The sequence below is a fragment of the Halomonas qaidamensis genome (assembly GCF_025917315.1).
Classification (GTDB): Bacteria; Pseudomonadota; Gammaproteobacteria; order Pseudomonadales; family Halomonadaceae; genus Vreelandella; species Vreelandella qaidamensis.
Genome location: NZ_CP080627.1, coordinates 3,570,865 through 3,628,535, shown reverse-complemented (window position 1 = coordinate 3,628,535; position 57,671 = coordinate 3,570,865). Strand labels below are relative to the sequence as shown.

46 protein-coding genes, 1 tRNA gene and 1 pseudogene are annotated in these 57,671 nt (G+C 49.6%); 25 read left to right on the top strand and 23 right to left on the bottom strand.

Annotation, left to right across the window (positions count from 1 at the left end):
* Window positions 1-301 precede the first annotated feature (301 nt).
* From K1Y77_RS16320 to K1Y77_RS16305, 4 genes are all read left to right on the top strand, one after another.
* Window positions 302-2,200, top strand: coding sequence for a site-specific DNA-methyltransferase (locus K1Y77_RS16320; protein WP_264429587.1), 1,899 nt, complete (start codon window positions 302-304; stop codon window positions 2,198-2,200).
* Window positions 2,197-4,911 carry a DEAD/DEAH box helicase gene (locus K1Y77_RS16315; RefSeq protein ID WP_264429584.1) on the top strand — a complete coding sequence of 905 codons (2,715 nt, stop codon included), beginning with the start codon at window positions 2,197-2,199 and terminating at the stop codon, window positions 4,909-4,911. Before K1Y77_RS16320 ends, K1Y77_RS16315 begins: the two co-directional genes overlap by 4 nt.
* Window positions 4,912-5,560: 649 nt before the next feature.
* Window positions 5,561-6,259, top strand: coding sequence for a WYL domain-containing protein (locus tag K1Y77_RS16310; protein ID WP_264429582.1), 699 nt, complete (start codon window positions 5,561-5,563; stop codon window positions 6,257-6,259).
* A gap of 590 nt (window positions 6,260-6,849) precedes the next feature.
* Window positions 6,850-7,947: a three-Cys-motif partner protein TcmP gene (locus K1Y77_RS16305; RefSeq protein WP_264429580.1), complete on the top strand. Its 1,098-nt coding sequence runs from the start codon at window positions 6,850-6,852 to the stop codon at window positions 7,945-7,947.
* A gap of 29 nt (window positions 7,948-7,976) precedes the next feature.
* On the opposite strand, the gene K1Y77_RS17435 is transcribed toward K1Y77_RS16305, so the two are convergent.
* Window positions 7,977-8,294 carry a hypothetical protein gene (locus K1Y77_RS17435; protein ID WP_454771252.1) on the bottom strand — a complete coding sequence of 106 codons (318 nt, stop codon included), beginning with the start codon at window positions 8,292-8,294 and terminating at the stop codon, window positions 7,977-7,979.
* 110 nt (window positions 8,295-8,404) lie between these two features.
* Here K1Y77_RS17435 and K1Y77_RS16300 point away from each other — a divergent pair, with 110 nt between their 5' ends.
* Both K1Y77_RS16300 and K1Y77_RS16295 read left to right on the top strand, forming a co-directional pair.
* Window positions 8,405-9,154: a DUF5131 family protein gene (locus K1Y77_RS16300; RefSeq protein WP_264429578.1), complete on the top strand. Its 750-nt coding sequence runs from the start codon at window positions 8,405-8,407 to the stop codon at window positions 9,152-9,154.
* A 45-nt stretch (window positions 9,155-9,199) separates the two neighbouring features.
* Window positions 9,200-10,462, top strand: coding sequence for a three-Cys-motif partner protein TcmP (locus tag K1Y77_RS16295; protein ID WP_264429577.1), 1,263 nt, complete (start codon window positions 9,200-9,202; stop codon window positions 10,460-10,462).
* Between the two features lie 336 nt (window positions 10,463-10,798).
* Here K1Y77_RS16295 and K1Y77_RS16290 read toward each other — a convergent pair whose 3' ends face one another.
* The 8 genes from K1Y77_RS16290 to K1Y77_RS16260 all read right to left on the bottom strand — a co-directional run bounded on the left by K1Y77_RS16290 (window position 10,799) and on the right by K1Y77_RS16260 (window position 18,733).
* A complete protein-coding gene (locus K1Y77_RS16290) occupies window positions 10,799-11,560 on the bottom strand; it encodes an antitoxin Xre-like helix-turn-helix domain-containing protein (protein ID WP_264429575.1) in 762 nt (253 codons plus the stop codon).
* A 546-nt stretch (window positions 11,561-12,106) separates the two neighbouring features.
* Window positions 12,107-12,424, bottom strand: coding sequence for a hypothetical protein (locus K1Y77_RS17375; RefSeq protein WP_320055274.1), 318 nt, complete (start codon window positions 12,422-12,424; stop codon window positions 12,107-12,109).
* Window positions 12,411-12,941, bottom strand: a complete 531-nt coding sequence (abiEi, locus tag K1Y77_RS17420) for a type IV toxin-antitoxin system AbiEi family antitoxin (RefSeq protein WP_406567291.1) — start codon at window positions 12,939-12,941, stop codon at window positions 12,411-12,413. The genes K1Y77_RS17375 and abiEi overlap by 14 nt, the downstream gene beginning before the upstream one ends.
* 841 nt (window positions 12,942-13,782) lie before the next feature.
* Complete coding sequence (locus tag K1Y77_RS16275) at window positions 13,783-14,205, bottom strand: hypothetical protein (protein WP_264429571.1); 423 nt, start codon at window positions 14,203-14,205, stop codon at window positions 13,783-13,785.
* Between the two features lie 989 nt (window positions 14,206-15,194).
* Window positions 15,195-15,407: an antitoxin Xre/MbcA/ParS toxin-binding domain-containing protein gene (locus K1Y77_RS17415; RefSeq protein ID WP_406567238.1), complete on the bottom strand. Its 213-nt coding sequence runs from the start codon at window positions 15,405-15,407 to the stop codon at window positions 15,195-15,197.
* Window positions 15,408-15,484: 77 nt separating this feature from the next.
* Entirely contained in the window at window positions 15,485-15,706 is a 222-nt protein-coding gene (locus K1Y77_RS16270; RefSeq protein ID WP_264429569.1) for a BPSL0761 family protein, read from the bottom strand.
* A gap of 417 nt (window positions 15,707-16,123) precedes the next feature.
* Window positions 16,124-17,131, bottom strand: coding sequence for a reverse transcriptase family protein (locus K1Y77_RS16265; protein WP_406567290.1), 1,008 nt, complete (start codon window positions 17,129-17,131; stop codon window positions 16,124-16,126).
* 345 nt (window positions 17,132-17,476) lie between these two features.
* Complete coding sequence (locus K1Y77_RS16260; protein ID WP_264429564.1) at window positions 17,477-18,733, bottom strand: phosphoribosyltransferase-like protein; 1,257 nt, start codon at window positions 18,731-18,733, stop codon at window positions 17,477-17,479.
* A gap of 1,628 nt (window positions 18,734-20,361) precedes the next feature.
* Between K1Y77_RS16260 and K1Y77_RS16255 the strand changes: the two genes are divergently transcribed.
* From K1Y77_RS16255 to K1Y77_RS16240, 3 genes are all read left to right on the top strand, one after another.
* A complete protein-coding gene (locus K1Y77_RS16255; RefSeq protein WP_264429562.1) occupies window positions 20,362-22,203 on the top strand; it encodes an ATP-dependent nuclease in 1,842 nt (613 codons plus the stop codon).
* On the top strand, window positions 22,157-24,010 hold the full coding sequence (locus K1Y77_RS16250) for an ATP-dependent helicase (protein WP_264429561.1): 1,854 nt from the start codon (window positions 22,157-22,159) through the stop codon (window positions 24,008-24,010). Before K1Y77_RS16255 ends, K1Y77_RS16250 begins: the two co-directional genes overlap by 47 nt.
* A 784-nt stretch (window positions 24,011-24,794) precedes the next feature.
* Window positions 24,795-28,100 carry a VPA1262 family protein gene (locus K1Y77_RS16240; protein WP_264429560.1) on the top strand — a complete coding sequence of 1,102 codons (3,306 nt, stop codon included), beginning with the start codon at window positions 24,795-24,797 and terminating at the stop codon, window positions 28,098-28,100.
* 167 nt (window positions 28,101-28,267) lie between these two features.
* Here the strand turns inward: K1Y77_RS16240 and K1Y77_RS16235 are convergent, their stop codons facing one another.
* The 3 genes from K1Y77_RS16235 to K1Y77_RS16225 form a co-directional block, all read right to left on the bottom strand.
* Window positions 28,268-30,397 (bottom strand): UvrD-helicase domain-containing protein, encoded by a 2,130-nt coding sequence (locus tag K1Y77_RS16235; RefSeq protein WP_264429559.1) that lies wholly within the window; start codon window positions 30,395-30,397, stop codon window positions 28,268-28,270.
* 604 nt (window positions 30,398-31,001) lie between these two features.
* Window positions 31,002-31,415: a hypothetical protein gene (locus tag K1Y77_RS16230; RefSeq protein ID WP_264429558.1), complete on the bottom strand. Its 414-nt coding sequence runs from the start codon at window positions 31,413-31,415 to the stop codon at window positions 31,002-31,004.
* The gene (locus tag K1Y77_RS16225) at window positions 31,412-31,690 is read right to left on the bottom strand and encodes an AbrB/MazE/SpoVT family DNA-binding domain-containing protein (protein ID WP_264429556.1); all 279 of its coding nucleotides are present in this window, start codon (window positions 31,688-31,690) and stop codon (window positions 31,412-31,414) included. Before K1Y77_RS16225 ends, K1Y77_RS16230 begins: the two co-directional genes overlap by 4 nt.
* Window positions 31,691-32,129: 439 nt before the next feature.
* Here K1Y77_RS16225 and K1Y77_RS16220 point away from each other — a divergent pair, with 439 nt between their 5' ends.
* A complete protein-coding gene (locus K1Y77_RS16220) occupies window positions 32,130-32,759 on the top strand; it encodes a hypothetical protein (RefSeq protein ID WP_264429554.1) in 630 nt (209 codons plus the stop codon).
* A gap of 463 nt (window positions 32,760-33,222) precedes the next feature.
* On the opposite strand, the gene K1Y77_RS16215 is transcribed toward K1Y77_RS16220, so the two are convergent.
* A complete protein-coding gene (locus K1Y77_RS16215) occupies window positions 33,223-33,879 on the bottom strand; it encodes an SOS response-associated peptidase (RefSeq protein ID WP_264429551.1) in 657 nt (218 codons plus the stop codon).
* 205 nt (window positions 33,880-34,084) lie between these two features.
* Between K1Y77_RS16215 and K1Y77_RS16210 the strand changes: the two genes are divergently transcribed.
* The 4 genes from K1Y77_RS16210 to K1Y77_RS16195 all read left to right on the top strand — a co-directional run bounded on the left by K1Y77_RS16210 (window position 34,085) and on the right by K1Y77_RS16195 (window position 37,045).
* A complete protein-coding gene (locus K1Y77_RS16210) occupies window positions 34,085-34,309 on the top strand; it encodes a hypothetical protein (RefSeq protein WP_264429549.1) in 225 nt (74 codons plus the stop codon).
* Entirely contained in the window at window positions 34,306-34,755 is a 450-nt protein-coding gene (locus tag K1Y77_RS16205) for a LexA family protein (protein WP_264429547.1), read from the top strand. The genes K1Y77_RS16210 and K1Y77_RS16205 overlap by 4 nt, the downstream gene beginning before the upstream one ends.
* Window positions 34,752-36,026, top strand: a complete 1,275-nt coding sequence (locus K1Y77_RS16200) for a Y-family DNA polymerase (protein WP_264429545.1) — start codon at window positions 34,752-34,754, stop codon at window positions 36,024-36,026. Before K1Y77_RS16205 ends, K1Y77_RS16200 begins: the two co-directional genes overlap by 4 nt.
* Window positions 36,027-36,778: 752 nt before the next feature.
* Complete coding sequence (locus K1Y77_RS16195) at window positions 36,779-37,045, top strand: hypothetical protein (protein WP_264429543.1); 267 nt, start codon at window positions 36,779-36,781, stop codon at window positions 37,043-37,045.
* 235 nt (window positions 37,046-37,280) lie between these two features.
* On the opposite strand, the gene K1Y77_RS17410 is transcribed toward K1Y77_RS16195, so the two are convergent.
* From K1Y77_RS17410 to K1Y77_RS16180, 4 genes are all read right to left on the bottom strand, one after another.
* Entirely contained in the window at window positions 37,281-37,493 is a 213-nt protein-coding gene (locus K1Y77_RS17410) for an MbcA/ParS/Xre antitoxin family protein (protein WP_406567236.1), read from the bottom strand.
* Window positions 37,494-37,737: 244 nt separating this feature from the next.
* Window positions 37,738-38,433, bottom strand: a complete 696-nt coding sequence (locus K1Y77_RS16190) for a hypothetical protein (RefSeq protein ID WP_264429541.1) — start codon at window positions 38,431-38,433, stop codon at window positions 37,738-37,740.
* A gap of 173 nt (window positions 38,434-38,606) precedes the next feature.
* On the bottom strand, window positions 38,607-40,382 hold the full coding sequence (locus K1Y77_RS16185; RefSeq protein WP_264429539.1) for a hypothetical protein: 1,776 nt from the start codon (window positions 40,380-40,382) through the stop codon (window positions 38,607-38,609).
* A 453-nt stretch (window positions 40,383-40,835) separates the two neighbouring features.
* On the bottom strand, window positions 40,836-40,979 hold the full coding sequence (locus K1Y77_RS16180) for a hypothetical protein (protein WP_264429534.1): 144 nt from the start codon (window positions 40,977-40,979) through the stop codon (window positions 40,836-40,838).
* Window positions 40,980-41,252: 273 nt separating this feature from the next.
* On the opposite strand from K1Y77_RS16180, the gene K1Y77_RS16175 reads away from it, so the two are divergent.
* Both K1Y77_RS16175 and K1Y77_RS16170 read left to right on the top strand, forming a co-directional pair.
* On the top strand, window positions 41,253-42,155 hold the full coding sequence (locus tag K1Y77_RS16175) for a hypothetical protein (protein ID WP_264429533.1): 903 nt from the start codon (window positions 41,253-41,255) through the stop codon (window positions 42,153-42,155).
* Window positions 42,152-42,373, top strand: coding sequence for a hypothetical protein (locus K1Y77_RS16170; protein ID WP_264429532.1), 222 nt, complete (start codon window positions 42,152-42,154; stop codon window positions 42,371-42,373). Before K1Y77_RS16175 ends, K1Y77_RS16170 begins: the two co-directional genes overlap by 4 nt.
* Before the next feature lie 325 nt (window positions 42,374-42,698).
* Here the strand turns inward: K1Y77_RS16170 and K1Y77_RS16165 are convergent.
* The 4 genes and pseudogenes from K1Y77_RS16165 to ispB form a co-directional block, all read right to left on the bottom strand.
* A pseudogene (locus tag K1Y77_RS16165) lies at window positions 42,699-43,547 on the bottom strand (YifB family Mg chelatase-like AAA ATPase); the annotation flags it as partial.
* 86 nt (window positions 43,548-43,633) lie between these two features.
* The gene (locus K1Y77_RS16160) at window positions 43,634-44,524 is read right to left on the bottom strand and encodes an ABC transporter substrate-binding protein (RefSeq protein WP_264429530.1); all 891 of its coding nucleotides are present in this window, start codon (window positions 44,522-44,524) and stop codon (window positions 43,634-43,636) included.
* Between the two features lie 220 nt (window positions 44,525-44,744).
* Window positions 44,745-44,821: transfer RNA gene (locus K1Y77_RS16155), tRNA-Pro, on the bottom strand.
* A gap of 126 nt (window positions 44,822-44,947) precedes the next feature.
* A complete protein-coding gene (gene ispB, locus K1Y77_RS16150) occupies window positions 44,948-45,952 on the bottom strand; it encodes an octaprenyl diphosphate synthase (protein ID WP_264429528.1) in 1,005 nt (334 codons plus the stop codon).
* Window positions 45,953-46,236: 284 nt separating this feature from the next.
* Here ispB and rplU point away from each other — a divergent pair, with 284 nt between their 5' ends.
* The 4 genes from rplU to proB all read left to right on the top strand — a co-directional run bounded on the left by rplU (window position 46,237) and on the right by proB (window position 49,393).
* Window positions 46,237-46,548 (top strand): 50S ribosomal protein L21, encoded by a 312-nt coding sequence (gene rplU / locus K1Y77_RS16145; protein ID WP_030071396.1) that lies wholly within the window; start codon window positions 46,237-46,239, stop codon window positions 46,546-46,548.
* Window positions 46,549-46,578: 30 nt separating this feature from the next.
* On the top strand, window positions 46,579-46,836 hold the full coding sequence (gene rpmA, locus K1Y77_RS16140) for a 50S ribosomal protein L27 (RefSeq protein ID WP_030071394.1): 258 nt from the start codon (window positions 46,579-46,581) through the stop codon (window positions 46,834-46,836).
* 141 nt (window positions 46,837-46,977) lie between these two features.
* Window positions 46,978-48,171, top strand: a complete 1,194-nt coding sequence (gene cgtA, locus K1Y77_RS16135; protein WP_030071393.1) for an Obg family GTPase CgtA — start codon at window positions 46,978-46,980, stop codon at window positions 48,169-48,171.
* A gap of 61 nt (window positions 48,172-48,232) precedes the next feature.
* Entirely contained in the window at window positions 48,233-49,393 is a 1,161-nt protein-coding gene (proB, locus tag K1Y77_RS16130) for a glutamate 5-kinase (RefSeq protein WP_264019207.1), read from the top strand.
* 28 nt (window positions 49,394-49,421) lie between these two features.
* Here proB and K1Y77_RS16125 read toward each other — a convergent pair whose 3' ends face one another.
* The gene (locus tag K1Y77_RS16125) at window positions 49,422-50,411 is read right to left on the bottom strand and encodes a DUF1853 family protein (protein WP_232222353.1); all 990 of its coding nucleotides are present in this window, start codon (window positions 50,409-50,411) and stop codon (window positions 49,422-49,424) included.
* 193 nt (window positions 50,412-50,604) lie between these two features.
* On the bottom strand, window positions 50,605-51,081 hold the full coding sequence (locus K1Y77_RS16120) for a PepSY domain-containing protein (protein ID WP_264429517.1): 477 nt from the start codon (window positions 51,079-51,081) through the stop codon (window positions 50,605-50,607).
* Window positions 51,082-51,284: 203 nt separating this feature from the next.
* Here K1Y77_RS16120 and K1Y77_RS16115 point away from each other — a divergent pair, with 203 nt between their 5' ends.
* The 5 genes from K1Y77_RS16115 (at window position 51,285) to K1Y77_RS16095 (ending at window position 57,575) form a co-directional block, all read left to right on the top strand.
* Entirely contained in the window at window positions 51,285-51,662 is a 378-nt protein-coding gene (locus K1Y77_RS16115; RefSeq protein ID WP_030071385.1) for a PepSY domain-containing protein, read from the top strand.
* Between the two features lie 11 nt (window positions 51,663-51,673).
* Window positions 51,674-52,348 carry a winged helix-turn-helix domain-containing protein gene (locus K1Y77_RS16110; protein WP_264019133.1) on the top strand — a complete coding sequence of 225 codons (675 nt, stop codon included), beginning with the start codon at window positions 51,674-51,676 and terminating at the stop codon, window positions 52,346-52,348.
* Window positions 52,345-53,709: a sensor histidine kinase gene (locus K1Y77_RS16105; protein WP_264429514.1), complete on the top strand. Its 1,365-nt coding sequence runs from the start codon at window positions 52,345-52,347 to the stop codon at window positions 53,707-53,709. Before K1Y77_RS16110 ends, K1Y77_RS16105 begins: the two co-directional genes overlap by 4 nt.
* A 33-nt stretch (window positions 53,710-53,742) precedes the next feature.
* On the top strand, window positions 53,743-55,662 hold the full coding sequence (locus tag K1Y77_RS16100; RefSeq protein WP_264429511.1) for an alkaline phosphatase D family protein: 1,920 nt from the start codon (window positions 53,743-53,745) through the stop codon (window positions 55,660-55,662).
* A 146-nt stretch (window positions 55,663-55,808) separates the two neighbouring features.
* The gene (locus K1Y77_RS16095) at window positions 55,809-57,575 is read left to right on the top strand and encodes a bifunctional diguanylate cyclase/phosphodiesterase (protein WP_030071376.1); all 1,767 of its coding nucleotides are present in this window, start codon (window positions 55,809-55,811) and stop codon (window positions 57,573-57,575) included.
* Window positions 57,576-57,671 lie beyond the last annotated feature (96 nt).

Here is a 57,671-nt window from a genome sequence, read left to right as displayed (position 1 = left end):
TCTAACCACCCGCCGAAGTCTTAATAAAGCAGCGTATGTATGCCCCACATTACCTCGTTCACAAGCATGTTATATCGTTGGCAACGTGCATCGAACAAGAATCAAGCGATGGAAGAGAGGTTGTGTCAGGCCAAGGTCACTTTAAATTTAATGGCAGTACCTTTGTTCGCCGCTTACACCTGCGCAGCTATCATTGCCAGAGTTATTGAAACTCGGCTAGAGAGCGGGAGTGAGCCAACCTCAATTATGGTAGGGTTCGTGCAATTTTCAGCACTGCACGCCTGAAGGGTGGCATGGCCACATGACTGAACTGGACTGCACTATGACGATGAAACGCACGGAACTACTTGAAAGGCTTGACCAGCTATCGGCCTCGGAGCTCAGGGCTTGGTTAGCTCAGGAGCTGACGCAAAAACGTTTGGGTTTAGCGTGGGAGCGAGATGCCATTGAGCACGACAAGGCCTTGAACGGAAATATTGTTCTTCCAGCAGTCTCCAGCGAGTTATCTCATTTTCCAGAGTGCGGCGAGACGGGGAATCTTATTATTGAGGGAGATAATTTTGACTCTCTACGCCTGCTGCGCAGCACGCATGCTGGGAAGGTTCGGGTGATATACATAGACCCTCCTTACAACACGGGAGCAAAAGACTGGGTATACAACGACGCATATGTCTCAAAAACCGATAGATGGAAGCACTCTAAATGGCTTGAGTTCCTATATCAAAGGTTATTGATAGCCAGAGAGCTTCTTGCACCTGATGGTGTGATGCTTATCTCTATCAACGATGAAAACCGATCAAGACTGGAGCTTCTATTGGATGAGGTAATGCCAGGGCGTCGATTGGGAACGATGGTCTGGCGAACCCGTCAGGGTTCCAATGCTAAGCAGGCGTGCTTCATGAGCGCGGATCATGAGCATATCTTAGTTTACGGTAATGCTGGTTTCGCCTTCCATGGCTTTGAGAAAAGCTACGCAATGTATTCGAATGATGACGAAGATCCTCGTGGTGCTTGGCGTACAAGTGACTTAACACTTGGGTTCTCATATAAAGAACGCCCGAATCTTTATTATCCATTGGAAGATCCAAGTACAGGAATTTTTTACCCTCCTAATCCAGATCGAGTATGGGTATATGCTACTGAAAAGAGGCTGAAACCAGGTCAAAAGGTGCAAGCTAAGACAATGGAGGAATTCATTGCTTTGAAACAAATATTGTTCCCGCGAGATGATCAGCGCGTTGTTGTTTGGGAGACGGTGAATGACCTGCTTAACGCGATTGATAGTGGTGACGTGCCTATGTCTGGTAAGACCCCTTTATTGCGACGTGGACTGCCTGGCTTAGATTGTTTTGTTGGAGTCCCTGTAGGCTTTGGTAGACCCCAGTTTAAGCGTTACAAAGCAGACTTGAAAAATAAGAGGCAGCCTCTTTCGAGCTGGATCGTCCCTAGGTTTGAAATAGATGAATACGATGCGCCAAGTAGCTTCGTGTCCACAACGAATAAGGAAGGCGCAAATGGCATTGCTGAAATTTTTGGCAGCCGAGTTTTCAACTATGCGAAACCGCTAACTCTTTTAAGGCACTTACTTGATCAGGCAACAGGCCCTGATGATATCGTACTTGATTTCTTTGCTGGGAGTGGCACCACTGGCCATGCAGTCATGGAACTGAACGAGAAGGATGGAGGTAATCGGAAATTCATTCTGTGCTCTAGCACTGAAGCTACTAAGCGTGAGCCAGACAAAAATATATGTCGGGACATTTGTGCAGAGCGCATTAGAAGAGTGTTAAAGGCTAGGCAGAGAGATGGTATTAATAATGCCAATGAAGGCTTTGCATATCTTAGCCTAGATCTTGTTGAAGAGGCTGATCTTGATTTCGAAGGAATGCCTGATCATGCCAGTGCTCTAGTTGCACTTCGCAAAACAGGTCTTTTGCGATCTCACTTAGAGGATGATGACATATTAGTGGCAGCAGAAGATGAAACAGCCGCCATTTTGATATGCCGTCGGGTAACAGAAAAAACCCTCTCACAGTTATCACAGTGGCCGGCTCAGAGATTGGTTATTTACTCACCTCGGCCAGACTCGGTGCGCAGTGCGTTAGCAGAACATCGAACAATCGATTCTTTCCCTCTAGATGATGCTTTTCGCCGAGCTCAAAGCGTACGTAAAGCTTTTGAGGAGGAGTTGATCGAATGACATTCCCCGCCCGCTCACTTTCTGAAGCCATTACAACGGCTCAAGGGCCACTGTTGGTTCCTGAGTCCTTTCAGTTCACGTTGATTGATAATATAACGGATGTAATTCAGAGCAGCGCTGAACCTCCGTGCTTACTGCGAGCTCCTACAGGCTCAGGTAAAACCTTCATTCTGTCACGGGTGCTAGGAAATGTTTCAACGCTGCATGACGTTTTATGGCTGTGGTTTGTTCCCTATGTCACGCTCTTACAGCAGACGCTAGATGCTCTTGCAACCAATGCTACTGAGCTGAGTGGTCAGTTGTTGAGTCATGGTTTGAACCAACAGCCTGCACCTGGCCAAGTGCTTTTATCGACAACGAGCGGTGTCTCTCGCGCTAGTTGGCGTAGAGCAGGCTATGACGTTGGAGGAGGTGAGAGCCTACGAACTCCTGCTGCGTTTATTGCACTCGCCCGCGCTAATGGGATGAGGATTGGTGTTGTCGTTGATGAGGCACATATAGCCTTGGATGAAGCGACCGAGTTTGGACAGTTCGTTAAGTGGCTGAAGCCACGCTACCTAGCCATGGCCACAGCTACCCCGAAAAGTCAGCGGATCAATCAGTTTTTGGCCAGTGCGGGGAAGTCGAGTTTTGAGTCATTCGGTGTCAGTCGATCAGATGTTGTTAAAGCTCGTTTGAACAAGGCATACATTGAAGCGGTGATGTACCAGCTTGGACAAGCAACTCACGATGTGACCGATTTGAAAGCTACAGTCATTAAACAGGCATGGCGTCGCAATCAGCATCTGCAGCGGCAGTTAGTGGATGCGGGAATAGCGATGGAGCCTTTGTTGCTTGTTCAAGTAGAAAACGGCGAAGGAGCTATCGAGTCCGCAGAAAAGATTCTAATGCATGAATGTGGCATTCCGCCCCATGCTATCGGAAAGCACTCAGCTGATGCGCCGGATCCAGTTATGATGTCAGCGATTGCCAATGACACCTCAAAGAAGGTACTGATCTTTAAACAGTCAGCTGGCACAGGTTTCGATGCACCCCGAGCAGCTGTCTTAGCGACAACCAAGTCTGTCAATGATCCTGATTATGCGATGCAGTATGTTGGGCGTGTTATGCGGGTGGCGAAGCCAATACGCCAAGCGTATGCCAATGTTGAAGATATCCCACCCGATTTCAATACAGCCTTTATTTACTTGGCAAATGCTGAAGCGCAGGCTGGCTATCAGGCCGCTGTCAACAATGCTATGGCGGTTAAAAGTCGGCTTGAGGGCGAAACTGAGAAAATGGTGTTGAGAAACACTCGATCCGGAGCGCAAGCGTTCACAAATCAGACAACAAAACAAAAGCCACTCTCGTATGCTTTAGGAGCCCCCACCTCTCATGGGCAGGGCGCAACTGGAAGTGTGACGGAACACGCCTCCCCCACGACACCTGAAAGCGGAATTCCGAGCAGTAGCAATAATTCTGGCCATACTCAGGGCCATTTATTCACAGACGAGGATCTAGACACCATCGTATATGGGGAAAAAGACGTAATAAGACCTTCGCCTCTTGATGCGCTGACTGAAGATGAGCTTGAAGAGCGACTACGCTCGTTCGGCATTCGCCTGTATCGTTGTCAGCGCACACTACCCAATGTGCCATTGTCACTGAGACGAGAGAACCGGCCTAATGCGTTAGACATGGCCAAGATCACAGAGCGGGCGGCGACCCAGGTTCCAATTTCACCGTCTTTGATGCGTGAAGCTCAGCTAGCAGCAAGAGATAGATTAAAAGAAATCGAGCGTCATGTTGAGATGACCCAGCAAAAGGTCTCTACCCAGTCTGTTCGCATTTCTTTGGATCGTAATGCCTTAGCTAAGCAGGCGAACGTTGTTATGTCTCGACTGCCAAACGTGGAGCAAGAAGACCGAAGGATCCTAGTTAGCATCATGGCGCGACAAGCTGAGCCTCATGTTCGGGATGCACTAGAGGATGCGGATCAGGATGTAGATGAGTCTGAAATTCAGCGGATGTGCCGCTATGCCGCTCATTGGATTATACGAGCCAGTGCGACAAAGCTTTCTGAGGCTTTTTGGGCAGCCTTAGCGGAGCACGCTGAGACTGCAGAAGCGGAGGCATTACCCGATGCTTTACTTTTTGCAGAGAGCATGCCGCTGCTGAGCTCTGAGAAGCATATCTATGGTGTCTTGCCACCGGATGCACAACAGCTTGGTGAACTAGACCAACATCTTGAATACGATGCTCAGCGATTGATGGACACGGCTACATGGAATCTCGAAACTGGCGTATTTCGCACTGGACGATTCGATTTCACCTATGCCCTCAACAGCGATGAGCTTCGCTTTGCAGAAGCATTAGACAGAGCTGAGTTCGTAACCTGGTGGTTTCGTAATCCTGAGAAGAAACGCTACGCTGTTCGTGTTATGCGAGGCGATCATAAAAATTATTTTTATCCTGATTTCGTCGTATGCCTCACACACATCCCAGGCGATCCTCCCCTTCAACGACTTGTCGAAACCAAGCATGATATTAAGGATGCCGTTCGAAAGGCCCGACATACTCCTCCTAGCTACGGAAAGGTAATGTTCCTGACTCAAGATGGTGGGCATTATCACATCATCAACTCTGACGGTAGTCTTGGTGAAGAAGTGGATTTTGGCGATCTGGCATCGATGCGTGAGAAGTTCAAGCAAACTATTGGATCTGTAATGTGAAAATTGCTTAATTGTTGTTCATTTTTAGTGTTTCACACTCAGCTTCTCATGCGGGCTGAGTGAGTAGCATTTGGTATTTTTTTGAGTCACGCTTAATCTGTGACAGCTGGAACTATGGCTAATATTTAATTCTTAATACGTTAAAAGCTGATGCAATGCGCCATGAGAATGGCTAGTCGGCGTCAGCACCCAAACCATAAGTGTTGGGCCTAACGCAGTGTTCCCAACATAGCCAGTACGGAGTGATTATCTCTCGCCAAAAAATAGAATAACTCGCTAAGCGTCGACTCGCCTTTGAGTCCAATCTTCGCCCTCAGGGGTTCAGCTTCAGGGGCAAAGAAATCGTTATACAAGTGGTCTATGAGCGACCAATTACGCCGCGCATGATCATTTGCCCCAGCGGTCGAAAAATATGCTTCGGCACGCGATCAAAGAGGTTGTTCGCTTCCTCAGACATAGGCCACCAAATCCACATAGACGCTGAGTTAACATTGATATTAAGTTAACATCAATGTTAATTGAGGGCTGGTAGAGAACCATGACAGTAGATGACCGCACTCGAATGCAATTCGAATTCATAGAAATGTTACTGGCATATGAAGGTTAGATAACCAACCAGAGGTTGCTGGAGAAGTTTGGTGTTTGCAGTGTGCAAGCTTCACGGATTCTAGCCTCGTATCGAGAAACGTGCCCACATAACACGCAACCTCTGCTGGGACAGGGGCGCGGGCGATATGCGCCGACAGCGCGCTTCAAGCCTGAAGTCGCTCAACTGAGCATCGAGGGTTATTTTCGGTCGGTTGGGACTCGACTTGACCACGTCGCAGTCGAGGACACCCAGAAAGACTTTACCAACGTTGACCCATCGTTATTTCGCATAATTCATTCAGCAATGAATCATCGTTCCGCTGTTAGGATCCTCTACCGCTCCATGAATCATCCGGAAGGGCTTGAGCGGGTAGTTCATCCACAGGCCTTCCTCTTCGCCGGGCGGCGGTGGCATATAAGGGCATTTGATGAAAGTACAGCTGAGCACCGTGACTTTAATTTAGCCTGTGTATGGCAAGCTGAATCAGCACCAAAGAATACAGACACGCCCATTGATGCCGTTTGGGAAGAAAGAGTTCACCTTGAGTTACGAACGCATCCTTCTCTAACGCCTGGGCAGCAGCTATTGATTCGTGACGAACTCTTTAAGGGGGCTATTAGCAGACGCGTAACGATTCGGCTTGCATTAGTCCGGTATGTTTTGAAAGATCTGGATGTCGCAGAAGACCCAAAAACTCAGCAGCCACCGGAGTATCAGCTCTATTTGCATCGAATTGAGCCAGCAGAATTTGTAGCTTAACAGATCAATAATTAAGCTAAATACGGATGGCCATTCGTTCCTAGTTCTCTACTCAGAAGGCTAGTCTCACCGATATCTATTAAATTGGAGTGCACGTTGCTTGATAGATAAATCGGCATGTTATGTCAAAAAGGATTGTTGGGTTACTTTTTGAGCATCGGTCTGTTGTTGGAAATTGTTGAATTTTCATTGAGTTATGTGAAAAAGTGGTATTAATGTCCCTTTTAAAAATGGTTTACTGATAACCAAAAATGAAGATATGTGAGTTCAGTGTTCAAACCAGCACAGTAAAAGTATAGGTAGGAGAGCTGATGGCAGCGTCAATATAAATGATAATTAATAGCTTTTAATGTCATTGATACTTGGTAATAAATACAGTATGCCTTTTCGGTCTTGAGTAGTAAGAGCTTTGTTCACGATAAGCACTTGTCGTACCGAGACATATTTGGAACATTGAAGCTTATATACAGTGCCTCTACTTGAGATTTATCAATGTTCAAAAAAAGTATCAAGTGGCATATAGATCAATAGATTCTAAGCTTTTCTTATGTTATAAAATTTTAAGATCAAAAATAGGGAATGATAACATTATGGGAAAGCCGCGGCAGACGTTATGGAAATTGGATGAACATTCTGAGGGGAAGCATTTAGTTTTAAAGTCTTACCTAGATGCTTGGTTTCCAATATTATCAAAATATAATAAAAGACTACTATTCATTGACGGTTTTTCAGGCCCAGGAGAATATTTAAATGGGCACAAAGGATCTCCACTCATTGCTCTTGAAGCAGCTTTATTACACACACATAAAGATGTTAGAAATCAAGAAATAATATTTTGTTTTGTTGAAGATGATGAAAGTCGATTACAACATCTTAAAGATTTAGTGGCTGAAAAGTATCCAGTGCTCCCCACTAAGTTTTCAATATATTATGCCAACAGTAAATTTGATGAGGCAATTGATGAACTTTTGACGCTAATAGAAGAGCAAAACTCTAGGCTAGCACCCTGCTTTGCAATGGTAGATCCTTTTGGCGTATCGGATACGCCAATGTCAATCTTGAACCGTTTGCTGAAAAATTCAAAGTCAGAGATTTATATTTCGGTGATGTATGAAAATATAAATCGTTTTCTTCGTTCAAAGGAGTTTGAGCCACACCTAGATAGGTTATTTGGCAGCGACGAATGGAGAAAAGCTCAAGAGCTTAATGATCGTAAGAAGAGAAAAGAGTATTTGTATGATTTATATAAAAAGAAGCTTAAAGAGTCAGGAGCTTCGAATGCTATTCACTTTGATTTAAATAAGGGAGACCGGCACGTATATAGTATATTTTTCGCTACTGGTTCCTGGATGGGGACGGACAAAATGAAACAGGCAATATGGAAAATTGCTCCGGAAGGTGATTTTGTTTACCGAGGTGGTGCTGGCAATGAACTTGACCTTTCTGTTCCAAATTTTCAACCCTTAATCCAAGCTATTAGCGATGAGTTTTCTGGCCAGTGGGTAACAACCAAAGTGATTGAATCATTTGTAGGGTCTGATAAGACTATTTTTCACTCATCTCAATACAAGAAAAATGCATTGAGGCCGCTTGAGGAGAGAGGCCAACTTGTTATACATCCAGACGATGTTAGTAAGCGTGCACGTCGTTTTACGTATAAAGATAATATAAGGTTTAAAATAAGCTAGGGTTTGAATTCTGAAATGGAACTCAGCTTTTAGAAATTCTCCTTTCTAATCTTTCCTATCGCTATAATACAGTTTGCGAGCAACTCAGCATCACGTTCGTCTCCAGTCCAAACTTCAGCAAGTGCATTCATTAAGACCTCCGATTGTCGGGGGTCTACCTCTGGCTGCATATCTAATAAATTCTCGATTTTTCTTATGCTTTCTGTTTTCCGCGTCCACTCTTGTCTCAAAACTCTGCTAATTAAAGACTGACTTACACCCAGGGCCTTTGCGATTCTAAACTGTGTCAACGAGTGCTCATCCATATAGTTTTTTAATGCCACAGCCAGCTTTACTCTATAGGTCATGATTATTCACTTATTTACATTTATATAAATATTTGACTATGATACAATAAATGTTGCTTTAACAGTACCTAGTCTTTTATACAAAGGACTGCGCTGAAGGAGGATTGGCTATGAGTAGCAAGAGTTCGATTGAGTGGACAGAGCATACGTGGAACCCTATGACGGGATGCACCAAGGTCTCACCGGGATGTAAACACTGCTATGCAGAAGAAATGGCGAAGCGCTTGCAGGCCATGGGGACGCCGGGTTATGAGAATGGCTTTGAGTTAAGTCTTTTGGAAGATCGTTTAGAACAGCCCTTCCGTAGAAAAAAGCCTACTAAATACTTTGTAAATTCTATGAGCGATCTCTTCCACGAGGCTGTTCCAGTCGAGTTTCTGGATCGCGTATTCGACGTAATTCGTCGTACGCCTCATCACACCTATCAAATACTTACCAAGCGTGCAGAGCGTATGAGTCGTTATTTCGAAACTATTGAAGCACCTACTAACGCCTGGATTGGCGTATCAGTAGAAGATAAAAAATACGGTGTACCTAGAATTCAGCACTTACGTGATGTTGCTGCCACCGTCCGCTTTCTATCCGTTGAGCCATTGCTAGAGGATGTAGGGCCACTTGATTTGACCGATATACATTGGGTTATAGTGGGTGGTGAGTCTGGTCGCTATGCTCGCCCACTGAAGGAAGAATGGGTTAATCAAGTTCGTCAACAATGTGAAGATCAAGGCGTCGCTTTTTTCTTTAAACAGTGGGGGACTTGGGGAGCTGACGGCAAAAAAAGAAATAAAAAGGCTAATGGTAGGGAGCTACAAGGAAAAGTTTGGGATGAAATGCCCAGAATTTCTGCATTACATTTATAATAACTATCTTTTAGTGTGTGACGTAGCGATAAGTGAAGGAACCGTATGCCATCAAAAAATGGATATGACTGGTCTGATTTTAATTTACCTCCAATTATTGATCAGCATAGTATTGCCAAGCATGAGGTTATTTGTGATTACCTTAAGCGATACATCAGGGTTTTTACAAAGAACCCTACCATCGAAAAATTTCGTATAAATTTGATAGATGGTTTTGCTGGTGGCGGTCGATATAGATTACCTGACACCTCAGATATAGTACCTGGATCACCGCTTCTCTTGCTTAGGACGATGAAAGAAGCAGAGGCAGAAGTTAACGCATCAGGTAGACGAAAATATTTTCAGATAGATGCGAATTATTATTTTGTAGAAATTGATGAAGCGGCCTTTAGGCATCTTGAATTTTCGCTCAATGAACATGGATATAGTTCGCGTGATAAAATAAAATCTCTTAAAACAGGTTTTCTTGATGCGCTGCCAGATATTATAGCTGATATTAAAAGGCGTCAAAGAAGCCCAAGAAATATTTTCATATTAGATCAATATGGTTATAAGGATGTACCTGCTAACACGATAAGAAGTATATTTAAAGAGTTTCCGAAAAGCACAGAAGTTATTTTGACTTTCTCGACTGATAGTCTGATTAATTATATGTCGAATGACCCTCGATATGTATCTTTGCTAGCTAAAATTAATCTCGAGGGGCTTTTAGAAAAGCCTGAATTACAAAGCAGAAAAGATGTGTCTAGAAGTAGGCTTCTAATTGAGCAGTTGCTTTATGAAGAAATTAAAGAACAGTGCGGCGCATCTTTTTTGACACCGTTTTTTATAGTTTCTCCAAAAAGTAATCGATCTTACTGGCTAATTCATTTGTCTTCACACCCGACTGCGCGAAATGAAATGCTGCTGACCCATTGGGGTAGTCAAAACACATTTGAGCACCATGGAGGAGATGGTCTTAATATGATGCTTGGGTATAATCCAACTTTGGAGGCTCTTGCTAATCAGGAAACTTTTGATTTTTACTTTGATGATGATGCGAATAAAAGAGTTATAGCGGCACTGCTGGAAGAAATACCTAAATATATCGGGAGACGCGAAGGTTTAAACGTCCAAGATCTGATATTTGATACCTGCAATAACTCACCTGCAACTCTCTCGCAATATAAAGAAGCTCTCTTTACACTACAAAGCTCTAAGATATTGAAAATATTAACGTCATCAAACCAGCAAAGAAGAGTGGCTGATACAATTAATTTTGAGGATCAAATAGTTATCTCCAAGCAGCTAATATTCTTGCTACCTTAAGATACTACTCATGTTGGTAGTCTGGTCTCGATACTGCTTTTAACAAGAAAGGGTTATAACGGCGTTGCACGTGGTATTGTTGTAACGGTATCACGTATCTCCTTATGGGTACTTCAGGACAATCCGTTATAATCGGTAAGTCAAAGCTGAATGCTTCCATGTCTGCCTTTCCTGCCGTTTTTGGTGGCCGGCGCAATATCCCTGAAAAAATGGCCAAGGCCTTCATGGAGCATAGAGATCAGCTCTTGCGTGCCGACTATATTCTTTAACGAGCGACCCTTCGAGCTGCCTAAATACTTTAATTAAAAGGCCTAGTACAGTCCGCGCAGCCCATGACTACTGAATAATAGACTCCTCCCCTCCTTGGCGTTGACCATCAAGATAGCTCCGAAGCGAGCGCAAAGCCGATAAGCCGCCGCGATTCATCAGTTCCATGGGAGAGAAACCATTAAAAGGGGCGTTATCAGTCTCAATCAAGTGATGAAGCCACCGTTGCCGGTCTTCTGCTTGAGGAAATAGCAATGTTAGCGACCGATAGATCCCTAGGATATTGGATGCACGTTCAAGCTGCTCAGCCTTTAAGCTTGTCTGTAAAGGAGTGGCTGCCCACTTACGATAACTATCAATATTAATTTCTAGAAGCGCTGCCATGTCTGTATCTGACAGCCCCCATTCATGAGCAATAGTTGGGAACGTGCGCATCACTGCGACACTCGTTTCCGCACTGTTATGCGCCGCAATACGATCAGGGCGGCGGTGCTGACGCCATTCTATCCAGTCGATCTCATAAGCTAATGGGCCATCCTCATTTTCAACCACTGGACAACCGGCACCAGTGAGATAGCGTACAAAACCGTCTTGGAGCCTTGGGGGTACCTCACGAACTCTGATATAGCGAGTGCCCGTCGGGGCAATGTGTGTCGTAACCTCTCCTGGCTTCACGGCAGTGTTAGGCTCCAGGAGATCGGCTTCCCAGTGCTCACTGTCCAACGGTTCAAACGGCTTATCGTAATGCTGAACAGATCCTTTTAAACGCTCAAGAGGACTTTTAGCATTGCCTTCGACAGTAGGTCTTTGCGGATCGTTTTTATGCGACATAGAGATTTCCTCATCTCAACAAACCTACCCACATTATCCTCACAATCGCTTGCGCGGTTTCTTGAGAATAGACGGTCTGGCATTACTCTTCGACAGCGGTATGTTAACGGTGCTGAGAAAGCATAAGCACATAATGTGATCCTAGGGATATCAACAGCAAAGAAATTACCTGCTTTCAAAGCACAATCTATAAAACATACATCGTGACGCTTCACGTGAGGCGGATGCGCTAGTGGACGAAGAGCAGCGCGTCGGCTAAGCCTTGTCAGCCACTTTGGCTATGGTGTCTTCGCCGAGGCGCTGTACCCCGCCACACGCCAATGAGTCGCGAATCCTTTGGTGTACGGCAGCGGCTACGGCGTGGCGATATGGGCAGCGAGCTATCCGGCTGGATTCCTGCGCTGCAAATCCTCCCACCGCCCCACCGTTAGCCAGCCAATCGCCGTCGGCTAATGATGGCCGTTCATCTGATCTGGGGGCCGGCACCGTATGGATCGACGAATGTCTGGCGAACCGACTGGACGTCCCTCCTTGGCATCGGCTGAACTAGCGACGCACCACTTGCAGGCTCGGAACGCGGTGGCCCAGATTCTCCTGCACCTGCTTTCTGCCCCAGTTGATGAAGTCGATCACCCCGAACCCGTAGGTCTCGGAGTAGGGCCCGGGTCGTAGTCCTTTGAGTTGATGCCGCGTGGGTTCTCCTCGGCTAGCCGCTACGTGTATCGCATTCTGCGACGCTGGAGCGAATACAATGTCGAAGTGTAGACGCTCTTTTTCGATGACTTGCCACATCGCATTGTGTCCAGGTTCTTCCATTGCCATGTCAACGAGCATGGCAAAAACCACAGGCTCAATCCTGGCCATGGATCACCTCCACATCTACTAGATACGTATTTCGCCCCACTCGTTTCAGATCTGCCCAGGCAGCGTCAGGCGTCGCCATTTTGAGCGGCCGCCCAATGTCACGCATGCGCGGCAGCAGCTCAATGATGGGCCTGCTGGTATGCGTGAACTCAATGGTTCCATAAGGAGTGCAGTGCGTTCCTTTGCGGCCTGTTGTCATAATGGTTAGGCGATCGACGGGGATTTGTGAGATGGCTCCATACTCTGACAGGGCCGATTCTAGTGAGACGTAGCTGTACTCCCCTCGGCGCATAGCCCGAGCGATTCGTTCCAGCCGGTAGGGGTCGGTGGGCCGCGAAAGGGAGTAGCAATAGATGCCCCGGGCTACGCCTTCGAGGATGCCATGCTTACGCAGTCGGTTGATCCCTTCCTGGAGGGTTTTAGGGTTGTCTTCATGAAAGATCTTTGCCAGGTCATTTCGCGTGAATACGCTTCGCCCAATTCTGTCCCAGCTGTCCAATCGCTGCAGAGCTGTCATCCGTTTCACAGGTGTACACCAAAACTATATATTTATAGTCTAGGCGTACAGAAGCGTGCGAGCAAAGACTGACCCAGCTTCCTAAGCTACCGACATCTAGCGATTGCTCCGATCCGATACCAAGAAAGCGTTTCACACCAACCTCTCAGGCCGGAAGTTTTGAGCCCAGTGCAGCAAAGATCACTAAAGCGAGCGTTCTATGAATCTGGATATGACGTAGGACACAGTGGCTCCCAGTAACATCAGAAACAAAACCTCCAGCAGAGATGTTGTCGTGAGGCAAGCAGCAATGGCGATTAGCCTGTGCAATTGGGGATGCGCCAAAATAGGGGGTAAGAAGGCTCTGCCCCATAAATATAATAATAGGGAAAAGAACTGGTTGTAGGAATGCGCCGCTGAGTGTTTTGCTAGGCGCCGCTTGTCTCACCGGCTTCGTAGCGATGATTTTTTGGCTTACCGAATGACTTTTGAGTGGTGGCAAGATAAGACTGCTGTTGATCCGGGTGTAGCCAGCTTAATGGGGTATCAGGTTGGCCCGTTCTTCATGCTGGTGTGGGCGGTTCTACTTTGACTTGGCTTCCATCTATTTGGTAGTAAACCTCGCTACAAAACATCCGATATGGATTGATCGAGGGAAAGTATCCTGGGTAACATCGACTCCAGTGAAAACATAGTCTGATGGGCTTATAGCGACTGCCCTATCACACAAGACAGAACTCACTTGCCGCGGGAAGCTTTTCTTCATAACTCCCGTCCCGTTAAGGGCAGAGACCTTTTTACCCTGTTTGATCGAATGAAGCGTGTCGATCGTAGTTGCCAATATTCCTTATCGTTCTACTCACTACCCATGCAAGATTCCTTGGACCTCATCAAGAGCGGCGTCAATAACGAGATCAGGGTCTGTGGCTATCAGATCATGAGGTCGTAGCCCGCCGAGATAGCTATTTGCCGACTGGAACCAAAAGGCCATTCCCCACCCGCTTTTATCATCTTTGAAGATGTCGATGATTTTCGACATGACGCGGTACGGTCGGTAGCCAGCTTCCTTCTCAAGTGCAAACGCAGGGTAGTATTCGGTGCCATGGTCGGTAATCGTAAAAATGTCACCTTGTTGTTTCCACTGCGCAGGCTGAGCACAGTCACTACATGAGCTGCCTGGCAACTGGAATATCTCATCGACAGTTAACCAATCGCCGCTTTCCATCACGGCTCGACGCGCTCTTGCTTCCATCTCTGTTTCGCGCAAACTATTTGGAGTAATCATATTTTAGGCACCGTTACCTTGAGTATTTATTCCAGGTCAGTTGCTTGATGACTTCGTGAATAAGCTAGCCATCGTGTAAGTGATCGTCGAGATAACTAGGCTAGACATGAAAGAGCTGCCGGTAGAGAACAGCTTCTAACACCCAATGCATTCAACCTACTAATGAGAAAGTATTGTTACCCACTCCCTCCTGTTTAGTTAATTCTTTTCGAATTACTGTCCAGTGGGTAGAAAAAGGTGAACAGGCAAGCAATAGGTATAACTGAATAGGGTATTTTTTCCTAGCCGACGGCATAGCGGTTGCACACATAGCGGTATCATAGATCCCGCCTGACGACTTCCATTCGATTACATTGACCATGGTGAAAACTGGTATGAGATCGCTGGTTTTGCGAAAAGCCATGGACAAAAGTCAATTTTGATGGAGTTACATGAGTATAGTGGTAAACGTAGTTCATCGACGCTCATAACCCGTTTAATAACTAATTAATGACAGGTGAATAGCCATGATGCGACACGAAAACATTCTCGCTGCCTTGGGCGGCAAGCTATTGAGTGCACCCGCGACGCACTCGACCAGCAATGGCAACCCTCACAGTTGAGTGTGTTCACTGCATAACGTAAACATATGCTTAACGCAGGAAGAGCGGTTTGCAATAGGGAAGGTAATTCGTGAAATGTTGAAAGATCGATTATCGGTGCTGGAAAACGAACCAGATTGCTCAGACCTCATACGCAATTATCCTTTCAAAGATAATTGAAGGTAATTCAATAATCTTAAGATTTTTGATGATTTAGTAGTTGGTCGGCTGGCCAGGATGAGAAAAGGCTGTGCAACATAGGCCGGTAATGCACTGAAAATGAAATAGGCACCTTTCGAGTAAATGCGTCAGGATATCGAGAGTGAGCCTGACCATTATTCAACTCCTCAAGCAGCATTACTTGCCGCTGCGAAGAAACTAAGACCAAGTTACGGCCGAAAAGCGAAGTTATGTGTAAACGCCTCTGTCTATCCTTGTAATAAGATCCAGTACCTGCTGAGGATCCTCCTGCATTACATCAATGGGACGCTTCCATCCCAGCCCAATTGCTTCATTTTGTAACCACTGGTCCGCTGCTGTTCGATCCCCACCAAACAGGTCGATAGCCGCCCTCCAGATGGCGATTGCAATTTCCTGCTTTGAGTCATCCGCACTAAGCATTTTTCATCACCACTAGTAAACTCTTGAAGAGTAGTAGGTAAGATTAGTCACAGAGGTATAGGTTGTTTTGTATCCATTTATTCTTCTTTGCTAGACAGCATAGGGTTAAAAATAGTCCCTGACGTAAGCATTTCTTCTATCTCGCCAGCCAAAAGCACTTCTTTACGGCTTGGGTAGTGGCGCAACAAGCGTTGGGCCTCTTGCCGCTTCTCAAGAGGAAGGGATTTATCCTTGATCAGTTCAATGAGAAAGGCCTCAATCTGAATAATTGCACGTGCCCGTTCGTAAGGTAACGTCATTAGACTCCTCTCATTGTTCTACCAAGCTCTAGACAAGCTTATAGGATTATTGCGATAGAGCAGCACCAATTATACAAAAATAGAATTTGTTTGGGACCTGACCGCGCTCGGCTACCTTACATCCGCATTAACTTGGCTGCAGGGCAGGTTAAATCAGACAAAAATTGCAAGGGCGAAGATGGTAATGCTGGAGTGATATCTATTACCTGAACGAAGGTATCGCTGTAGGTTGGTTCATAGCCGCCTTTTTTCTTCGAGCAGTCCAGTGTAGTACTCATCGGTTCCAGCGATCTACCACTTTAACGAGGTGCCGCCATAGTCAATCATGACCCCCCTTTCAGCCCAAAAAGAAAACCATGGAGCTCAAGGCAAGACCAACGACTTCGGAAAGGCTTCTTCTATGGGCCGACAAAATACTTAATATGGCCAAGGCACTGCATTGAAACGGCTACGCTGAGTAGCGGCCCACTTAGGCTCAATTTGAGCGGCAAACGCTAGCAGCCCACCCAGGTGGTGCCGTAATCCAGCCGTAGATGCGAACTCGCGGGCGGCCGCATGCTTCGTTGGCCCTACGTCGTTGCGGAGCAAATAATGGATGTGCTGTCGCAATAAGTCTTTGAATTGTCGTGTTAGTCGTGGAACGTTCTCTTCCGCACTTAACCCCAACACTAGCTTACGAGCTCCGGGGGGAACAACTGTAGTCTTCGCAGTATTCGGGTTTAGAGCTTGGCGATTGAGTTGATGATAAACAAGCCGGATCAACGTTCCGGCTTTCTCTCGTCCAAAATCAACATCACTAGTGGAAAATGTCATGTCATCAGCGTAGCGGGTGTAGCGGACCGAATGCTCGTCAGCGAGGGAAGATAGCCGATCGTCCAGCGCCCGGCAGACCAAGTTTGCTAACATGGGGCTAGTAGGGGCGCCTTGAGGCAGGTGACCCTGCCCAGGATATTGGTACAGCTTGATGATGAACTCAGGCAGCAAGTGACTGTCTTCCCACCGATCTTGGCTATTCAGCGGATTGGTCCCGACATATGTGCAGAGACGAGCCATCTCAAACGCGATGAGTGGCTCAAAGCCCAGTTGATGAAACACCTTATAAACCGAGATTTCATCTATGGACTCGAAGAAGTTGCGAATATCCAGCTTTACAAGCCATTTAGAAGGGCAGTGTGGTGCAACAGCGTTATACAGACTATCGCCGGTGGAGAAGGCAACACTACACGGATGGGCCGGGACGTGAGAAAGAATGTTTCGAGCAACCCAGCGTTGCACCTTCATGAGGGCGGGGGATGGGACACAGATAGTCCGATAGGAGGTTTGCCCGTTCGCGGATGGTCGCTTCCTGATCTGAAATTCGGTGTATGCACCAGTGTTTCTGCCCACTGTATGCCGAAGAAAGCCATAGTCGACGCCACTTAACATTGCAAGGTGCTTAAGCGTGAAAACCGGCTGAATTTCCCGGTGGCAAGACGTGATTCGCTTTCCCACTGTGATCATGTGCGCCACCATCTCGGGTGGCACAGCAGCGGTTTGGGCTTGTGTGCGAAAAATTTGAGGGTTCCAGCGCTCCATCTACCTTTGAGACCCGAAGGGTCAGTCACCTCCTGCAGTGAAGGCGAGACCTCGAGCCGCCCCGAAGGGTCGCTGCAGGAGGCGCCTGATTCTCATGCATAAGCTCTAACGCGAAGCAGCAGTAGTCTGCGCCCCGTCATGATGACGAAACCGTCACCCGAACCGGCGCCTTTCGACACCGGCATCACTAGAAAGTCACGTTGGAACCCTCAGCGTAGAAGGGTAATACTTTTTGACGTAGTTTTCATTAGCTGGTGCGACGCGCCGTTTACGTTTCGCTGCACGCAAATAAGCCTGTCCCAAATCAGTCAAGCGATAAACTTGATCCACCCAACCGTTTTCTTTGGCTTTTAGAAGCACGGGTTCCACCTCCAGCAAGGTTAAGCCGGTTCGCCGCGCGACGACCTCAGTGTTTCGAGGACGATGTGATAAGGCTGCTAGCACAAGATAGGTCTCAAGCGTACCGCTTGGTGCTCTGCTCCAGTCCTGACCATCAGAAAGGCGTCGATGTCTCATCTTCACAAGGAGCTGCTGAACCTCCTCTGGGTCGAGCTGCTCCTCAAAATTTGCTCGAGTGGACGAAGTCTGGCGACGTGCGAATAGTGGCGTCCAAGAGCTGCTGTAGTTGTATAATACGCGTGGAACGTTGTTAGGAGCACCATGAGAAAATGCGATCAGCGCGCCAGTGTCCTGGAAACCTAGTGGTCCAATTTTTCCCGAGGATGGGCCGTACTGCGTGCAAATCAGCTTGATCTCGTTGGCCTGTTCTTTATCGAAGGCAGTATCTATCGTCGGGCATTCCGCAACAGTCAAAACGAAGGGCGAAAGGCGGTGAGATTTAACCCGTTTCATGCCAGTAAACGTCCCGGCGTAGGCTACTATTCCAAATGAAAGACCATTCGTTATGCGCCCAGACCACCAGCTCTTGACGGTATGAACAGCCCAAAAAGCGTCCAAATATCTTTCGGCCCGTTCCCCGCTTCCGATTAGGTCGGTGACCAATACCAGAGTGTTGATAGGCTTTTTTTGTTTGCGAAGTTCATCGGGGCCAGGATGGTTCACGAACTTCTCTGGAAACTCGCGACATAGTTCGGACACCAACTGCGCTACGATTCCTTCAGAACCAACGTCTGCTGGCTTTCCAACGTCTGGTTGAATGGGATCTGGCCCTAGGCCAAAAGCTCGCCTTGGTGGTATGTTGGTTTGCTGAAACAAGGGCTCTGGGGGAGACTTTTTGGGTGGGATTTCACGTTCCACGTATAGACCAACGCGGCCTTGGGCATTTTTGGATACCTGTAATAGCCTTTTGCGAATTGACTCCGAAAACTTATCTCGGGATACCAGCCGCATGGCTTTCAGCATCTTGACCATGTTGCCCTGGGACATGGGATCGAACTGCGCGAGCCACGTTTGGGTCGTTTGAGATGCAATGAAACTTTTATTACCCGGCACCCATACCTCCTTGAATTTTGTCTTCATGCACAGGCTTGGTCAGCAGTTAAGCCTCGCAGTTGCTAAGTTCACCAAGATCACTTACTTGGTTTCCAGAAGTGGGAACTCTTCGTTTTAAATGTGTCAGTCAGCTTGCTCGCAGGAGCCGATATCCTTGAGGCATTGCTGTAGCTTAGGAGCAGTGATCTTGACCTGCTGCCCGACTTGTCATTGTAGATTAATGTACTCGTCTATAGCCCTTTGCTGGAATTTAACATTACCGCTTTACGGGATCGGCCTACAATATGCGCGATCAAGTCGTCTCAGCTAGTGCCAAACGATCAAGCACTAAACCTATAAACCGATGCCATAGCACCGTCAGTATCACGATAATTTCAACAAGCACATACCTGGCACAGGCTAAGTGATGGCATAAAAACGCTGCCCTTTTTAAGCGGGTTCTTAAGTATCGGGTGAAGCCGTTATAAGTACGAAAGAGGGCTATCAACCTCAAACAGTTCTTTTTTGTTCGCATCCTTCAGCAGCTCGTGATCTAAGCTCTGCTCCATGTATACCTGCTACAGGGGGAGGTTTCCTCTTCCAGTTTTTATTGAGGCGCTTCACGCCGGAGGCTGCATGCCACCATACTGGCTTTACAGATGTGTCTGTAAGCCGCATTGGAGATACTGTCCTCCCTACATACTCCATAAAATGGCTTGAAACCAATTTCTGATTGTTAAATATATAGCTACACTCATCAACTAAACGGGTTCATTGACCTGGACAAAGGCTTAGCTGAGTAGTGCTGGAGATAAGATGAAGATTATTGGAAAGGCAGAGATTGTTACAGTTACTGACGTAGTTTGCGATGTGTGCCTATGCTCCACTCATCTAGATGGCGGGTTCGAGTTTGCGACTCTTCAGGCTCGCTGGGGGTATGGATCCACACATGATGGTGAGCGATACGAACTGCATATGTGTGAAAGTTGTTTTTTTCGCACAGTGGCATACATGAAAGATGAGAGGCGCATACAGAATTTATTTAGTGATGTCGAAAATCCATATGCAAATACCACAGAGGAAACATTCGGCTTAGTTTCAAGAAATGACTATTTCGGAGACGACCAAGGTACTTAAGGTAGCTTGTAGCATTGTTCTGTTTGTCATCGTCGATAGGTTATTTGCGAAAGTGTTTTGACAACTTGAAGACCTCATATCCTCCTGCACAGATCGTAGCTATCATTATAAATAGTATAGGTGATATTCCTATAAAAAATTTCAATGTATCATTCACTGGTTTTGCCTAACTATTTAATTATAATAAAATATACCCAGTTGTCAGTCTTTTTCAAAAACCTGTATGCTTTCATTTTGAGTTTATAGAGTCCACATCTTTTTCTCCACATTAAAATCTTTATAGCGGCCTACCAAGCCAAGCTAGTAGCCTCTCGGTTCTCTTGAGCACATTAAGCCAGCATCATCGCCGCGGCCTAAATAATTAGAAGCGTTTAATTTGACCTAATAAATTAGCTTGCCAGTATATGTCGAGTGTCGAAGACTGTTAAAGCTGCAAAAAAATGTGGGACTGATCTCGTCGAGTCAGGCGTCAAACAGGGCGATACAAAAAGCATAGGAATGGGGTGAGCATCATGCGCGTATCTCGTATTAGGATTGAAAATTTTAGGGGTGTTAAGAGCGCTGAGGTGTTTCTCCCCAGTCATGGTGTGCTTATCGGCGACAATAACACTGGAAAAACAACTATTTTAGAAGCCCTTGATCTGGCTTTAGGGCCGGACCGGCTCAACCGTAAGCCTCCCGTTGATGAGCATGATTTCTTCAAGGGTGTGTATATTCCAGTGACTGTCTTAGAACCGGCTGAAGGAGCCCCTGGAGAAGAAGCAGAGCCTGCTGTAGCAGACGAGGAGCCGGCTGCAGAGAGCAACGAGCCGAAGATCAAGATTGAGGTAACTGTTGTTGATCTCACTGATGAGCAGAAAGCCGTGTTCGGTGATTATGTGGAGTTTTGGGACGCCAGAACGAATACGTTCTATGACGAACCGAATCCAGAAGGCACAGATGTCGACAGTGTCACCGAGGCTATACGTGTCACTTTCCATGGCTGGTATGACTCTGAGGAAGATGACTTCGAAGGGAAGACATACTTCACGCGCAGCCTTACAGAAAGTGAAAAGCCTGAGCCCTTCTCCAGAAAACACAAGCAGGTATGTGGTTTTCTGTATCTCCGTTCCATTCGCACAGGTTCAAGAGCACTGAGCTTGGAACGAGGAAGCTTGTTAGACATTATTCTGCGCCTCAAGGAGGTTAGGCCGCAGATGTGGGAGGATACGCTTGCCACGCTGTCCGAAAACAACGTTGCCAGCAACCCCAATCTTGGGATCTCACCCGTTTTGGAGAGTATCAATGCAGCCCTGAAGAAGTATGTGCCCAGAGAATGGGGCATAGAGCCTCATCTTAAGGTCTCCAATTTGACGCGTGAACATTTGCGCAAGGTTATTACCGCGTTTATTGCAACGGGCGATGGAACACATGCAGCACCCTTCTATCGACAAGGTACAGGCACAATTAATATGCTTGTCTTGGCGATGCTATCCCAGATAGCCGAGGATAGGCAGAACGTCATATTCGCCATGGAAGAGCCAGAAACAGCCATCCCACCATACGCACAGAAACGCATCGTGCACGAGGTTCGAAAGCTAGCATCACAAACCCTATTCACATCCCATTCGCCATACGTACTCGAAGAATTTTCACTCGACGAGACGGTCGTGCTCGCGCGCGATACTGAAGGCGTACTAATGCAGCGCTCCATTACTTTACCGGACAACGTCAAGTTGAAACGGTACAGGCAAGAGTTTCGAACTCGATTCTGTGAGGGATTGCTTGCCCGCCGCGTTCTTGTTGCAGAAGGGGCAACTGAGGCCTCATCGTTTCCTGTCGCTTGTCGTCGCCTTGAGGAGCTGAATCCAGACATATACTCATCACTTGAGGCTCTTGGGATTTGCGTTGTTGATGCTGGAAGTGAAACCAACATACCTGGCATGGCCCAGCTTTACCGGGAGCTTGGGAAGCACACATTTGCGATTTGTGACCGGCAGGACGACGGAAATAAGGAACTGATAGAAGCCCAGGTTGACCTGCTGCTAATGCATGGGGAAAAAGGCGTTGAAGATATGGTGTTGAAGGGCACAACCGAAGAAGCCCTTAAACGATTCACACGGCTAATCGACTGGCCACAGCATCTCGCTCAAAAGTATCCTGACCCGGAAGCGCAAGCTACCGCAGCTCTGAGCGATTACTTTACATGGTCGAAGGGGAACTGGGGTATCGCTGATTTTATCGCGCAGTGCAGCGAGGTAGAAATTCCCGAGTGGTTGAGAGAGGCGGCGCTCCAACTGAAGGCCGCATGCACACACTCGGAAATGGATGAAGCAGCCGCAGCTCAGGAAGCAGAAGCAGATGGAACTAACTAAAGGCCAACAGGATGTCCTGCAGGCGGATGGACATCTCCTTGTAACCGGTGGGCCTGGCTCGGGTAAGACCACGATATCTATCCTAAAGGCAGCACAGGTTGTCGAACAGACGCTTCAGCCTGGCCAGAAAGTTCTGTTTCTCAGCTTCGCCCGCGCTACAGTTTCCCGAGTGGTAGAGGCCATTGAGTATGAACAGAAAATTCCTTCTGAGCAGAAAAAACGCATCGATGTGCAGACCTACCACTCCTTTTTTTGGCGCATTCTAAAGACTCACGGCTATCTAATCGGCTTGCCGCGTCGATTGAGTATTCTCACGCCTCCTGGAGAAGCTATTGCTCTGTCCTCTGTCCGTTCAGGCTTACCGGCCAGAAGTCTGACAGACGAACAAAAGGAGGCAAAAAAGGCTGCCGAAAAGGCAGAGTTACTACGTTTGGCGAACCAAGAAGGGCGTGTGTGCTTTGATCTGTATGCCCCATATGTTGGCGACCTTCTCCATGGTAGCTCACGTATTCGAAGTCTTATCGCCGCCAAGTACCCAGTCATTATCCTTGATGAGTTTCAAGACACCAATGACTCGCAGTGGCGTATCGTTCAAACATTGGGAGAGTTCTGTCGTTTGATCGCTCTTGCTGATCCGGAACAGCGAATCTACGACTGGATTGGCGCCGACCCTGCGCGCCTTGATCACCTCAGAGGGGAGTTCAGGGTCTCAGACTTTGATCTGAGTACCGATAATCATCGTAGCGCAGGAACGGAAATCGCATTGTTCGGCAATGACCTACTGACAGGGAATTTTCGTCAGAGCACTTACAAGGGAATTGAGTTTGAATGTTTCAATCCCTTTGCTGACCCGGCGATGACTATGCTAGTGACTACAGTCTATGCGGCTCGGAAGAGGCTTGCTGAAGCAAAGATCAAAAACTGGTCAATAGCCATTCTGGTACCCACAAAGAAAATGACTCGCTTGGTTTCAGATGCGCTGCGTCAGCCACCGGCAGGCATGACAGCGGTAACGCATTTGGCCGTTATAGAAATGGAAGCCGCCGTTCTTGGGGCCGAAATTATCGCTTTGCTTATGCAGTCAGCGAGCTATGCACGCCATTTTGCTCAGTTCATTGGTCTTCTGTGCAATTACTATCAAGGAAAAGGAGGAAATGAGCCGACGAAGAAAGCCCTTCAAGAAGCTGCAAGTATCCGTAAAGCCTACGAAGAAGCACTAGCTCTTCAAGCCTCTGGAAAGGGAGCCCGTAAAAATAGCATTCTCGTCAACATAAAAGCCGTCTATGAGCAGGCCTGCGCACTTGAACTGACTGGCGATCCTGATAAAGATTGGCGGGCGGTTCGGCATACTCTCGAAGATGGCGCATGCAGTCGCCTTAAAGAGATCGCGAGTGAGGTTCGCAATGTGCGAATTTTGGAGCGTGGGATGCAGCTTCGGCAGGCATTATCTCAGGATTGGCGGGATAATGGTGGTTACCAAAACGCGCTCACAATTACCCAGCAGGCATTTGTGCAGGAGCACTTTGCCACTAATTCTAAGCCAGAGTCAGGTGTAATTGTGATGAACATGCACAAGGCCAAAGGAAAGCAGTTCGATGAAGTGATCATCTTTGAGGGGTGGCCGATCAAACGTAAAGGGCAGCCACCCTACAACGCTGACAGAATCGTACGCTTCAACTCAAAAGACAAAATCGATACTCAAACAAGACAGAATTTTCGAGTTAGTGTTACTCGTGGCAAACGTCAAACTACCATACTGACCCCAAAAACTGATCCATGCGTTCTTTTACTGGATAATGATGAGTAATCCATAGGTCAAATGTGTTTATAGTTCATCGTTTTCTTGAAAGCTTTACTACTTTGATCAAATAAATGGTGCATCACGATTATGCTGCCGTCGGTGTGCCCCGCTCTTCATGTTGAATCGTAGACTTGTTGCTTGTTGCTTGACGCCCCCCTCCCCCATGAGGGCCTACCGCTTCCTCGTTCGATTCTTCTCTGCTGATCCGCAATCATGCCGACCAGCCGACCAGCCGACCAGCTTGCCGGTAAGGAACATTGTCAATCGTTATCTGGTGCTATCGTCATATCAGCCATTGATCTTCAATTAAGAAACTTCACAATGGACACGACACAAACTGCGTTGGGGGCTCTGCCCAAGACCATTTGGCGCCCGACCAGCCTCAAGGCAGATCTTGACCGCTGTTCAGTGATCCACGCGAAGGCGTATGGTAATGCAGTCAATGCGCTTTTGTTGATTCAGCACATGTTCGAGGCATGCATGGTAGGGGACTGGGATTTCGAAAGAGGTTGAACTAGGAACAGTAACAAAATTTAAGCGAAATTATATAGCGCCCCATATCGGCTAGAATAGTTTTTACCGGCTGCTGGAACAGACGTTCAATGTGCGATATAGCAAGTAGCTCAAGAACTATGTCCTGAAAGAATTTCTCCCAAAGCTCGACTTGTCACGCCAGAGGCTTAACTGGAAAACAAGGATAATATGGGGTGATCGCCCTGATCCACTTAGAGTGGACCATGACACTTTGCACGACAGGCCTCTTCATCACTCAGCAAAAGAAAACTCTATTATGCCTAAACCTCTCAGCGCTTTGCTTACAGATTTCAGGCTGTACGGCCTGTTCGGCAATGACCAGAACCTCACCGTTAGCCAAATATGGATTTTAGAGATCGAACGGGAAGGTTCCAGCGAACTACGCTTCCTGTATGGCCGTTCGCTACCAGGCACCTACCAATCGGATAGTTGGAGTGGCACCGTCAGCAGCAAAACGCCTCTATATGATAATTGCACTGTCAAGACACACGCCTTAACGCTTTATACTTCTACCGAGCAACTGAAAACCTTCCTTGGGGACTTCATCAGCGGGGCTTCGCTTCAGGCTGCTAGCCAGCTTACCGGACTGACTATCAACGACAAATTGGCCAAGAAGGTAGGCGCAAGCACATTTGGGGAAAACCCTGTCGCCCGTCCCGTAATGCATTTGCCAACACGTGATTACTATCAATTTCAATCCAGCCGACTAAGTCCAACCAGCTATGCAAGCGTGGACAGCGGTGCCATATCTTCAGAGGGAAAACCAAAGGTGTTCACCGTCCCAGAGGGATGCGACAGGAAGATTGCCGAAGCGGCGTGTCAAGCATTAAACGCCGATACTGGCATGGATTTCTCCAAACTCGACGCCTGGCGAATCGGGGACTTCGAGTTCATTTGCTCGCCTGGGCTCAATGCTGCTGAGCGCAGCAAGTTCGATATTTCTTTGAAAGGGCAGCAGTCATCCTTGACGCTATTCGAACCACTGACCCAGGAACCTACCGATCTCCTGATAATTGTTAAAGCACTCAGCGACGGTAGCACGCAAGCCTCTTACATCGCCCGTTTGGGAAAGGATGATTCATACCCACTCCACCATGCATTTGAGATTAAAGAGTTCCAAGACCAAGTCTCTACAGCCTACACCTTGGAAATCTATGCACTTGCAGGTATCAAAGAAGAACCATTCCTCCAGCTTCAAACTGGCGGATACTTCTTGCGCAGCATGAATTTAGATCTGCAAATAGCTGATCCTATACGGACAAACGGCCAACTGGGTTGGTTGATGAAAAAGGTACCAAATCGAGAAAAGGCCAAGCTAGAAGCAGCAGAGCAGATCGGGCGCACCTTACATTCTTCACGATCGCGAATGGGCGGGCATACTGAGGATCAATGGATTCCTCTCAATCGGCTTACTGAAGACGGTGTCAAGCAGCTACGCCCCAAGAGATCTGAAGGGCGGTTTTTTCTCACTCTTAACGATAGCGGGGGTATGAGTCGCCTGCTGTTAATAGACTGGCTCAGGAGCATTTTTGAGCAACACCGCGATGCCCAAATTGCTTGGATAGACCCGTTTATGGAGGATGTTGGGATCGAGCTTCTCAATCGTCTGGGCACGGCAACTGCTAATTACCTGATTATTACTACCGAGAAAGAATCGAGCGATGACAGTAAAAGAGTCTCAGGCCAGCCCAACCGTATTGAGAAGCTTCTCTCAAAGTGTGCTGACTGGGGTGATGGCTACTTTGGAAATGTTCTCCTCAAAGTGCTTGCAGTGCCAGAAAACAGACTCCACGACCGCATGATACTTATTCGTTCAGCCAATGGTCGGTCACTAGCGGGCTATCATCTATCCAATTCGGTTCAGAGGGCTAGCGAAAACTTCCCTTTATTGGTGACCCCTATTCCTCTGGATGTTATGCCGCATGTATTCGAGTACGTTGACCAAATTATTCAGAGCACGCTCCACGGAGACGGGAAGATTTCACCCAGTGCAAAACTTATTTTCAATTCTGTCGAGAAGGATCGGAGTAAAGAAGTAAGCGAACTTGCGGAGCTGAGCCAACGCTGCTCGTTCGTTGATCCTCCACGTGCTGGTGACGTGCTGGCTTGGTGGTTAGATGACGCCCAGCTCGCTGGCTTGACAGGATCTGAACTGATGGAGCAGATGAATGCTAGCGGGTATAGCAAGGACGGAGAACTCGATCCAAAACGCTTCGACAGCCTTCCGATCAAGCTCTGGAATGAAGGACTGCAGCTTGCAGACTTCCACTCCGCTTGGGACGCACTGGGTTATGTACTCGCCAGTTCTCAAGCGGGCGATCTCTATACCAAGGAGAAGTCGCCTTTACCTGAGCCCTTCAAACAGGCACTGCTTGAGCACATTTGCTCTTCCAGGCGGGGCGCGCTGCAACCGCGTATCAAAAAGAGCCAGATTGACATTGAGTTCTATCTGACAAAGAAGCTTACCGCACTACTGCTGTCACATTCGGACCCGTTCCACGCATTTGGGTACTCGCCTGTTGATACTTCATGGAGCGATTATTACGCCATCAAACTCCTTTGGTCGCGAGCTCCGAAGCAGTTTGTCTTATGGTTGAGCACGATATGCTCTGAACCTATCAAGCAGCCACGCACCCACGCACTTGTAGTTGAAGCTCTCAAGCATATCTGCGAGCGGATATGCTTTGATAAGAACCCCGAGCAGATTGATGCGCTGTTGCAGAGCAATGTGAACGTTATAGTCTGGGTAGGGCTGCATGCTCTCGAAAATGCAATCAATAGAGGCAACTGGGGGATTGAGTTACTCTCCAAGATTGATCAGATCCAATCCGCTAGTGTTCGACGCACCATCCTGTGCTGGCTGATCAACGAAGCAAACTATCTTAATTCCGATGCCAAACCGCAACTTATTGCTCTATTGACCCAATCGCTTCAGGCGCCTCTCACTGACGAGGAACTCAAAGACGTTCTTCAGCCCGTTCGTGGCCGTCTTGGCAGGCTGCACCACTTAACCCCTTGGATTCTTGAGTCCATGCTTGTGCCCATGCTGGAACAAAGAGCAATCGACATTACTCAAGTTGCCAAGCAGTGGGTAACCGAGCTGACTACACAATGGCGGGAGGCACTCAAGAATGACAGCCTCTATTTCAAGCTAGAAGCGGACGGCGCATTCACCGATGAGCTGGCTGTGTTAACTAAATATCTGAGTCCCGCCGTTCGTGAGGAAATTTTCAGCGAGCTCCGGAAGATTTTTAATACGCTTGCTCGAACCATCAGGCAGCCTATGAGCGCTCAGATAAGTTGGAAAACATACAGCAATGCACATAAAGTAAACTTTTGGTTATATGCCCTCGCTCGCAGAATTGCAGCGCTCGCGGATGATGAGGCACCATCCTTGAATGGCCTTCTACTTGACAGCGAAGCGATTATCGAACGAATCAACTCACCAACTTGGGGTAGCATTTCAAGCGATGAACTCCTCACTTATATGAAGGGCGACCCCGACCAGATTGCGTCATATAGTCTTCACCACTCTATCCAAAGAGTGGTAGCGCAGGACTAACACCGGCTACAGTCTCTGAACCTGATTACGGTATTTTACAAAGCATAGCACTCCATCATTGCGCGGCGACGAGCATATCAGGTGATGCTATCTAACAAGACTTGGACTATCCCGTTTAAGCTTCGACGTCGCCCCCAGATTTAGCGTTTCTAGCCACTAGGCCACTACTAAAGGGGTTTATATACGCAGTGCGGGTGCTGACTGCAACTTATGGATTCGCCTCTAGTGGTAATCTTCGGTATTAGCCGGCCGTCTTCGCATGCAGGACATGGTGTAATCTCAACCAACCGACGGTGATCCAAGATAGCCCCCATCCCAAGGTCACTGAGCTCGAATACGAAGTCCGAGATCCGCCCTTCCTCTGCAACTAATACAGCCTGGCGTTTAGCACGAGTGATCGCCACATAGAGCAAACGGCGCTCTTCAGCGTGTTCATAAGCTTCATCAGGCGGCATTACAAAGCCTAAGAGTTCGTCTTCGGGGCGACGCATCGGAAATCCAAGTTCTGTGTTGTGCACGTTCAGCAGGAACACATAATCGGCCTCAAGCCCTTTGCTGGCATGTACCGTCAAAAACCGAATATCCAGTGCTCCGTGGTGGCGCCTCTTAATTGCCGACAAGTTGCCGGGGCGATCATGCTTATAACGTCCCAGCAGAAACACGCTCAAGCTGACATGCTGCTTACGAGCCTGTACAGCCAGCTTGTCGAGTTGGTCATCCAAGCTGGATTGTGCTGCACCATGGGCATATGCACGAAAATGCACACGAGGCCCGCTGGCTGAATTGGCGGAGAAGACCGACTTGTTCAACTGATCAGGGTTGCGCGTGACGAACGCGCTTGCGAGGTCGTTCAGTGATTGCGGAGATCGGAATGTCTTTGTCAGATAGAGCGTACGAGCCTTACCGAATCGTTGCTCGAATTGTGTCATGTTTCTGATATCTGCACCGGCAAACCGATAGATACTCTGGAAGTCATCGCCCACTGCAGCGAGCGTTACATTTTCTCCAGCCAACCCGCGGATGATGTTGGCGCGCGCAGGAGACGTGTCTTGGAATTCATCCACCATAATAGTGCGAAACGGCGACTGCCACTCACCATTCTCGAGGTGTTTAGCTGCCTGGTTGAGCATATCCTCGTAATCTACAGCGCCCTCATCGGCGAGGCGCTGATTCCAGCGCTCCAGAATAGGCTCGAACAGGTTCAAGAACTGCCGGTCTCGCACTGGAAAGGGTCGTTCGTCCAGACTAGTACGCAATGCATCCACGTTCAGCATTTGGCCCTTGTAGCGTATGATGAACATGCGTGCCAGCTTCGCAAACTCCGGCACCTCGACAGGGTCTGTTGGGTTGACTAAGTTATTCGCATTCGCTACAGGGTTTAATCCTCGGGCCGATAGCTCGGCCTTTAGCCGCTCTAGATCGTCACCTTGACGTAAGCCGTATGACGTTGTCTCGAATAATGCTGTTTGATGCTGGTGATGGAGTACGCGCTTCCATTCGACTCCATCCAGATAACCTTTGAATCTGGCCGGTGGCTGGCCACGAGCGTCGAGAGCGAAATGTTCGTGATACAGGTCGATCTCTGGGTAGTAGAAGTCAGGCCTATAATCCCGATGGTGCTCATCGGCCGTTGGATGCGGATAGGTCGCCTCATAGCGATAGTTGATTCCGTGCAGTGACAACCAATCTGCGATGATTCGCTCCTCCTGGCTGCGCACAACCTCGCCGCGTTGTGTGATGATGGCATCAGGGTCAGTGATCGTTAGCTGTGGTTTAGCTTCATCGCTGGCAGCCTTCTCGTACTCGCCAGCGCTGTGTCCCAGCACTATTGAGTAAAGGAACCACATTGCTCTGTAGCTGTTTGATTCAGCGATAAGTTGCGAGAGAATGTGGGCCACAACGCCAATGTCCTGCCCTTTATCGAGCTGGCTACCAACGGATGGTTTGCGACCTGTGGACTCCCCGATGATGCGCAACGCCAGAGAGTGGAAGGTGGTGCAAGTTATTGCGTCAGCGCCCTCAATAGCTGGAAGAAGCCGGGTTTTAACACGTTCATCGAGCTCCAAGGCCGCGTCCTTATTAAAGGCGAGCATGACAATTTCTTCTGGCCGGGCTTGTCCCGATAGTACGGCATACCCCGCCCTTGCAACCATTGTTTGAGTTTTACCAGACCCAGCAGCAGCTACCAACAGAAGGCGATCCTCGAAACACACCGCCGCAGCCGTCTGTTCCTCTGTCAGAGGGCTGGCAGCTACCGAGGCGAAGAAGTCGGAATAGCGCCGTGGCTCTTCAAGCAATAGCCTTTCGTTGTGAGCAATTACGTGTGCTGGCGTGACATCCGGAGTAGATTCTATGAGCGTGCTTACCCAGGCAGCCGATAGCCCACGTACAACTGGTTGTTCCAGTAGTATCTGACGAGGCCAGGGCCCGGCAAGCACACTTCCTAATGTGGGGCCGTCTTTGATGGGGAGGGCGTCGTTACGCTCTAGACAGATTGCGCTCCACTCACGGACTCCAAGCCAGCGATGTATTTCGAGGCGACGGGAGAGAGTTTGGCCCCAGTCAAGTAGGCAGTGCTCATATGGGTCTAGAGCGGCAGCCGTAGCAACCCGAAGACTGTCCAACAGTCGCTGGCCATCTCCACGGGCTAATCCTCGAAGGCCGATGGAGGACGGCTCGTTGTAAAACTGAAGCTTTACAACGTCGTGTATGGACTTGCCAGACAGATTGGCCTCATGAAGGTTAATGAGGGGGTATGTGAAGACCCTGTTGGAACGCTGGAGATGAATCGAACCACTCTTCAAAGTCAGCTTCCAGGGGCGTGTCAAACCTAGCATTACTAACCAGCGGGAGGGGCCGAACGTGTAAGTATTAACGGTGATTTTCGGATACTCCCATTACTCAGGCCTGTCCGATCATACGCATTGAATCGCGAACTCTTGACCTTAACTTTGTAACTACTGAAGGAACCCTAAACCTGCCAATCCAGGCGCGGTACTTCATTTCCTCCTCGCATTCTAGGGCACCACCATCGCTCGTCATACGCGTCGTTACACCACGGCGATTAGATTTGCCAATTTTGAAGCCTTCGATCATTGCATTGCTGTGGAATAGATCGATCATGTTACTTTTTGGCTTTATCGTACAGACACCGTCGCCCGCCATCGGCGATGCCGAAAGCATTTTTCCGATCCAGTAGTCGGCGATATCTTCAATATGCTCCGCATTGGCGAGAGTTCGGGCCTTCGTTATCCAATTCTCCAGCACTTTGCTCTCAATTATGCCGCCGTTACGTGCACCTGGGATATAATTCAACAATTGCCATCGGGGTATTTTGAGGACTTTGACGAGCTGCTGTGTGGAAGGTCGCTCCTGTCTTTAGCATCCACGATTACGGGACGCTGATGAAGGAACTCGGCATCAGCCTTAGGCAGCTCAGGATAGGATATCCAGGATGAACGAACAGGACGCAGAGTAATTACTTCCTTTGCCTGAGTAATCTTAAGTTTTCTAACCCCTTCATATACCATATCAGCGGGCAGGTAGACGATCTGGCTATTATCATCTTTGAAAATTGGAACAGTTCGCATGGGCTAAACCTCCTAAAAATGAATTGTCAGTTACTCGTCCAGGGTCGACATGCAGTCACTACGAGGTTTGTGAGCATAGAATCGGAGGTGAGAGCCCGGAGGGCTGACATTTCTTAAATTGTCTGCTTTACTAAAGAAAGCACGTGTGTATACTCAGCAAAATTTGGCTATGGTGTTATGTAGCTGCAACCTCCTACAAGAGGTGATGTTATGAATGTGACAGTACTGCCCAAAATGACGGAAAAGCAACACAAAGCAGTGGTTAACAAGGCAGTGAAAAATGTGGAAATAGTAAATTACCGAACAATACCTAGCGAAAAGAGGTCTCACAAGTTTTCTGATGAGGAGATTCAGAAAGCTGTAAATCGCTTCTCTAAGCTTATTCTGAATGCTTCTGAAAAATGCTCCTCCAAATAATAGTAAATAACAAGGTGTTAAGATGGAGCATAGTTCGCAAGGGAAGAGATGGGTTTTCGATGAGCTTGTAGAAGATAGAAGTGCTGACATTCAAGGCTTGGTGGCTTACGCATTGTATAAAGCAAATAAAGCCGATATTGCTAAAACAAAGCGTGAGCAAGGTTTATCGGAAGAAGAGATAGTTGCTGAGGTCAGTACATTTCACCAAAACGCTGTGAATAGCCGGTCTATGCTAGAGGGTTATCGTGAGAGAGCTGGGATCCTGTTGCAGGAATTGTCTGAGGCTATTGAAGAGGAGGTAAGGGAAGAATATGAACATCAAGTTGCCTCGGTTGAAAAAAAGCGCACTGAGGATCGAAGAAGACAAGCTGATGAGCTTAGCCGATTGAAAGGTCAGCAAAAGAAAGAGATAGACAAGGAGCGCAAAAAAGCTGTGACAGAGTTTGTTGCAAAGGTTAAACAAACTCCATGTGAAAAAGCTCTTCCGAGAGTTGTAAAGTGGCAATGGAATGGTTTCTCTGGTGTCTTTGCCGCTATAATTTTTGCCGTCATAGTAGGTGGAGTAATTTACCAAGGAATGCCTGAAGATAAAAAAGGGGCATTTATTTCTTCCGTTATTGCCGAGCTTGTGGGTGAAAATTCAAGTTACTAGGCATGCAATTGCCGCCCAAGTCTTTATCCCTATCATGCCCCACTCTAAAGCGCGTAGTTGACTACATAACTCCGTTACGTAAAAAATCCTCAACCGGGCTTGCTCCACCTTATTCCTCAACCTGTTCAATTGCTGGCCAGGCAGGTGAAAAGCAGCCTTTAATGTTGGCCCCAAGTAACCATCATCGTATGCAAATACATCGATGGCGCGCGCACTAGGCTTCAAGTTCATCAACATATCATCTACGCTGCGCGAGTCAGCGAATAATTGTTCCAGAGCGCTCTGCTCCACCAGTGTCATGACCACGTATCCACTGCGTAACTGCTCAGCCTCAAAGCCGTTTGGTGCCAGTACTAAGCTCGCCTCGTCTGAAAATGTGCCTTGGTGCAGCTCATTAACCAAATCCAGCCTAGCGGATAGAAAAAGGGCTGGTGAAAATCTGCCAACCTTGAGCAGAGGAACGCTAGAGAGGATTGATCAGCTCGTCACCTTGGCCCTCGGAAGGTTTGTTAACAGCTGTGCTAACCGACCAATGTTCGACGAGTCCCGCATCGATATGCCGCACCATGCTGTGGATTGTCTCTTTATGCGTCAGGTCAGGAGCAAGCCAGTGTTCAAGACTATCGTCGTCCAAAATCAACGGCATCCTGTCGTGCACATCGGCAGCACTGCCTCGGGCCTGCTCGGTCAGAATGGCACATCCTAGACCTCCATCATCCCGTTCTGCGTAAACAGCCGCGAAGTACAATGGCTCTCTGTCCCGTCGGCACAGGTAATGAGGCTGTTTGGGGGATGAGTTCTTGATCCACTCGTACCACCCGTCAGCGAGTACAAGGCACCGGTGCTTAGCAAATGCCGATTTGAAATAGTTATTCGTCGCCACGGTTTCTACACGGGCATTTATAGGCTGCGTGCCTTTTCCTTTAGCCCACGATGGACGAAATCCCCACCACATTTCCTCAAGCGTAGGAGCTGAATCTTCAGAAGCCTGCCGTATGCTCGCGACCCAGGTACCAGGTGCCACATTGTAGCGCGGGTGTATCTCACGCTCTGGCATAACTGCACCGACCTTGTTGGTCAGCTCACTTACGGGGGTGAATAAAGCAAATCGACCGCACATAGCTGCAGGATAGTCGAGAATTGGCCATGCGCGTCAGCATACGCACCAAAACGCGGTGCCTCCGCCCAGCAACCACCCAAGTATGCTGGTTTTACCAACACGTTCAGGCCAACGAATTAAGAAGAGTGCTTGCGATTAACCGGGTTCATCGCTTATTGTCTCTCCCAGGTGCTGTATATAAAGACAGCTATTTAAGGAGGCACTTATGTCAATGAAAACCTATCTACAGCTTGGCCCGCGTTCAGTCAGTAGCCCACACGTTCAGCCAGCTATCATCGGAGAACTTCATCTCCTACCTGATGATTTGACGGAGGGATTGGCGCGACTGTTGACGGGCATGTGTGCAGAAAAGGACGTGCCGCTCACACCTCTTGAAAATACTGAGGGGCATATACCTAGCACATGGCGTGTCCTGGAGAGCATGGCATGAGTATGCATTTCACCATCCTCGGGCGCGTAGACACCATGGCTCGACCGCTCCGGCTACCTTTAGCTGCCGGTGAAGTCCGAGCTGGTTTTCCCAGTCCCGCCGACGATTATATTGAGGTTGAATTAGATCTTATTGCCCATCTGATTAAGCACCCTAGCGCAACGTTCTTTTTACGCGCTAAAGGCACTTCCATGGAAGACGATGGCATTAAAGATAATGCGCTGTTAATTGTCGATCGGTCCCTCAACCCTCAGCCGGGACATATAGTGATCATGAGCGTTGACGGCGAGCTGACATGTAAGAAACTAAGCATTATGGGCAGTCGGCCGTATCTGGTGGCTTCTAACCCAGAGTTTAAGCCAATTCCCCTCTCTGGACATGATTGTCACAATTGGGGGGTGGTGACTCATAGCATCAGTTCGCTAGCACCCGGTTTCGCCATATGATTGGGTTAGTAGACTGCAATAATTTCTATGTATCCTGCGAGCGGGTTTTTAACCCGAGGCTCGAAGGCGAGGCTGTCGGCGTTATGTCGAATAACGACGGTTGCGTCGTCGCGCGTTCGCAAGAAATCAAAAGCTTAGGTGTGGCAATGGGAATGCCTGCCCATCAGATTGATCCCCATATACGCCGAAAATGCACTTTGCTCAGCTCAAATTATGCGCTTTACGGTGACATGAGTAGTCGCGTAACAGACGTTCTCTCACAGCATACGCCTCACGTTGATGTATATAGCATTGACGAGTCATTTCTATCGTTTGAGGGCTTTGAAGCGGACACGTTGGAAGAACGATGCCAAGTGATGCGACAGCAAGTAAGGCGGGATACAGGGATCCCAGTTAGCGTTGGCCTGAGCACTAGCAAAACATTGGCAAAAATTGCCAACCATCGCGCTAAAAAAGAAAGTATGTTCAATGGCGTGGCCATGATGGACCCTAATAGCAACGACACGCGTGCCTTCTTGGAACAGCTACCCGTTAATGAGATATGGGGGGTAGCAGGTCGCAGTGCAGCGCGGCTTCATACCCTAGGCATAGAGAATGCTTGGCAGCTGCGCACCGCCAGCCCTAAGCATTTACGGCGCCATTTCAGTGTGGTCATGGAACGTCTGGTTTATGAGTTGAGGGGCGAAAACTGCATATCGCTGGACGACATGAGCCAACCAAAAAAACAGATCATGGTGTCCCGCTCTTTTGGTCGACTCACGACGGACAAAACCGATCTGCGTGAAGCCCTGCGAGCCCACGCTTCACGCGCTGGTGAAAAGCTACGACGACAAAACGGCTTGGCGCAGGCGTTGATGGTGTTTGTTCACACCAATCGCTTTCGGCAAGATTTGCCGAGCTACAGTAAGCGTTTAGTAATTCCGCTACCTCACCCCACCGATGACAGCCGCGAGCTCATTAAATCTGCCATGGCAGGTCTAGAGAGAGTTTTTAAAAAAGACATCTGGTACCAAAAATGTGGGATTATGCTCATGGATCTGTGCGACCATGACAATGAACAACTAGGGTTGCTCGCGGAGCCGATCAGCGATGAGAAGCGTGCTCGTAATGAAAAATTGATGGCCACCCTCGACAAGCTTAATCGCGAGCACGGAAAAAATACCGTCCGTCTTGGTATGCCCCGCAAACAAAACGCTTGGGAATTACGTTGCGAGCACCGCACACCACGCTATACAACCAGATGGGAAGAGCTTGCAGTCGCTAAAACATAGAATCGATATGCCATCCCTGGCATACCTGCCTCTCTTTACTTCTAATACTCAACATCCCTGATGTAACGCATACGGCATGCTTAAAGCGGCGATCCTGGGCGTCACACCTATACCCTAGCGTGTATCAAACTATGTTTATGTAAGTAATCGACCACAGTATCTGTAAGCAATGGCTTACAACAATCCGCTATGCAGTGAATCCAAAAGTTGTAGGCGACATGTGTGTCGCTAACCTATTTGGCAGCAATAAAGGCCAGTGACTAGTTCAACACTTTCTCTTAGAAGGCAGAATTACCCCGTCGGATTCAGGATAAAGCAGGACGCTGGCAAGCTGTAAGCTTTATCGCTAAAACCACTGCTCTCAAACATAAGCGCTTTGCGAAGAGGGATATGGAAATCATAAGTGACTTGGGGCGGGTATTAGAATCCATCTTGGTTGATTTGCTCAAACACGCGGCGTTTGGCATGGGTGACATCGCTCTGTGCCAGAACGTGCCAGTCGTAAGTCTCGCTGCCAGGTATTATTTCCTGACCAACGGCGCAGCGGTCGCGCTCATAGCGGTATCGTGTTCCGCTCGGCGATTGCCATTCGATTACGTTATCCCCTGTGAATACGGGTTTAGATCGCTGATTTTGCGGAGAGCCATGGCTAAAAGGTTGTCTATATTAGGGTAAACACTATTATAGCTTTAAACATAGTTAATCAACGGTTATCACTACGTTAAACAAGTATGAACAAGAGGTGAGTGGCCATGATGCGACACGAGAACATCCTCGCAGGCTTGGGCGGCATGGGATTAGATGAGGCTATAAAGGACACCCGGGACGCACTCGACCAGCAATGGCAACCCTCACAGTTGAGTGTGTCCACTGCTAACGTCAACATATGCCTAACGCAGGAAGAGCGGTTTGCAATAGGGAAGGTAATTCGTGAAATGTTGAAAGATCGATTATCGGCGCTGGAAAACGAATCAGATTGCTCAGATCTCGTACGCAATTATCCTTTCAAAGATAATTGAAGATAATTAAATAAGCTTATGATATTTAAGGTATTTGGTGATTTAGTAGTTGGTCGGTTGTCCAGGGTTAGAAAAGGTGGTGCAACATAGGGCGGTAACACACTGAAAATGGAATAGGCATCTTTCGAGTTAAGGCATAAAGACATCAATAGCTATCCTGAAAATGATCCAACTCCTAAGCAGAATTACTGGAAGCGGCTAAAAACCATGATCAAGTCACCGCAGAATAGCGAGGTTATGTGTAAACGCCTCTGTCTATCCTCGTAATCAGATCCAGCACCTGCTGAGCGTCCTCCTGCATAACATCAATGGGACGCTTCCAACCTAGCCCAATGGCTTCACTGTGTAACCACTTGTCCGCTGCAGTTCGTTCCCCATCAAACAGCGCTATAGCCGCCCTCCAGATGGCGATTGTAATTTCCTGCTTTGAGTCATCAGCACTAAGCATATCTCATTACCATTAGTAAGTTCTTGAGGAGTCGAATGTTAGATGAGTCACGGCGGTATAGGTTTTGTATTCACTTATTCTTCTTTGCTAGACAGCATAGGATAAAAAACAGTCCCTGATGTACGTAAATGAGTATTCTGAGCCAATTTTTAACGCCGTATTGTCTAGCGCAGGCACTTTTCAGACAGAGCCTGGTTTTGCACGGTGTAAGAAAAGCCAAATTACCATTGCCTCACAGGGGGCTTTAGCGCCAAAAATTCGCGCTGAAGTTATTGAGCCCGCGACCATAGGTATCTAATGTCACATGGTAGGTTTTAGGGATGTCACTACCGACGCCTCCCTCTCTGAAAAAATTTCTTAGGGAGTGAAGGCTTAACAATTTAAGGTGTTCCCATTCACGCCGTAGTTTTTCTTGACGCTCCTGTGCCAGTTTCGAAGCACTGGGCTTTCGCTTAGGTAATGGAAAGCTGTAATCGGGGCTAAGATCAGGTGTGTAGAGGAACGTGATGGTGCCATATGTCCAATCATCCGCCGTATTTTTACGCCATTGGTACCCAAGTCGCACTTCCAGACGATCACTGTAATGAAAGGGTTGGAGGATACGGTCATCGACTTGAAACAGCAGGTTGTCTTTCTCTTCTTCTTCCATCCGTTGCTGCATCTGCTGAACCGCATGTGCTAGATCGTCAGCAGCCCGCCGCATTAAGTAATCTGTTTCATCACGTTTTTTAGAAGACTTGGCCCGACTGTGTGAATCAATTGAATTTTGAAAGTCTCTTAACTTGTTTGAAACATATAAGCCGCAACTTTCTAAATTAAATCGGTAGAGCTGACTTGGCTCTACGCTTCGGACACACTCTCTGATGGCTAGGTCTAGCTCGTCGGAATCGATGTTTTTTAAGGCTTCCTTTTCTACAGAAGAGATGTATAAGTCACCCATTATAATCGCCCTATCAGTTTGAATTTTTGATGAATTGTCTAGCGCTGTGTCAGTCTGAGCTGTCCTGAATGCTAGTCGCAAAGCGCCAAAAGCGATTAATGAGCAACTTTCGATTGCTCAGTCCGGTTGTCTTTGCCGCTATACTGGCTTTATTCATAACGTGCCTCATATAGCTAGTGCCCTGTTAGGTCAGCTCGCATTATACCGACCTTGCTAAAAGCATTCAGCACGGAAGCTTCGCCGGGAACGTTCTCATTTTTGGCTTTCGGGTGCTTGAATGTATCGGCGAAACCTGGGCAGTGACGAACGAGTTTTTGAACGACACCTTCAACGTGCCGCACGTTAGACAGCACTTGGCGCAACCAGTGTTCTAAGCTGCCTTGGTGATCCAGCGTGAATACTAAACCTTTGTAGGACGGAGGTTTTGCCCCTTCCTCTCTACCGTCCTTTCTGGGCTTCGGAGGGCGTCGCTGGAGTTCCATGAGATAAAGCGCTTGATCTAACACATGCACCTTGATAACGAGTACACCGCGAAGAACCTTCGTATGAGTATCCATATAGACCCAATTGACCACGGACGTTTCTACATCATCGTCTATTCCGAAGGGTTCGAGGCTAATTAATCGAGGATCAGGGGAAGTGCTGAAGCCGTCTTCAAAGGTAAACCAGCTAATGCTATGTATCGCCGTCGGATAGGCCGATTGTAGGTAAAGAAGCGCGTTCCACATATCACGTAGAAAGCCCTGCGACTCTAGTGTAATGGGGGCGTGAATAGACGCTTGTCCCACTCCCTTACCTGACCCATAGGGCTCTCCGGTGGAGAAAATCGTTTCGTCGCCAGGAATGGGGACGCCTCGTGTATCGGGCACGTTTTTCCGGGTATAGCGCTTATCCAAGACGGCACGAGGCTTACCCAAAATAACGAATTCGTCCTCAGTAAGGTCTAGCCAAGAAGAGCCATGGTCGGGCTCTTCATCATCCGTCAGGTCAATGACATCGGGGATGTCTTGAAGCTGATGATAGGGAAATTGAGTGGGAGCATCATCGCCATCGGCGGCTGATACTGTCGCTGACTTCTCTCTTTCGCGATGGATCGTGGCACCGTCGGGCTGCGTACAGCCTAATATCTGTAACCCTAGAAATGTGTCGCCACCATCAATCGGAACGCCAGAAACAGAGAGTTCCCCGCTTCCCTGAAACCAAGGAGTGGCCTCAAAAAGTATCCTGTCTTCGGGGAAACGGGCTTCAAGCTGCGAATAAATTTTTCTGGCAGCCTGCTCCGCATAGGGATCGTACAGCATATGCGCGAGGAAAATGGCATCGTGTTTATGAACACGATATGTAAATTTGACAGGCCACGTACCTGGGGAGGCAGGCGCATTAAGCGGTCGATAAAGACGTTTTTTGACTTCTTCCCAAGGGTAAGTGGCGAGCACTCGCTTGATTTCAGAAGATCGGCCGTAAACGCGAGTAAAAAATTCTGTGCAAGGGATGAGCAAGTGTTTGCCATCTGGAAGGTCAAATTCGATCAGGTACGATCTTTGCTCTCTGTCCAGTGGCAAATAGTATTCATCATGAAAGGAGGTATAGAGGCTGCGCCCTGCTTTGCGTAAGTCATCTAGAGAGACTATCCGCCAGCCGCCTGGAGAAAATGAAACGGGGAATGTTCTCTCATCAAACGCGATGCGAGAGTTGCTCACCCCCTTTTCCCAGACGGAACCGATCCTCATTAGTCCGACATGTGTTAAGACCGTTGTTCGATCAGTCACGTCCCCTAAATTGTTATTTTGATCAATAGGCCTGAAAAATACATAAATTTTAGGGACGCTTTCTGAGCGGGTATTTTTTTCGATAGGCCCATACCACCAAACGACCAAGCGCTCAGCTTCGTTTTTAAGGGTGCCATCCGGGAAGCTAAAGGTTCTGCATTGTTTGAGAGAAACGGTCACAAGCTCACGCTCTATGTAAACTCAACATAGGCATTGTCGCAGCAATTGTTGAAAATTCGCAATGGCTTAATGGTTTAGCACAAGGGATTAATCTTTTGATGCGTCCCGTTACAGCGTTATCTTTAGTGAGCAGCAAACGATTCCAGAAAGCGACCTAGTAGTAGGGCGGCTGATGGAGTGGATTGGTTAGTGGCAACGCTAAACTGTATCCATGGCAGCGGGCGAGATATAAAGGTCCCAGAAGAGAAGTCAGTCTCAAACTATGCCGGTTTTGGGTACATATTGGTAAAGGTGAAACAAAAAAAACGCCCACCACGTGGTGGGCTGGGTAAGGCCACGTTGCCCAAGGCAGTGTTTCCCATATCAAGGTTCTGGCATCAGTGCACCAAATTCATCATTAAAGCGCCGCAACACAGCTCTTATATCATCGGCAGCGTCTGAGCAATTGGTACTTCAGTAGCGAGCCATCACGCCAGCAGCACTAATATTTGCCTGTTGACCATCGACGCTCTTGGCCGTGTTGTAGAAAATCAGATATCGAAAGCGTAGGGGATCATTGCCGATTGCCCCAAGCGCTTCATTAGTATCTCGGGTCATCCAGCTCTTGCGCACACCGCTTAGACGGATCACCAGAAGGCGGTTTCTACATATTGCAGTACAGCCCAAAGACGAGTACAACCTTAGATGTAAACAGGATTTGATATTTAAAAGCGGTGTGGTAGGCTTCGAGTTAAGGCGGATAAATAGCACGCCATCCCAGCAATCGGTGCTGAAAAAGACTCTTAGCAATCGGTGCTGCAAAGGACACTTGCTCCAGCTAAAACTGTGTCGTTCCCACCCTGGGAGCGCTGTTTTCGTATGGAGAAAGAAATGTCTTTAACTAATGATAGTCTCGCTTACGGTTACGATGAGTTCTATACCAATTACAGCACCATTCCCCCTATTCAGTGTCTCCTTGAGCTCACATCATCTCAGTTGATACATCCTTCTTGCTTCGATGCTCACAATCCTCGACATGTGTGCTTCTCTGCATTGCATGGATTTGTGATCTATCCGTTCAATGAACGGCTTATTAAGGAGCGTGTAAACGATAATGCTCCTTATTCCAAAACCGTTGCTTCGCGAATTGAGGCGTTCAGAGCTTATGTCACGAAGTTCAATGCCGATCAACAGAGTAGACTCTTTGCTGGCAGTCGTCTTGTTCTCAAAATTGAGGATGAACCTTTCACGCTGGAGCAGTTCAAGTTATTTGGACTTGATGGGACTGAATTAGCAGAAGCTGCTTTAGCATTTGAGGCTGACCGCAAGTATTTTACGCTTGGAAAAGCGGGACGACTTAATCATTTTTCGCAGCATCATGGATTTTCCAATTTTCAGGAACTCAAATCGTTTCTCAATCTTTTAGATGTTGAGGCGCAGGGATTAGGATATCAATCATATGCCTCAATCTGTGCTTCCAGCCGGTATATGGGCGACATGGAAAAGAAGTATGAAAACCAAGTGTACATGTTGCCAGTTGTCAATGAGATGCGTCAGAAGTGGGATCTTTTGAAGCGAGAGTCGGTGTTCACGATTGAATGCTTTATAAAGTGTCGTGTTGCAGGGGACGAATCCTCCTACTTCTTAGATGTAAACGACGAAGGAGTCGAGCTCAACCTATACGAAGGCTGCGTTACAGGTCGGTATATTTTGTCCTCTAAATTTATGTCCGATAAAAATGATGATTTTCACCTTAATCGTGATTGGTTTGTGCCGCAGGAGGATGCGTCATGAGCCTAAATTACGATAACTCAATGATTATTTGTCGAGAATGCAGTGGTCAGGGCACTGATGTGGACATTGAGTGCCCAAACTGTTTTGGGACTGGCTACGACCCTGAAGAGGATAAACCTTTTGCACAGTGCCATACTTGTTATGGTGAGGGTGAGGTTTCCTTAGATATTTGCCATCATTGCTCAGGAACAGGCCAGCTCTTTGTTGAAGATGATTAACGTTTAAATCCCGACTTGAATGCCACGTCTTTGATGAGAGTGCCCGGTTTTTCAAACCGGGCACTCTTGTTCGAAATGATACGGCTTTAGGATTCCTTGCAGGCGCGGGCCTTGCACCTCCTTTTTTAGGGTCGAGAGGCTGCTACGTTTTCGAGTGACACGGGCACTTACTATCTGATGTTTTACTGTTCTCTTCTTGCCGTCGCGACTTCGACGTTACCGCAGCTTTGATAGTGCGATTACCAATTCAGTGCTAAAGGGTATTACTTGTTTAGATTATGTCGCAGCTATTATTAAATTGTCGCAACAATTACTGTAAATGACAGCCTCCTCCCACTAACGCGGCGGCGCTGGCGCTGTGGTGGGGTTGGCGAAATGGCCGCTGGCCCCAGTCTGCTTCCAGGGGCAGCCCGCATACCGAACGCACGGCAGCCACCTGCAACGCATCGTCTTCGGAAAGCGGTGGCAGAATGCCCGGTAAGCGACTAGCGAGCATGGTCTTACCGGTGCCCGGTGGCCCTGCTAACAGCAAATTATGGCCACCAGCGGCCGCTACTTCCAACGCGCGGCGCGCTTGGTGCTGGCCGCGCACGTCGGCTAAGTCGGCCATGGGAGCGGTGGATCTCACTGAGGCAGACAGTTGGTGGGGCGGGATTTTCTCTTGCCCTAGCAAATGAGCAACGACCTGCCAAAGGGTGTCGGCTGGTAGAACGGGCAAATCACCCGCTAGAGCAGCTTCATCAGCGCAAGCGCGGGGAATAATCAGTACTTTATTGGCGCGCCGTGTGGCAAGTGCAAAAGGCAGTACGCCAGGCACGGCGCGTAGTTTGCCATCCAGCGCCAGTTCACCAGCGCACTCCATGCCTTCTAGCGCATCCACTGGGATTTGGCCGGAGGCGGCCAGAATGCCGAGCGCTATCGGTAAATCAAAACGACCGCCCTCTTTGGGCAGATCGGCGGGTGCAAGGTTGAGGGTAATACGTTTGGTGTTGGGGAAATCAAACCCAGCATTGATGAGCGCGCTGCGCACCCGCTCGCGGCTCTCTTTGACGGCGGTTTCTGGCAGACCCACCAGTGTTAGCCCAGGCAACCCATTAGCTAAATGGACCTCAACATGCACGGCGGGTGCTTCCAGCCCCACGCCGGCGCGTGTGGCCACAATGGCTAGTGTCATGGCGCTCCCTCGCTAGTTTTAAATTCCTGACGTAACCCTACGTTAACTGGAACGTTTAAAAATAGCGTGCACCCTGAAAGACAACCTTAGTTAACAATTAAATCAGTTATTTGAGTTGTGTCACGTGTCACAAGGGCAGCGGACAGTTCCCGAGCAAAGCGCTGGGCAGAAGGGAGTGCTCCAAAGCTCCAGACCGGCGGTAGGTGCAATAGCTGGGCGTTCTTTACACTGGGTAAATGCTGCCATAAACCGCTGCTTTCGAGCTGTGACGCAACGCCTTCAGGAAGCGGTTCGATGATGGCAAGCGTTGCCTCTGGGTAGCGGGCTAGGGCTTCAATCCCGACTAACGAAAAGCCCCAGGCGTTGGTCGGCTGATCCCAGGCGTTAGGCAGTGCTAGTTGCTCTAGGACGGCGTTGTAGAGGCTGCTTTCCCCAAACACTCGGACATGGCGGGCATCCATAAACTGCACTAGGAGTAATGGTGCGCTCTCGGGAAGCTGGCCTCGCAATTCAGTCATTAGAGCCCGAGTGTTGTTGATCAGCCTTTCTGCCTGGGCGTCACGGTCGGTTAGTTCACCCAGCTGGCGCGTCAGTGTTTGCATCTCCTGCCACGTATCGGTCTCCGGCGAATAGAGCGAAAAGGTGCTGACAGGCGCAATTCGCTCTAGTCGGGGTCTTAATCCGGCAAACATAGGAGATATCAGTATCTGTTTCGGAGGCGCTTGTGCTAGTAGTTCCAGGTTAGGCTGGGAACGTAACCCCATGTCAGTGGCGCTACTGGGTATCCGAGGCTCGCTGACCCAGGTGTGGTAATCGCTGTGCTGGGCAACGCTGCTGACAGGGGCATCTATTGCCAGTAATGTTTCTGCAATGGTCCAGTCAACGGTTGCCCACTGAGCATGGCTAACAGCCGATAACAGTAAGCCCACAACAAGTACAGCGCTGTGTAGGGTATGTCGTAGGGGAAAAAGGCACATAGGATCCAAACCTGGCAGTAAGTGCGCTATTTAAACGAGTCTCTTTATCAATTGCAAATAGCAATACTTAAAAACGAGGCTAAGCTGGTGGCGGTCAAGAAAATCACGCGTGTTTGGCCGTTTGGAGCCTATTTGTCACTTAGGCGTGTCAACTAGAAAAAGCACAACCAAAAACGGCCACTAGCTGTATTAGCTAAGTGGCCGTTTTTGATAGTGTTCTTGGTCGGAATAGCAGGATTCGAACCTACGACCTCTGCCTCCCGAAGGCAGCGCTCTACCAAGCTGAGCTATATTCCGAAGGTTGTTGAAACAGTGCCGTTAAAAACGAGCCGAGCAGTGCTTAACAACGGAGCGAATCATACGCAGGCGAAGGGTTTTTTTCAAGTCCCTTTTTACGCGCTGCATTGCTTTGTAGTACTGACTTTATGCTTTGCGATCAACCGCTAACCGGGCGATATTCGCCATGCTATCGCGGTAGGGGCTGGGCGGTAGGGCATCCAGTTCGGCCAGGGCTTTATCGGCCATCTCAACGGCGCGTGCGCGGGTGTACTCCAGCGCGCCGGTGGCGTTGATGATCTCAAGCACTTCGTCGAGCTGTTCCAGCCCGCCTTTGCGAATCACTTGGCGGATTAACTTGGCTTGTTCAGGCGTGCCGCGTTCCATGGCATGTATCAGTGGTAGTGTCGGTTTGCCCTCTGCCAGGTCGTCGCCGACATTTTTGCCCATGGCCTCGGCATCGCCTTGGTAGTCCAGCAGGTCATCGATGAGCTGGAAGGCGAGGCCTAAATAGCGGCCGTAATACTGCAGGGCGCGCTCTTGCTCAGGGGTGGCATCGGCCAGCACGGCACCGCTGTGGGAGGCGGCTTCAAACAGCATCGCTGTTTTACCTTGAATGGTTTCAAAGTAATCCGCTTCAGAAATGCTCGGGTTACCGATATTGGTGAGCTGCAGTACTTCGCCTTCGGCAATCACGCAGGTTGCGCCGGACAGAATTGCCATAATGCGCATTGATCCTACGTCCACCATCATTTGGAATGAGCGCGAATAGAGGAAGTCACCCACCAGTACGGATGGTGCGTTACCCCAGGCATCGTTGGCGGTTTTTTTGCCACGCCGCATGTGCGACTCATCGACCACGTCGTCGTGCAGCAACGTCGAGGTGTGCATAAATTCGATCAGCGTGGCGAGGGTGATGTGTTTGTCGCCCTGATAGCCCAGTGATCGGGCCGCTAGCAGCACGAGCAAAGGACGCAGGCGCTTGCCGCCGCTTTCAATAATATATTGGCCGATGGTTTCTACCAGCGGCACCTTGGAATTCAACTGCGCAACAATGGTGCGGTTTACGGCGTCAAAGTCATCGGCCACCACGGCGTGCAGCGGTGAAGGCGTTGGGCTGGCAGGCGGGGTTTGAGAGACGTTGGCTGTCATGGGTTCCGTTCATCGCGGGGTGGGGTAGTTGGGGCCATGCTATGGGGCTGCCTGTGAGGCGTCAAGGTAGCGATAGGCGTTCGTGGCGCGGTGTATGATTGACAATGCCCTATAGTCTTGTGGTAAGCAGTGATAGTCGCTATAATTCGCGACCCACTCATCATGCTCCCTGTCAGATGGCTGCCAAAAGGGGCGCCACTCGCAGCAGGTCGATAAGAGCGGAAGGCGATGAGCGTTGGTTACGCGGGGCGTAACCGGCATTAACGACAAGTCCGGAGAGCGACATGTACGCAGTTATTAAAAGCGGTGGCAAACAGTACCGCGTTCAAGAAGGTCAAACCCTCAAGCTCGAAAAAATCGAAGTCGCTACCGGCGAAACGATTGAGTTTGATGAAGTGCTGCTGGTTGCAGACGGCGATGACGTCAACGTTGGCGCGCCTTTAGTAAGCGGCGCTAAAGTGTCTGCTGAAATCGTTTCCCACGGCCGTGGCGATAAAGTAACGATCATCAAGTTCCGTCGCCGGAAGCACCATATGAAGCGTCAGGGCCACCGTCAGTGGTTCACTGAAGTCAAAATTACTGGAATTTCTGCGTAAGCAGCTGATTTCCTTTAGGAGGATTTTGCAATGGCACATAAAAAGGCAGCCGGCTCCACGCGTAACGGTCGCGATTCCGAGTCCAAACGCTTAGGTGTGAAACTCTTTGGTGGCCAAGCGGCAACTGCGGGTAACATCATCGTTCGTCAGCGTGGCACACGTTTTCATGCTGGCACTGGCGTTGGCTTAGGCCGTGATCACACGCTGTTCGCTTTGAACGACGGCTTCGTGAAGTTCGAGACCAAAGGTCCGAACAACCGTAAATTCGTTAGCATCGTTTCTGCCTAAGCAACACTTGTTGCGCAGGACGAAGATGACGAAATAAAAGCCCCGCCATGGCGGGGCTTTTTTGTCTTTTCGATCCCTTTTGCCCGTTACTAACGGGTGAGATATTGCAGTTAGGGCGGCGGAAGCGGCCGGGAGAATCCAATGCAGTTCGTCGATGAAGCCTCAATTATTGTTGAGGCAGGTAAAGGCGGCAATGGCTGTCTGAGCTTTCGCCGCGAAAAATATGTGCCCAAAGGTGGCCCCGATGGTGGCGATGGTGGCCATGGTGGCAGCGTCTACCTGATTGGTGACGATTCCCTAAACACCTTGATTGACTTCAAGTTTCAACGCTTTTACAAAGCTGAAAATGGCCAGGGCGGTATGGGCCGCCAGATGAGCGGTAAAGCCGGTGAAGACCTGCATGTGAAAGTGCCGGTGGGCACCACGGTGATCGATGAAGATACCCTTGAGGTGATCGCCGATGTCACCGATATCGGTCAGGTGGTATTAGTGGCCGAAGGTGGTCGTCGTGGTTTGGGTAATATTCACTTTAAATCTTCGACCAACCGTGCACCACGGCGCACCACGCCGGGCACCGAAGGCGACCGCCGCAACCTGCGCCTGGAAATGAAGGTCATGGCTGATGTCGGCCTGCTGGGCATGCCGAATGCAGGTAAGTCTACGCTGATCCGTTCGGTATCTGCGGCCAAACCCAAAGTAGCGAACTATCCGTTCACTACCCTAGTGCCTAACCTGGGTGTTGTGAAGCTGGGTATGCATGAGCACTTTGTGATGGCCGATGTGCCAGGGCTGATTGAAGGTGCTTCTGATGGCGCTGGCCTGGGGCTACGTTTCTTGAAGCACCTGACCCGTACGCGGCTACTGTTCCATGTGGTGGACGTGGCGCCGTTTGACGAGTCGGATCCGGTGGAGGCGGCCCAGGCGATTATTCACGAGCTAGGTCAGTTCTCTCCGGCGCTTTCTGAACGGCCGCGCTGGCTGGTACTGAACAAGTTCGATTTGCTGCCGGAAGAGGATCGCGAAGCTCGCGCCCAGGCAATCATTGACGCGCTGAACTGGGATGGCCCGGTGTTCCGTATTTCGGCCATCAGCAGCGACGGCACTGACAAGTTGGTACAGGCGGCGTACCGCTGGCTAACCGAGCAGCAGCGCTTGGAAAATGAAGATGAAGAAGCCCACGCCCGCGAGCAGGAAATGCGCCGCCGCATGGAAGAGGAGTCGGTGGCCCGTACCGAAGCGCGTCTTGGCCGTCGCCGTAAGCGTGACGACGACGATGAAAATGACGACGACTTTGACGATGATGATTACGATGTCGAAGTAGAGTACGCCCCGTAACCGATCCGTCGGCCGAATGGGGAGCGTCAGCAAGGTTGACGGATTTAATCGCGTGAGCGGGATGGCTTGGGAGAGTCGCGACGTGGAAAGCAATGAGCAGTTGCCCGGCCGTGAGGCGTTAAGCGGAGCCCGTCGGGTGGTGGTGAAAATTGGTAGCGCGCTGCTCACCAACGATGGTCGTGGTTTGGATGAGGCGGCCATTGGCGGCTGGGTTGACCAGATTGCCACGCTGCATCAGCAGGGCAAAGAGGTCGTGCTGGTCTCTTCTGGCGCAGTAGCCGCGGGCATGGTGCGCCTAGGATGGCAGGCGCGCCCTAGTGCCGTTCATGAGCTTCAGGCGGCCGCGGCGGTAGGCCAGAACGGCCTTACCCAGTGCTATGAGCAGCATTTTGCTCGCCACGGTATGTTAACGGCTCAGATTCTGCTTACTCACGATGACCTTTCTAACCGAAAGCGCTATCTCAACGCATTGTCGGCGCTGCGTACCTTGGTTGAGATGCGCGTGGTGCCGGTGATTAACGAAAACGATACCGTGGTCACCGACGAGATTCGCTTTGGCGATAACGATACGCTTGGCGCACTGGTGGCTAACCTGTTAGAAGCCGATGCGCTGCTGCTGCTCACCGATCAGGAAGGGCTGTTTGACGCTGACCCTCGTCACGATCCCAATGCTCAGATGATTGCTGAAGGCCGTGCCGACGACCCGCGCTTAGCCGCTGTGGCAGGCAGTGGCGGTGCTTTGGGGCGCGGTGGCATGAGCACCAAAATCCGTGCTGCACAGCTGGCTGCCCGCTCTGGCGCGGTTACGGTGATCGCGAGTGGCCGTCAGCCGGAGGTTATTTCCCGCATCATGGCAGGTGAAGCGTTGGGCACCCTGTTGCGCCCAGACCAAGCGCCCATTGCTGCTCGTAAGCGCTGGCTAGCAGGTCAGTTGCAGGTGCGTGGCACCTTGGTGCTGGATGCCGGGGCGGTGAATGTGCTGCGTGGCAAAGGCTCTAGCCTTTTGGCGGTGGGCGTACGTGACGTGCAGGGCAGCTTTAAGCGCGGTGATATGGTGCTGTGCGTGGATGAGCAGGGCGCACGCGTGGCCAAAGGATTGGTCAACTACGGTGCGGATGAAGCCCGTCAGCTGGCGGGCCAGCCGAGCCACCAGATTGAAGCCATTCTGGGTTATGTGGAGGCTCACGAGCTGATCCATCGCGATAATCTGGTGGTTGTTTAACGAGATAGTTGCCTAACGAGATGGCTGTTTAACCGCGCGCACGGGGTGGTAGCGGCACTTGGCGTGGCCAGTCATTGGGGACAATGATAAGACGCTCCATTTGCTGTTTCTTTGTTTCTGCCTCCGAGTCGTAGAGCATCACCTGCTGTGGCCCGTAGCGTTCAATCAGCGGCATTACCATGGCCATTTCCTCGTTGGCTGGCTGAAAAGCTGCCTGTTGGGGTGGCGCCAGCCAGTGAGGTTTTTCTAACCACGCCATGTGTAATGACTCGCCTTTTTCGGCCGCAAGCGCTGGCCAATCGTTTAAATAACACCACTTACCACGCCGATGATCGACCGTTGCCCCGATGGGCGGTGGCATTGTCGTGTGCCAGGGATAAAACAACACGCCGGGCATGGCTAGGCGCTGTGTCAGCGGATAATGGGGTAGTGCATGGCCGAGATCTCTAGGGGATAGCCATTGGGCGATGATCGCTTGCGCGATGGCAGTGCTCGACATCGGCAACTGATGATGGCGAAGATGGCTGCATTTCAGTGCTAGGCTATCCAGCCCGCCAGGGCCAATCCAGCGGCTTTGGCTGGTGGCATCTCCAGGGCCTTCTGGTAGTCCAAGGTAGAACTTTATCGCTACTTCCAGATGGATAGGGTTGGGGTTATTCCGCGTTCGATAGAGCATGTCCAACTCGCCCAGGGTATTACGCCGTTGGGTAATGCGCAGGTTCTTGGCGAGCAGTCGAGTGTTAGGTGCGTTATCTAACATTAGGTGCCACAGTCGCTCATGGTAGTGCCCCATGCGCGTCGCCAGCTTGCCATCTAGCGCATTCACCAGTGTTGAAAGACTCGCCAACCAGTCATCAACTGAATCTACTAAGCCAAGCTCCTGGCGTGTTGGCCTGCCTGAATAGGTAATAGGTCCCGATAGTTCAATTACATCAGGCGTGACCAGCAACCACGCAAGGTCACGCAGTACTGCGTGTTCTAAACGGTCGCTTACGCCCTCGTCGGTGGTGGGTAGCAAAGGCATCTCCCTTGGTTACATACGTCTATGCTGAGAGTACGCATTAGGTGGCTAATGGCTATGTTATGCACATTACAATGCGACGTTAACAACGTCCTTTACAAGAAATCCTTTACAGTGCTAACACAAAAAAGCGGGCCGTGAAGGCCCGCATGATGTTTTGCGTTAGTTAATGCCGGATTGTGCTATTCAGTTAATCGCGGTCAATTTCGCTCACTTGAAAGGAGCCTTGGCGTAGACTGATTTCTAGTTCATGGCCATTTTCATCACGGCCTTCAACATCGATCATGCCGCTTTTATCAATGTCGATATCTTCAAATTCGACCATGCCTTCTTGGCTCGCTACTTCTAATGCCTGGCGGATATCATCTTCGCTCATGCCCCAGGCACCGGTAATTAGGCGCTCACGCTCTTCTTTTAGTGTTTCGCCACTATCGATGGAAAATTCAATGTCAGCGTACCATTCGTCGTCTAGCCAGCCTTCTACCTCGGCGCGGCCACGGCTTTTAATACTGATCTCTTCGTAATGGGTGAACCCATAGTCAGTGGCATGGGTTAGTACACTATCAATCTGATCAACGGGTAACGAGTCAGCTTGCACGCTACCTGCAGCTGCAGTGAGCAGCAACGCTGAGGCCGGAATCAGCAACATTTTTTTCATAGCGTTCATGTCAAATTCCTTCTTGGTTTGTTGAATGACTTGGTTTGTTGAATGACTTGGTTTGTTAAATGACTTGGTCTGTTGAATGAGACAGCATTCGCAGTAAGACAATGAAGTTATAACACCGCGGTTCTTTCCGTAAGCTGACAAAGCCGTTCATCTAACGTTCATGTTGCCTTTGGCATTCTAGTAGAATGAATAAAATGCCCCTCATGCCAACCCTTTCACATTATTGGCAGCGTCTGCCACACATGCGCTTGTGCAAGGTGGTACCTGTGTGCGTCGTTGCAACGGTGTTTGCCATTGCACTGGCCGGTAGTGCCGCCATTGCTGACCAGCACTGGGAAACGTTGCACAGTGAAGTGCGGCGCGGAGACGTCGTGCCCTTAGAGTCCATCCTAGATTGGTTGGAGGCTAATTATATCGGCGAGGTAATAGAAGTAGAGATAGAGCGTGAGGATGGCCATGTGGAGTATGAGATCAAGCTGCTGGGTGCTCAAAATCAAGTGGTTGAGTTTGAGTTTGATGGCCATAGCGGGCAGTTAATGAAAATAGAAGGTGTGCGCATTAATGAGATGCGCCGCCAATAAGGTAGCTATTCATGAAGTGTTTACTGGTAGAGGACGACCAGGCGCTCGCCCGCGAGCTTATTCAAGCGCTACGTGAGGGCGATTGGCTGGTAGAGCATGCTGAAAATGGTCAGGAAGCAGATTTTCTGGTGCGCACGGAAGCCTATGACACGGTAATTCTCGATGTGGGTCTGCCCGATGGTGAAGGCACACGTTGGCTCTCTGCATGGCGTGAAGATGGTATTGATCTGCCAGTACTGATTTTAACGGCACGCGAGCGCTGGGCGGATAAAGCGGCGGGCTTTACCGCAGGGGCCGATGACTATGTGACGAAACCCTTTGAACCTGCCGAGGTTCTGTTTCGGCTGCGTGCTCTGGTGCGCCGTAGTCATGGTCATGCCCATCCCGTTCTGAAAGTGGGTGAATTACGCTTAGATACCCATACCCAGCATGTCACGTTGGCGGGCCGGCCGGTTAGCATCACTGCTCAGGAAACGCGTCTGCTCAGCTACTTAATGCATGCTGCTCCTCGCGTGGTTAGCCGCAGCGAGCTCTCTGAACATGTTTATGACCGTGATCATGAGCCCGACTCCAACGTAATTGATGTTCAAGTGAGCCGGTTGCGGCGTAAATTAGGTGCGTGGCGGATTGCCACGTTGCGTGGTCAGGGATATCGCTTACTGGCTGAAGAGCCCACCGGCGCATGAGGTCAGCAATTATCCGCTGGGCCCAACGTTGGTCGACCCGTTCGATTACGTTGCGTCTTCTGCTAGCGGTACTATTAATGGTGTTGCTAGCGTTGCCATTGGCGGGCTGCTTGCTCACCCATCATTATCGTACGTCAGCCATACATGCCTTTGATGAACGCTTGGAGACAACGCTGAATGTGATCATTGCGGGCGTTACCTTTGACCCGATCGACCAGCAGATAAGTTTCGATCGATCACTGGGTGATCCGCGTTTTGAACAGGTTTATTCCGGCTGGTATTGGCAAATTACCGACTATGACCACCTTACGAAAACGTCGCGCTCGCTGTGGGATCAGCGCCTACCGGTTATCGATAATAAAAACGTATCGGCTCGCACGTTGAGGGGCCCGCGAGGCCAGCAGTTGCGCATTGTCGAGCGAGACATTTATCTTGCCCCGTTGGAAACCCCGTTGCATGTTAGCGTTGCCGCCCGTGACAACGCGTTGCGAGAAGATATTCAGCAGTTTCAACAAGCTTTATGGCTAGGGCTGGGGGGCCTGGGTGCGCTGTTGCTAGGCGTGCTGGCATTGCAGGTGCGCTGGGGTTTGGCGCCGCTGCGGCGTATGAATGTTAATTTACGTGAGGTTGAGCAGGGGACGTCTGAACGGCTTGATACGCATCTACCCGATGAGCTAGCCATGCTGGCGGAGTCAATGAATGCCGTGCTTGCACGTGATCAGCGCTTAATTGAACGAAGCCGCCATACCGCAGGCAACCTTGCTCACGCGTTAAAAACCCCGCTGAGTGTTATGCGGCTACTGGTCAAGCAATTACCCAGCGAAAGCCGCGCTCGTTGGGAGGTTGAGCTTTCGCGCATCGACAACGCGGTGCGCCACCACTTAGCGCGGGCATCCGCTGCTGGTGAGGGTGCGCGTTTCGCCCCTATTGCTGTGCAGAATACGCTGGCGGCGCTGATTGCTGGACTTACGCGTCTGGCGCAGCGACGTCATATTCGCCTGCGGCAAAACGTAGACAGCAGCATGCGCGTCCATATGGATGGGCAGGACCTTCAGGAAATCGTCGGTAACCTGTTAGACAACGCACTTCGCTGGGCGACAAGCGAGGTAAGCATTGGCTTACAAGCGGATGGTCAAAGGCTGTTACTGCGGGTGAGTGATGACGGTCCGGGTATGTCTGCACAGGAGTGCCAAGCTGCCGTGCAGCGCGGGAAACGTCTCGATGAGCAACGTTCTGGTAGTGGGCTTGGTTTAGCCATCGTGACGGATCTTGTCGCGCTGTATCAAGGGCAAATGCACCTGCAACGCGCCGAAGCAGGTGGATTGGATGTGGTTATTGAGTTACCTGTAGTTGCTCGGTAGTCACTATGCATGACCTAACCAAGAGACAATGACATGACGCAAATCGCCAAGACATTGCCAGACGTGCTGGTGGGGCCACTGCTGCGCCGACTTTCGCCTTCGCGGCTAGTACTGTGGCTAGTCGCTTCGCGTCCGCTAACGATGCAGCTGGTACTTTACCCTGAGCAAATGGGTGCCCAGACGTACCCATTGGATAAGTCGCATCAATGTGTGGCGATTGGTCAGCACGCCTATATTCATTTTATTGACCTGAGTTTGCCGACCGCGCTGCCCACCGATGAGCGAATTGCCTACGACCTGCAGGTGCAGAATACGCAAGGCGAATGGCAACGCTTGCCGGATTGGGCTCCCTGGTTATGTCATGAAAGCGAGATGTACCCAGGCTTTGTATTGGCCTCTCGGCATCACCGGCTAATGCACGGTTCGTGCCGTAAGCCTCATCACAACAGCGCCGATGGCTTGGTGCGGGCAGATACATGGTTAGCCGAACGCCAATCAACTCCAGAAGAGTGGCCAGCTTGGCTGCTAATGACCGGAGACCAGGTCTACGTTGATGACGTTGCCGGCCCGATGCTGCGCGCCGTGCACGCACTGATTGAGCGTTTGGGGTTGGTAGATGAGCAGTTGGAAGGAGCCACGGTAGATGATAGCCAAGCGCTTTACTCCGCCCGCGAAAGCTATTATCACCGTGAAGCGCTGTTACCGGATGTAACCAGTAATGCTGCGCTACGGGAGCGTTTCTTTGGCGGTGTCAAAAAGCCCGTATTTACCTCCGCCAATGCGCAAAACCACTTGATGACACTGGCGGAAATGCTCGCCATGTACTGCTTGGTATGGTCCCCAACGCCATGGCGACTCATTGCCGTTGCCCCCCCTGTACTGGGCAACAAAGAAACTGATGCCTACCAGCAAGAGCAGGTGGTGATTGATGACTTTGTTGCCGGGTTGCCTCAGTGTGCAAGGCTAATGGCTCACATTCCCAGTCTGATGATCTTTGATGACCACGATGTCACCGATGACTGGAACTTGACGGCTGACTGGGAGCGTTGTGCCTACGGCCATCCGTTTTCAAAGCGAATTATCGGCAATGCGTTAGTGGCTTATTTATTGTGCCAGGGATGGGGCAATGCGCCGGATAAGCTTAATCCGCTGTTGCTTCAAGCCTCGACACTCTTTGAAGGGGATGGCCCGCTTAATGCGAGCGTCCAGGATAATTTCATTGAGCGATTACTCCGCTTTCAGGGTTGGGAGTACCAGGTGCCTGGCACGCCTGCCCTAATTGTGCTGGATACGCGTACCCGCCGTTGGCGCAGCGAACGTAGCCCTAACCGCCCTTCGGGTTTAATGGACTGGGAAGCGTTGATGGAAATGCAGCAGGCGTTATTGGGTACTAAAAGCGCCGTTATCGTTTCTCCTGCCCCGATGTTTGGGGTCAAGCTGATAGAGATCATTCAAAAGCTATTTACCCTAGCGGGCAAGCCGTTGGTGGTGGACGCTGAAAACTGGATGGCGCATCGCGGGGCTGCCAATGTGCTACTGCATATTTGGCGACACTCAAAAACGCCAGGTAACTACGTGATTTTATCTGGCGACGTCCACTATTCGTTTGCCTACGATATTGTTGTACGCCGACAAAAGCAGGCACCACACCTTTGGCAAATCACCTCCAGCGGGATCAAAAATACGTTCCCCAAACAGCTGCTGAATACGTTCGACCGCTTGAACCGTTGGCTCTATGCGCCGTTATCGCCGCTCAACTGGTTTACCAAGCGCCGCAAGCTGAGCATTCATCCTCGCGACCCGGACCGGGCCAGCGCCGGAGAGCGGCTATGGAATGCTAGTGGGATTGGGCTGGTAAGCCTGGATGAGCAGGGCCACCCGACGGATATTCGCCAGCTAGACGTCGATGGCGGCGATGTGGTGTTTCCGCCCCCCGAGCTCTCTCGTCCTTAGTCGGCCGCTGTTGGTTGTCTTGTCATACAAACGACACAGAAATGTCGCACGATTGCTGCCCGAATGCTTTCCTGATGGAATTTTAAAAATCAGATGGAGCTATAAACATCAAAGGAACAGGCGACGTTTGATAGGGCAGCAGGTATATGACCGCACAAGAAGCGCAGTGGTTGAACCAGATTATCGCAACAGAAGAGCTCCATGTGCTGTTTCAGCCTATTGTGGATGCCAATCAGCAGGCTATTTATGGCTATGAAGCCCTTATTCGCGGCCCTAAAACATCGCCACTGCATTCGCCATTACGCCTGTTTGAGGTAGCCACTCAGGCCGGGTTGTTAGTCGATCTTGATTTACTGTGTCGACGGTTAGCGATTCAGCGTTTTGCAGAGCTTGAGCTGCCAGGATTGCTGTTTCTGAACGTGATGCCGCTGACGATTGTTGAGCGGGACTTTCGTGAAGGCTTAACACTGAGTTTCATCCAAGAGAGCGGCCTGCCCGCCGAACGGGTGGTGATTGAACTCACTGAACATGTGCCTATTCACGATTACGACCTAATGCGCCAAGCAGTGGCCCACTATCGAGACATGGGCTTTCAAGTGGCATTGGATGACTTAGGGGCTGGCCACTCCAGCTTGCGGCATTGGTCTGAACTTCGTCCTGATTTCGTCAAACTCGACCGTCATTTTATTTCTGGCATTGATCAAGAGCCGGCTAAGCGTGAGTTTTTACGCTCGATTCTAGATGTGGCGCGCAGCTTAGACTGCCAGCTGATTGCTGAAGGAGTTGAGACTGCCGCCGAGCACCTTTGTTTGTGGGAATTAGACCGTGGGCTGGCGTTATTACAGGGGTTTTATTTTGCACGACCAAGCCCCCATCCGCCCTTGCAGTTACATATGCTGTTGCCTGCCACGACACAGCTAAAAAGCCCAGCGGGGCGCACTGCCCACTCTATTTTACGTTCAATAAGTACTGTCACTCCGGCGTGCTCTGTGCCAGAGCTCGCCGAACGATTTCGTGACATGACAAGCCTGCGCTGTGTTGCAGTGGTAGATGAAGGCGTGCCTATCGCTGTGGTACGCCGCAATGCGTTCTTAACCCTATTTACCAACCCCTACAGCCATGCGCTGTATGCCAAGCGTCGTGTGCTGGAGATTGCAGATCCTAAAATGTTAGTGGCCGAGGCAGATTTGTCTCTGGAGGCGCTGAGCCAGCAACTAACCGATAGCCGCGATATCGAACAGGAAGATTTCGTGATTGTAGATAGTCACGGCCGCTATCTGGGGATGGGCAATATTGTTGACCTGTTGCGAGAGATTACCGCCATCCAGGTGCGCCAAGCTCGTCATGCCAACCCGCTTACCGGTTTGCCGGGTAATATTCTAATTAACGAAACGCTGGTCACTTATCTCGATCAGAGCGAAGGATTCGCGGCCGCCTACGTCGATTTAGATAATTTCAAAGCATTTAACGATGCTTATGGCTATGCCCGCGGAGACCACGTGATTATTTCTCTGTCACGGTTGCTTCAGGCGCAGGTAGAGAGTGCTGGCGGGTTTATCGGTCATATTGGCGGCGATGACTTTATGATGCTGCTTCCCTTAGAGCAATGGGAGGGCGTCTGCCAGCAAATATTGCACTCTTTTGAAGTGATGGCGCCTGGGTTTTATGAAGATGCAGACCGTCAGCAGGGCGGAATCCACATAGAAAACCGCCAGGGAGCAGTGGCTTTTATTCCCTTTGTGAGCGTTTCTATTGCCGTTAAGCCTGTTACCGATACCGCCAGATGCAAGGCACTAGATATTGCCGCCCAACTTTCCGAATTAAAGCACCAAGCAAAAAAAATAGCGGGCAACAGTTTGTTCGTCGAGCGCCGAGGATGCTGTGTGGTCCCAGCGGGAAATAGGCAACGCTGAGTTTTCAGTTGTTGAGTCTTCAATTACAGGACTGTCACTGAGAGGTCATCGCCTTGTCATTTTAGTGTCCTTTCACTGTCATGGTTGGGTATCACC

Coding starts and splice junctions, on each gene's coding strand:
- K1Y77_RS16320 (WP_264429587.1), top strand. CDS start 302: ATGACTGAACTGGACTGCACTATGACGATGAAACGCACGGAACTACTT.
- K1Y77_RS16315 (WP_264429584.1), top strand. CDS start 2,197: ATGACATTCCCCGCCCGCTCACTTTCTGAAGCCATTACAACGGCTCAA.
- K1Y77_RS16305 (WP_264429580.1), top strand. CDS start 6,850: ATGGGAAAGCCGCGGCAGACGTTATGGAAATTGGATGAACATTCTGAG.
- K1Y77_RS17435 (WP_454771252.1), bottom strand. CDS start 8,294: ATGACCTATAGAGTAAAGCTGGCTGTGGCATTAAAAAACTATATGGAT.
- K1Y77_RS16300 (WP_264429578.1), top strand. CDS start 8,405: ATGAGTAGCAAGAGTTCGATTGAGTGGACAGAGCATACGTGGAACCCT.
- K1Y77_RS16295 (WP_264429577.1), top strand. CDS start 9,200: ATGCCATCAAAAAATGGATATGACTGGTCTGATTTTAATTTACCTCCA.
- K1Y77_RS16290 (WP_264429575.1), bottom strand. CDS start 11,560: ATGTCGCATAAAAACGATCCGCAAAGACCTACTGTCGAAGGCAATGCT.
- K1Y77_RS17375 (WP_320055274.1), bottom strand. CDS start 12,424: ATGGCCAGGATTGAGCCTGTGGTTTTTGCCATGCTCGTTGACATGGCA.
- abiEi (WP_406567291.1), bottom strand. CDS start 12,941: ATGACAGCTCTGCAGCGATTGGACAGCTGGGACAGAATTGGGCGAAGC.
- K1Y77_RS16275 (WP_264429571.1), bottom strand. CDS start 14,205: ATGATTACTCCAAATAGTTTGCGCGAAACAGAGATGGAAGCAAGAGCG.
- K1Y77_RS17415 (WP_406567238.1), bottom strand. CDS start 15,407: ATGCTTAGTGCGGATGACTCAAAGCAGGAAATTGCAATCGCCATCTGG.
- K1Y77_RS16270 (WP_264429569.1), bottom strand. CDS start 15,706: ATGACGTTACCTTACGAACGGGCACGTGCAATTATTCAGATTGAGGCC.
- K1Y77_RS16265 (WP_406567290.1), bottom strand. CDS start 17,131: ATGTTAAGTGGCGTCGACTATGGCTTTCTTCGGCATACAGTGGGCAGA.
- K1Y77_RS16255 (WP_264429562.1), top strand. CDS start 20,362: ATGCGCGTATCTCGTATTAGGATTGAAAATTTTAGGGGTGTTAAGAGC.
- K1Y77_RS16250 (WP_264429561.1), top strand. CDS start 22,157: ATGAAGCAGCCGCAGCTCAGGAAGCAGAAGCAGATGGAACTAACTAAA.
- K1Y77_RS16240 (WP_264429560.1), top strand. CDS start 24,795: ATGCCTAAACCTCTCAGCGCTTTGCTTACAGATTTCAGGCTGTACGGC.
- K1Y77_RS16225 (WP_264429556.1), bottom strand. CDS start 31,690: ATGCGAACTGTTCCAATTTTCAAAGATGATAATAGCCAGATCGTCTAC.
- K1Y77_RS16220 (WP_264429554.1), top strand. CDS start 32,130: ATGGAGCATAGTTCGCAAGGGAAGAGATGGGTTTTCGATGAGCTTGTA.
- K1Y77_RS16215 (WP_264429551.1), bottom strand. CDS start 33,879: ATGTGCGGTCGATTTGCTTTATTCACCCCCGTAAGTGAGCTGACCAAC.
- K1Y77_RS16210 (WP_264429549.1), top strand. CDS start 34,085: ATGTCAATGAAAACCTATCTACAGCTTGGCCCGCGTTCAGTCAGTAGC.
- K1Y77_RS16205 (WP_264429547.1), top strand. CDS start 34,306: ATGAGTATGCATTTCACCATCCTCGGGCGCGTAGACACCATGGCTCGA.
- K1Y77_RS16200 (WP_264429545.1), top strand. CDS start 34,752: ATGATTGGGTTAGTAGACTGCAATAATTTCTATGTATCCTGCGAGCGG.
- K1Y77_RS16195 (WP_264429543.1), top strand. CDS start 36,779: ATGATGCGACACGAGAACATCCTCGCAGGCTTGGGCGGCATGGGATTA.
- K1Y77_RS17410 (WP_406567236.1), bottom strand. CDS start 37,493: ATGCTTAGTGCTGATGACTCAAAGCAGGAAATTACAATCGCCATCTGG.
- K1Y77_RS16190 (WP_264429541.1), bottom strand. CDS start 38,433: ATGGGTGACTTATACATCTCTTCTGTAGAAAAGGAAGCCTTAAAAAAC.
- K1Y77_RS16180 (WP_264429534.1), bottom strand. CDS start 40,979: ATGACCCGAGATACTAATGAAGCGCTTGGGGCAATCGGCAATGATCCC.
- K1Y77_RS16175 (WP_264429533.1), top strand. CDS start 41,253: ATGTCTTTAACTAATGATAGTCTCGCTTACGGTTACGATGAGTTCTAT.
- K1Y77_RS16170 (WP_264429532.1), top strand. CDS start 42,152: ATGAGCCTAAATTACGATAACTCAATGATTATTTGTCGAGAATGCAGT.
- K1Y77_RS16160 (WP_264429530.1), bottom strand. CDS start 44,524: ATGTGCCTTTTTCCCCTACGACATACCCTACACAGCGCTGTACTTGTT.
- ispB (WP_264429528.1), bottom strand. CDS start 45,952: ATGACAGCCAACGTCTCTCAAACCCCGCCTGCCAGCCCAACGCCTTCA.
- rplU (WP_030071396.1), top strand. CDS start 46,237: ATGTACGCAGTTATTAAAAGCGGTGGCAAACAGTACCGCGTTCAAGAA.
- rpmA (WP_030071394.1), top strand. CDS start 46,579: ATGGCACATAAAAAGGCAGCCGGCTCCACGCGTAACGGTCGCGATTCC.
- cgtA (WP_030071393.1), top strand. CDS start 46,978: ATGCAGTTCGTCGATGAAGCCTCAATTATTGTTGAGGCAGGTAAAGGC.
- proB (WP_264019207.1), top strand. CDS start 48,233: ATGGCTTGGGAGAGTCGCGACGTGGAAAGCAATGAGCAGTTGCCCGGC.
- K1Y77_RS16120 (WP_264429517.1), bottom strand. CDS start 51,081: ATGAACGCTATGAAAAAAATGTTGCTGATTCCGGCCTCAGCGTTGCTG.
- K1Y77_RS16115 (WP_030071385.1), top strand. CDS start 51,285: ATGCCAACCCTTTCACATTATTGGCAGCGTCTGCCACACATGCGCTTG.
- K1Y77_RS16110 (WP_264019133.1), top strand. CDS start 51,674: ATGAAGTGTTTACTGGTAGAGGACGACCAGGCGCTCGCCCGCGAGCTT.
- K1Y77_RS16105 (WP_264429514.1), top strand. CDS start 52,345: ATGAGGTCAGCAATTATCCGCTGGGCCCAACGTTGGTCGACCCGTTCG.
- K1Y77_RS16100 (WP_264429511.1), top strand. CDS start 53,743: ATGACGCAAATCGCCAAGACATTGCCAGACGTGCTGGTGGGGCCACTG.
- K1Y77_RS16095 (WP_030071376.1), top strand. CDS start 55,809: ATGACCGCACAAGAAGCGCAGTGGTTGAACCAGATTATCGCAACAGAA.